Here is a 57,671-nt window from a genome sequence, read left to right as displayed (position 1 = left end):
ACACACAAGAGTAGACCGTGGTTCCTGAGAATTTTCGGCACGAAGATTCCGACGCCGCTCGACGCGGCGCGGTCGGATCTGGTCGTCGTTGCCGAGGGCTTCGACGACGCCGAGGCGAGTTCGACCGCTCTCGAACGTGCCGGCTCCACCGAGCCGGAGTTTCGGGCGGAGTCCGAAGTGGTTCTGCGGCACCATCTCGACCTGCCGGAGGACTCGGTTGCCGATGCCGAGAACATCGTCGCTCAGGACGGATATGTGCGAGGCGCGAGTCGGCCCGAGGACGTGACTCAGGCGGTCGAGAATTCGGTTCGCGTTATCTTCGAGCGTGTCCAAATCCTTGACGCCCTGCATTGCTCCCAGGAGCGATCACGAATGGCCGGTCTGGCGCAGCGACTCGGTGGTTCCGTCGCCGGGTGGGACGCGCTCCAGCCCCCGATTCTTGCGGAGGCGACGCCCAAACGCGGTCGCCGAAAGACCTGAGCGGCCCTATTCGGTTTCCTTGCTACCTCACTGACTAGGCTGCGAGGGTCATCGGCAGCACAAAATGGCAGAACGAAACGACAGCTCGAAACGACAGCTCGAAATCCAGCCCACATGAACGACAAGGGGACCAAGGCACTATGGCCGGCACCGACGCATCCAACGCCGTGAACGTCGATTCGAGTGCAGTGGTGCGGTCGTGGCCGATGATTCTCGGTCTGCTCACGGACGGCAGTGATCTGTCGGAAGCCGACAGTCGGTGGGCGATGGGCGAGATCATGTCGGACAATGCCACTTCCGCTCAGATCGCCGCTTTCGGCGTCGGGCTGAAGATGAAGGGCGAAACCCCCGCGGAGTTGGAAGGGCTCGCCGGCGCGATGCTCGAACACTCCCGGCGCGTGCCGGTCGATTCCGACGTGGTCGACATCGTCGGCACGGGTGGCGACCGCTCCAACACGGTTAACATCTCGACGATGGCCTCGATCGTGGTTGCCGCGTCCGGTGTGCGAGTTGTCAAGCACGGCAACCGCGCTGCTTCGTCCAAGAGCGGTGGCGCAGACGTGCTCGAGGCGCTCGGCGTTCGCATCAACCTCGGCCCGGAGCAGGTTGCGAGGTGCGTCGAAGAGGTCGGCATCGGCTTTTGTTTCGCGCCGGTCTTCCATCCCGCACTGCGCTTTGCGGCGGTGCCTCGCAAGGAAATCGGCATCCCGACGGCATTCAACGTGCTCGGTCCACTGACCAATCCGGCTCGTCCGCGTGCCGGGCTGATCGGGTGCGCATTTCCGAAGCTGATCTCGGTCGTCGCGGGAGTCCTTGCGCAGCGCGGTAATTCGGCGTTGGTGGTGCGTGGAGACGACGGACTCGACGAACTGACCACATCGACGACTTCGACGGTTCACATCGTCGGCGGTGGAAGTGTGCGAACTGTCACGCTGGATCCGCGCGACCTCGGAATCGACCGCGTTCCTCTCGAAGAGTTGCGCGGAGGAGACGCCGAATTCAACGCCACCGTCGCCCGAACGCTGCTTTCCGGACAGAAGGGGCCGGTCCGGGACGCGGTCTCGCTGAACGCGGGAGCGGCCATCGCGGCGTTCAACGGTGTCGGTGACGATCTCGAGGGTGCGATCTCCGCCGGGATGACTGCAGCCGCTGCCGCGATCGACAGCGGCGCCGGCGCTGAACTGCTTCACAAGTGGGCGGCACTCACCGCCGAACTGGCCGACCAAGCCTGATCGACGAGCTACTCGCCCAGCGAGAAACCGGCCTCGACGTCTGCGCTGGAGAATGACTGGAAGGCGATGTGTGTGGCGGTTCGGAGAACGCCGGGCACCTTGTTGATTCCTCCGGTGACCACGTCGGCGATCTGGGCGTGGTCACGTACCTTCACGATGGCGATCAAGTCGACGTCACCTGCGCACGAGTAGACCTCCGTCACTCCGGACAGGTCGGCGACGGCCTGCGCGGTTTCCGGGATCCGAGCGGACTCGGCGTGAATCATGACGATGGCGTTGATCATTTCTCTCCTCGATTTCCCGGTGGGTTGTGATGACCCGGTGGTTTCGATCGAGCTTAGGGGTGCCGCTCCGTCGTTACGTCATCGATGTTCGGATTCGGTACCGGCCCGCGCGAGTCGGCACCAGGCTTCCCACTTGCCGGCGCCGCCCGCAGGTTCGACGTAGCCGGATGTCGCCGACACGATTCGGACACCGTCCGATGCGAGCCACCGTGCGATCAGGCCCAGTTCTTCGGGTGACGCGCCGCGGAACGGTGCGTCGTCCGGTAGGACGGTTTCGGCTGCCGCGGTGATGGCGTCGACGACGGGCATCGGGTGAGTTCCACGTCTGGCGAGCCCGGCGGACGCGAGACGTCCGGAACGGATCACCGACAGCTCCCAGCCGCCGTCCCCGGTGGGACGGGCGAGAATCAGTTGTTCGATCGCCGCGACTGCTGCAAGTCGCTGAGTGCGCCGCACTGCGGTAGAGACTGCGACCGTTCGGTCACGCAGACGAGCAGCATTCTCGAACAACGCGTGTTCGGACAGCTCGTCTATTCGCGCCTGCATTTGTTGGAGGGGAGCGTCGTTGGTTCCCCGGAAGAATCCACGCACAGTCTCAGGGGCGGCCGCGTAGTCCTGCGCAGTGAGTTCCGGTGCCCAGGAGGCGGGACACGCCCCCAGTTCGCGAGCGGGGCAGTCAGGGCCGTGAACGGCGCCGCGCCCGAGACGTTTGGTGCACGTGCGTAGGCGGCTGAACTCTGCGACGGTGTCGGCGACTTCGACTGCGTCGCCGCGAGAGGTGAACGGGCCGATCGAATCGGCCGTAGGCGTGCGAACCACGGACAGTCTGGGAAACGCCTCGTCGGTGAGAGTGATCCACCATCCTCTTTTGGGGAATTTGGAGCGACGGTTGTACGGGGGTGCATGCGCGCTCAGTAGGCGTAGTTCACGCACCCCTGCCTCGAGCGCATGGGCGCACTCGACGTGGTCCACACGGGTGGCGAGCGCGACCATTTCCTTCATCCGGCCGCGGGTCTCCGAACCGGTGAAGTAGTTGCGGACGCGGCGTCGAAGGTCGGTAGCAGTTCCTATATAGAGGGCTTCGTCCGAAGGGCCTCGGAAAAGGTAGACACCCGGGCTTCGCGGCAGGTTTGCGGCGAAGGACCGTTTGGCCCGCTGATGTGAGGAAATGTTGGGCAGGTAGTCGACGAGTTCGCTGTAACTGTGGACGCCTTGGTTCCCGACTCTGTCGATCAACCCGTGTAGGACGTCGACGGTCGCACGCGCGTCGTCGAGCGCGCGGTGCGTCGGTTGGGTGGTCACCTGGAAGAGATGGGCGAGTGCGGAGAGTTTGACCGAAGGCGCCTCGTCGCGGGTGAGCACGCGTCTGGCGAGCTTCACAGTGCACAGCACACGGAACGACGGCCACGGGCGTGCGCTGCGTGACGCCGCTGCTTTGAGGAAGCCGATGTCGAAGGGCGCGTTGTGTGCCACCAGCACCGCACCCTCGGCGAATTCGAGAAAAGCGGGTAGGACACGTTCAATGGGAGGTGCGCCGATCAGCATGGCGGTGGTGATTCCGGTCAGTTCGACGATGTACGGCGGAATCGATCGGCCGGGATCGACGAGTGTTGCCATTTCACCGAGCACTTCGCCACCGCGGATCTTGACGGCGCCGATCTCGGTGATGGAGTCCTGGTCGGCGCTTCCACCTGTGGTCTCGAGGTCGACGACGACAAACGTCGTTTCGCTCAGCGGTGTGTCCAGCTCGTCGAAGCTCAGTTGCCGCCCGACGTCGAACTTCTCCCCGTCGCAGAACGGGGACGGAGACGGAAATTCTCGGGCCGAGGCGGGACTCACACCGCAGACAGTAGAAGGACCCCCCGACACGAATTCGAGAGTGCGTACGCGGAATCCGGCTCACTGCGACTTCCATTGGGAAAGCAACGGATTGACCCCCGACAAAAGTATGAGAGACGAGGATCACACTTGCGGTGGGAACTCGCGAACGCGGTCTCCTACCTACTTACCGGTAGGGCGATTCGTGAGGGTGTTGCTACGGCGATCAGTCGCCGAAACCGCCTGATTGATCGAAACGGGTTCTAGTTTCAAGTAATCGGCGTTGAACTGCATGGAAGATCGGATTGTCGGGTTTGGTGACCCTCGCCAGTGGGTAGCAAGCGCAGGTTTGCGGGCCAGGTGACCCTCGCCGAACAGACCTGTTGTTATCTCTTCGTGACCCGTCCGGCGTATCGCGGGCGCGGCAGCATGATTTCCGGCGAATCGGGCGCGATTGTCACGAAGCGGTCGACATCGTCGCGATCATTTCGTAACCTTCCTGAGACCTAACGAAGTCTTGCCGGACCAAACAGGACCGGCATCGTCAGGAACCGCCTAATCGGGATCTCCGCGAGGAACCCGAACCGGGAACCCAAGTTTCCACTGGGGTGAATCCCGCCTGGGGTGCAGCACGCATGATCGCTGCGGACCACGCGGGTAGGGCTGATCTTCCCAGCCCGAACCCGTCAGCTAACTCGGTCGGCGGATGAATGGAAGAAATGGAGCACCCCTTAAGTGGCGTCACAGAGTTTCAAGCGTTCAGCGCAGTTGGCAGTAGCCGGCGCGCTCGCAGTCGGAGCATTTGCTGCAACCGCTGCACCTGCCTCGGCAGACCCCATCACCATCCCCGGCGTCGGCACCTTCGAGGTTCCGGGCGTTTCTATTCCTCAGCTGCCGGTCATCCCGGGCATCACCGACATCGCACCGGCCGCTCCGGCCGCTCCCATCTCCAGTGTTGGTGAGCAGGCAGTTCGCGCCGCAGAGAGCAAGCTGGGCTCCCCGTACGTGTACGGCGCATCGGGCCCGGACGCATTCGACTGCTCCGGTCTGGTCCAGTGGGCATACAAGCAGGCCGGTCTGAACCTGCCTCGCACGAGCTACGACCAGGCCGCAGCCGGCGTTGCCGTTTCACAGTCCGATCTTCAGGTCGGCGACGTGATCTCCTTCTACGGCGGATCGCACTCGGGCATCTACGCCGGCAACGGCAATGTCATCCACGCGTCGACCGCTGGTCAGCCCGTGAAGCTCGCACCGGTGTCCTCGATGCCGTACGACGGTGCTCGCCGTTACTGATTTCTGAACACGCTCGACGGCTGTCTCCGGTAGACAGTCGGAACGATCCGCCGCTGCAAGGCGGCGGAGCTCGGGGGAGCTCCGGATCTTCGAATGTGGGCCTCGAATCTTTGATTCGAGGCCCACATTTTCGTTTCGCGACAATTCGCCCGGTACTTCACCCCGACACGCCTACCGGCGAGTAGACACAAACGTATGCCGTTCCGTAACCTTATCGAGACATTGCGCGGCCGAGACAGGTACTGTGGATAGTTGACAGCCAGCTAACAGATCGTCGACCGGTCCCGGTCGACGTCGCTTCACCGAGACGGAGAGTTGCATTCCGTGGTTTCATCGAAAAACAACAGTCGAGTACGCGCCGCATTGACAGTGGGAGTGCTGGCGTTCGGACTCGTCGCAGGGCCTTCGATGCAGGCCGGTGCCGACCCCGTCATCACCAACCCCACCGAGGCGCTCGACAAGCTCGGTGAACTCTCCCGGGTATCCGAGCAGACCAACGAAGCGCTGCACAACGCACAGATCGACCTCGACGCGAAGCTGGCGGTCGCGAATGATGCGGACGCGCGTTCGGCAGCCGATCAGGGTCTTCTCGACGCGGCTTCGGCACGTGTCGCCGAGTTCGCTCCGGCGGTAAACCGTATTGCCACAGCGAATTACCAGGGTGCGCGAACCAATCGCCTCTTTGCGTTGATGGTGAGCGACTCGCCGCAGCAGTTGCTCGATCAGATGTCTGCGCTCGACGTGATTTCCAACGACGCGGCGGTACAGGTCTCACAGTTCAACCAAGCCACTGCCGAAGCGCGTGCCGCCTCGGAAGCATCGAAGCGTTCGGCCGAAGAAGCGCGGACCGCCGCCGATCAAGCCCGCGCACTCAGTGACGATTTGCAGCGCAAGCAGAGTGAACTGCAGACGCAGATCGCCGACGTGACCAAAGCTTTCCAGAGCCTCACCGACGACGAGCGTAACCAACTTAGCGGTACGCCATTCCCGCCGGATGTCGATCTCAGCAAAATTCTAGCTAACTTGACGCCTGGTTCGGGTGCTGCTGCTCTGCAGGCAGGCCTCACGCGGATCGGTGACCCGTATGTCTGGGGCGCGACCGGCCCGAACGAGTTCGACTGCTCAGGTCTGGTCGTATGGGCCTACAAGCAAATCGGGAAGACTCTGCCGCGTTCGAGCCAAGCGCAGGCGCAGGGCGGTGTACCGGTGTCGAGGGACCAACTACAGCCCGGTGACGTCGTGACTTTCTACAGCGACAACTCGCATGTCGGCATCTACGCCGGCGACGGAAACATTCTGCATGCGTCGACGTTCGGCGTACCGGTGAAGGTTCAGTCGATGGCAGGCATGGAGTTCTCCACTGCGCGTCGTTACTGACGGCTTGCTGCGCCCGAGCGGCGTGTGGCCAGCCGCCGTGAAGCGTCGAGTCGAGTTCTCCTACACTCGGCACCGTGCCGACTGAACCGATGACGACGCCCGACGTCGGCGCAGATCGACCACGCCGTTGGGAGTATCCAGCCCTCGTGGCGCTCGGCGTTGCCGTGGTGCTCGTTCTAGGGTTGACGATCTTCCTGACGAACAGGTCCGATTCCGACGAAAATGCGGCCAGTGAGCAGGACGCCGAACGCACCGCGCAGGTACAAGCATTTCTCGATGCATGGGCTGCGGCGCAGATGTCCGACGATCCGTCGGGGCTGGCGAAGTTCGTCGACAGTGCTGCGGCACCCGGTGTGCTCGAAGCGGAAGTTCGGCGAGCCACCGCTGCGGGAGCGCTCGATTTCTCCGACTGGGGATACGAGATTCCCAGCGGCGGCCTGACACCGGCGCCGCGAACCGGTGCACCGGACGGAGACGTCGAGGTCTGGAATGCACAGGTTCTGTTGCGCTACGCCCTCGACGGCGTTGACGCATTGCCCACTCGCAAGGCAGTGTCCATGACGCTCGCGAAACGCGGAGATCAGTGGTCGGTTCTTGCGGACGGGTCGATCGTCGGACTGGACGGAGCCCGAACGGCGGGCGAATCCTGGAACGGCCCTTGGGACTTCGGGCCGCTGGCCGTCGCCGAAAATGCCGCGGGCAATGCACTCGTGATCGGTCACCCGGGTCAGCAGGCGTTCGTCGACGCTTTGGCGGCCGATGTGGACTCAGCCATCGAAAACACGACGCAGTTGTGGGGGCCGTGGTGGTCCGAGCGCGCGGTGCTCATGGTGGCGGGGTCCGCGGAGGAGTTCACCGCACTGGTCGGCTCCCATCACGACGGCGCTTCGATTGCCGCAGTGTCGGTCGCGGATGCAACGGCGGACGGGTCTTCCGACGTGAGCGGCCAGCGGGTGGTCTTCTCACCTGCCGCGGCTTCGAGGCTGACCGACATCACCAGGCGAACGGTGTTGCGCCACGAGCTCATGCACATAGCCGCCCGATCGAAAACCCGCGACGGGTCGCCGATGTGGGTGTTGGAAGGGTTCGCCGAATACGCGGGAAACCGTGGATCCTCGCGGGCCTGGGGTGAGATAGCGCCGACTCTGGCAGCAGCGGTCCGCGCCGGCGATACTCCGACCGAGTTTCCGGACGACACACAGTTCGGCGGAGTCCCGGTCGTGAGTTCACTGGCGTACGAATCGGCGTGGTCTATCAACGCGTATATCGCTGATCGATTCGGCGAGGCGAAGCTGACCGACCTCTTTCGCGCCCTCGCCTCCGGAAAGATGACGGCCGAAGACCTCGACTCGCGGATCCGAGCGGTCCTCGGCGTCGGAACCGAGGAACTGCGAGTCGGCTGGGTCGACTGGACCAACAGCCATCTGGGCTGAGCGGTTTGCGGCTGGACGTTCGACTCGGCGAGGTGAGCTTCGCAAGTCTCGAAGCACTGCGTGCCCTTGTCACGACTCGAAGCACAGCGTGCCCTACGGTGGACGGATGCGCCGGACCCTCTTGGTGACCAACGATTTTCCTCCTCGCCCCGGAGGTATCCAGTCTTATCTCCACACGTTTGCCGGGCACCTGCCGGCGGACAAGTTGGTGGTGTACGCACCGCGGTGGCGGGGCGACTCGCACAAGAAGTTCGATGCGGCACAGCCTTTCGAGGTCGTTCGGCACCCGACGACACTGATGCTGCCGTCGCCCTTTGTCGCTCGTCGGGCCGCGAAGCTGGTCAAGAAGCACGACTGTGAGTCGGTGTGGTTCGGTGCGGCAGCGCCCTTGGCGCTGTTGGCGCCGGTTGTTCGACGCGCCGGAGCGAGCCGAGTGATCGCGAGTACTCACGGCCACGAGGTCGGGTGGTCGATGATTCCCGGTGCGCGGCAGTCGTTGCGTGTGATCGGCGATCACACGGATGCGGTGACGTTTGTCAGCAAATACACCCGTGGACGGTTCTCGGCGGCTTTCGGCCCGCAAGCGGCGCTCGAGCACCTTCCGTCCGGAGTGGACACGTCGGTGTTCCACCCGGACTCGGTCGCCCGCGCAGAACTGCGCAAGCGATACGGGCTGGGGGAGCGGCCCACGATCCTGTGCCTGTCGCGGCTCGTGCCACGCAAGGGGCAGGACATGCTCATCAAGGCGCTGCCGACCATTCGCAAGAGCGTCGACGGGGCGGTACTGGTGATAGTCGGCGGTGGACCGTACGAGGACCACCTCCGTCAATTGACACGTAAGACCGGGATGGACGATCACGTCGTCTTCACCGGCACAGTGCCCGCCGCAGAGTTGGCGGCTCACCACACGATTGGCGACGTGTTTGCCATGCCGTGTCGCACGCGAGGCGCGGGATTGGATGTCGAAGGACTGGGAATCGTCTACCTCGAGGCCTCGGCGACCGGCGTTCCGGTCATCGCCGGCCGCAGTGGTGGCGCTCCGGAAACCGTGCAGCAGAACAAGACCGGGCTCGTAGTCGACGGCACCTCTGTTCGGGACGTCGCCGAATCCGTGATCGAGGTGCTGTCCGATCGTGATCGAGCGGCCGCGATGGGAGCAGCCGGCCGGGAGTGGGTTGCCGAAGACTGGAAGTGGGACACGCTCGCTTCGAAGCTGCGTAATCTGCTCGGCTGAGCCACCGGGACTCGAACGCAAACGGCCCGCACCGAATTCGGTGCGGGCCGTTCGTTGCTGCGAGAAGCTGCTTGCCGAAAACCTACTTGGCGTAGATCTTTTCGATGTCGGCGGCAAAGCTCTCGTGCACGACGTTGCGCTTGAGCTTCATCGTGGGCGTGAGTTCGCCTGTGTCCTCGGAGAAGTCGACCGGAAGAATGCGGAACTTCTTGATCGCCTCGGCGTGTGAGACGAGCTTGTTGGCCTCGTCGATGGCGTCCTGGATTTCACCGACCAGCTCGCCGTCCGAAACCAGGTCGGCAGCTGTGGTTCCCGCGGCCTTGTTGTTGCGCTCGTTCCAGGCGGGAAGTGCCTCGGCGTCGATGGTGATGAGAGCGCCGATGAAAGGCTTCTGGTCGCCGACCACGATGGCCTGGCTGATCAGGGGGTGTGCGCGAAGGGAATCTTCGAGCTGAGCGGGGGAGACGTTCTTGCCGCCTGCCGTGACGATGATTTCCTTCTTGCGACCGGTGATCGTGATGTAGCCGTCCTTGTCGACGGTGCCCAGGTCTCCGGTGTGGAACCAGCCGTTCTCGATCGACTCGGCGGTCGCCTTCTCGTTGCGCCAGTAGCCGGTGAAGACCACCGGTCCCGAGAGGAGGATTTCGCCGTCTTCGGCAATGCGAACGGAGTTGCCGGCCAACGGCTTTCCGACAGAGCCGACCTTCTGTGCGCCGATGGTGTTGACGGCGAACGCTGCGGTGGTCTCGGTCAGTCCGTAGCCCTCGTAGATCGTGACGCCGATACCGCGGAAGAAGTGGCCGAGTCGAGCGCCCAGGGGTGCACCACCGGAAATGGCCAGCTGGCACTGTCCACCGAGTGCAGCGCGCAGCTTCGAGTACACGAGCTTGTCGAAGAGTGCGTGCTTGGCCTTGAGAACGATGCCCGCGCCGCCCTTGTCCTGAGCCTCGCTCCACGCGACCGCGGTGTCTGCGGCCGCGTCGAAGATCTTGCCCTTGCCGTCACCGTGCGCCTTGGCGCGTGCGCTGTTGTAGACCTTCTCGAATACGCGCGGCACCGAGAGGATGAAGTCGGGCTTGAACTCGCCGAACGTCGGAACGAGGTTCGGGATGTCGCTCGTGTGTCCAAGCGCTGCACCGGCATCGAACGACGCGATGCTGACTGCGCGAGCGAGAACGTGCGCGAGCGGCAAGAACATCAGGGTGCGAACGCCGGGAGCCTTGAGCAGCGTCCCGAGGTTGGAGTCGAGGATGCCCTTCGACTCCGCAATGAGGTTGGAGTGCGTCAGCTGGCAGCCCTTGGGTCGGCCAGTGGTGCCCGAGGTGTAGATCAGGGTCGCGGGATCGGAGGCCTTCAGTGCAGCGACGCGGGCGTGGACGTCCTCGTCGGAGATGTCGGCGCCCAGTGCGGTCAATTCCTCGACGACACCCTTACCGCCCGCCGCGGCATCGATCTGGTAGACCGTGCGCAGCGCGGGTGCGGCTGCGGCGACGTCCTTCACGGTCGCGGCGTGAGTGTCGTTCTCGACGATGAGGTCGATTGCTTCTGAGTCCTCGAGAATCCAACGAACCTGCTCGGCTGCGGAGGTTTCGTAGATCGGAACCGTCACGCCACCGGCTGCCCAGATGGCGTAGTCGACGAGCGGCCATTCGAAACGCGTCGCCGACATGAGGCCGACGCGGTCGCCCTGCTTGACGCCGATCGCGATGAGGCCCTTGGCGACTGCAGTCACCTGGGCGGCGAAATCGCCTGCAGTGACATCGACCCATGCATTTCCGACTTTGCGCTTGTAGACAACCGCCGCCGGCTTCGTCTTCGCGAAGGCGAAGACCGAGTCGACCGCGGAGGCATCCTCGGGAATGGTGAACGTCTGGGGTGCGCTGAACTCAGGCACGAAATACCTCCGACACTGCGAAATACTGACGAGTAGGGTTTTCGTCTCCTACTGTAGTCGCATGTCCGACGCAGTTGTGGCCAGGCTTACAGTCTGTCCGGTATGTAGTGTTGCGACACCCCTCGACGCTTCGCCGACGCGATATGTGAAGCTACTTCGGTGAGCAGCATTCAGGTCGCAGACCAGACTTTCATCGCCGCCCCGCCCGAGCGGGTCGCCGAACTGTTGTCCTCGCGCGCGCGGTGGCGTCGCTGGTTCAGTGATCTTGCGCTCGAAGTCCGGGAAGATCGCGGTCCCGCAGGATTCCGTTGGGGAGTGTCCGGTCAGCTGGTCGGCACCATGGAGGTGTGGCTCGAACCGGTCATGGACGGGACGATCGTGCACTACTTCCTGCACTGTGAACCGGTCGGCGTATCACCGTCGGATCTGGCGAACCTCGACCTCGCCGGGATGAACCGAAAGCGTCGGGTCGACGGCAAGGTCATGTCCTTCCAGCTCAAGCGCGAACTCGAAGCAGGACGTGCCGCCGGGGTAGCACCGGACTGATAATCGAAGTAGTGCTCGTTGTGCAGGTTCTGGACTTTTGACGAAGGAAGGTAGCGCAGTCGTATGGCCGAGAAGACCAAGGGGTTGATCAGCATCGACGCCCCTGCCGACGCCGTGATGGACGTCATCGCCGATTTCGCGCAGTACCCCGAATGGGTGGCCGCGGCGAAGTCCGTCGAGGTGACGGCGCCGGGGCAGGGCGGCCGCGCGGACCGAGTGCGTTTTGTCCTCGACGCGGGGATGGTGAAGGACACCTACGAACTGCAGTATTCGTGGGCGCCGGACGGTATGGCGGTGAGCTGGGAGCTGATCTCGGGTGAGATCCAGAAGTCCCAATTCGGTTCGTACACACTCGAGCCCGGCCCGAACGGCACCACCTCTGTCACCTACGAGTTGACGGTCGACCTGACGATTCCGATGATCGGTCTCTTCAAGCGCAAGGCCGAGAAGATCATTACCGACACAGCTCTGAAAGAACTGAAGAAGCGAGTCGAGGGCTGAGTGCCGGAGCAACGATCTCGCGTCCAACTGTTCGTCGGTAAAGGCGGAGCAGGCACGACGACGCTTGCCTCGGCGACGGCTGTGTCGGCTGCGTCCGACGGGGCACGAGTGCTTTTGGTGTCGATCGATCAGGCAGGTTCTCTCGCGGATGTCGTGGGCGTGCCGGCGCTGCGAACGACTACACCTCTCGCCGAGCGCCTCGACGTCCGGCAACTCGACACTTCCGAGCTCCTCGAGGAAAAGTTCCGAGGACTGTCGGGATTGATCGATGCTGCAGGAAATTTCGGAGCGGGAGATCACGAACACGGTTCGTCGTTCGAGGGGTTGGAACCGGAAGAGTTGACGGGATCCCTGGGGATCCAAGACATACTCGGACTCTCCGAGATCGTCGATATCTCGAGCAGCGGTGACTACGACCTCGTGATCGTGGACTGTCCGGCCGCAGCCGAAGCACTGCGGATCCTCGGGTCTCCGTCGATGGTGTCGGAGTATCTCGAGCGATTGTGGCCGCGGCACAGGCGGATGGTCGCCGTGACGGGCTCGGACATGCGAGTGTTGCTACTCGTGTCCGTCATCGAACGCGTGCTCGCGTCGGTGGATCGAATCGCCGTTCACCTCTCGGATCGGGAGAACACCAGCGTGCGCGTTGTGACGTCGGCCGATGGCGTGTCGGCCGCGGCGACTCGCCGGACGTTGTCCGGTCTGGCTCTGGCCGGATTGCGAGTCGACGGGATTATGGTCAACAACCTTGTCCCGCAGTTCAACTCGTCGGCCGGGAAGGGTGTCGACGATTCGCCGGCGGCGCAGTGGCTTGCTTCGATCAGGGCGTCACAGGCACTCGTCGTCGACGATTTGCGTGGATCGACTGATGGAATGTCCGTCACAACGGTCGAGCGCGCCTGCGCCGAACCGGTAGGGTTGGCGGCTCTGGGCGAGATCGCGGCCACGTTCGAGGGTGGAACGGACACGGATTCGGACACCGTCGACACAATCGACGCTGTCGACACCGCGGACAACATCGTGGTGTCGTTGGAGTCGGGGGCCGGAGTCGATTCGGTGTACGTGATGCGGATGTACCTTCCGCTCGTGGATCCGTCGTCGTTGTCGTTGGGCCGGGTGGAGGACGATGTGCTGGTGGGAGCAGACGGCGTACGACGCAGAGTTCGTTTGGCGTCGGTGCTGCGTCGTTGTGTCGTGAACGGGGCGGAGTTGGACGGCAGTTACCTGATCATCCGGTTCAGCCCGGATCCCGCGGTGTGGCCAGTATGAGCGAAGAGCACGAGCGCCTCGTCGCGGAATTTCGTGCGCTGGCGGATACCGTTCTGACGCGCCTGGAACCGGTCTTGCAAAAGGCTGCAGCAGCGACGGCCGACGTTGCGGGTGACTCGGCGTCAGCGGACACGCAGCCGGTGTTCACTGGCTGCAGTTGGTGCCCGGTGTGCGCTCTCGCTGCACTGGTTCGCGGTGAGCACCACGAACTACTGGCGTTTCTCGCGGGTCACGCAGCGGCGTTCCTCGCATTGCTTCGCGAGATTCTCGACGAGTTTCTCGGGGGCCCGTCCGGCCCGGATCGCGGACCGGACAGCGGAGCGACGACGCCAGGTGCCGAGCGAACTCGAACGGCGGCATTTGTCCCGATCAACGTGACGGTCAAGGACTGACTTTGTACCCCGGGTAGAGCTAACGGCCCGCGATGAGCACAATCGACACAATGGTCACCGACGCACGAGGCACCGATACAGGGTGCGCACTCCAGCGGGCGCCGCTCGCGCGGGAATTGGCGCGATGAGCGCGCGCCGCTTGAAAGCGGTCTCCGACTCCACCATGGACGACATCTTGACGGTCGGCATCGACGTCGGCGGAACGAGCATCAGGGCCTCCGTCGTGGACGTCGACGGACAAGTGCTCGAGATGATTCAAGCCCCGACCCCGCAGTCCGCACGCGCTCTCGAAGACGGCCTCGATCGCGTCGTACGCGAACTGGTCACCCGGCACGAGGTGTCTGCCGTGGGGTTGGCGGTCGCCGGCTTCATCACCTCCGATCGAAGCTCGGTTCGGTTCGCGCCGCACTTGCCGTGGGTGGACGCGCCGGTGGGCAGTGACTTGAGTAAGCGGCTCGGATTGCCGGTCGTTCTCGAGCACGACGCCAATGCAGCGGCGTTCGCGGAGCACCGATTCGGCGCGGCCGCAGGTGGCCGCAATGTCGTGATGGTGGCAATCGGGACCGGAATCGGCGGTGCGCTGCTGATCAACGGTGAGCTGTACCGGGGGAGTCACGGCGTCGCCCCCGAACTCGGCCACATCCAGGTCGTGCCAGGCGGGCGTCAGTGTGCGTGTGGCAAGCGTGGGTGTTGGGAGCGCTATTGCAGCGGAACGGCGCTCGTGGACACGGCAATCGAACTGCTGGCCGCCGACCCGGCTGCGTCGACGGTTCTGGCGCGCGAAGTAGCGGTGGATCCGGGTTCCCTCACCGGTCGCCGGATCGCCAACGCCGCGCAGGACGGTGACCCACTCGCTCTGGCAACCATTGCCGAGTTCACACGTTGGCTGGCCGTCGGATTGGCGATGGTCGGGGACGTCTACGATCCCGATCTGGTCGTGATCGCAGGCGGCGTCGCGAGTTCTGCCCCACTGTTTCTCGACGACGCCCGTGAGCAGTACGCGACATTGTTGACCGGCGCGAAGCACCGCCCACTGGCACGAATCCGTTCGGCTCAACTCGGCGAAGCTGCGGGCATGGTGGGCGCCGCCGCATTGGCGCGTTCGGTAGTGCCTCAGGATCTCGGTGGGGTCGACGGCGCTGGAACCACGTCTGCCGGACTGTGATCGGGTCGATCCTCCAGGGGCGTGTGTAGCGGGGGTTACCGGTCGGCAGTAAGGTCGTACTCAGCGAAATTCAGCTGTGAATGGGAGGGACGCCGTGTGGTATTGGCTCTTCAAGTATGTGTTGCTGGGGCCGATTCTCTGGCTGCTCGGGCGTCCGACGGTCAAAGGTCACGAGAACATTCCGACTGACGGCGCGGCCATTCTGGCCAGCAATCACCAGGCGGTTCTGGACTCGTTCTACCTTCCGCTTCGCGTCAACCGCCGTATCACCTTCCTTGCCAAGAGCGAGTACTTCACCGGTTCCGGCCTGAAGGGCGCTTTCCAGAAGTGGTTCTTCACCGCGGTCGGACAGGTCCCCATCGACCGAACCGGCGCGGACGCGGCGCAGGATGCGCTCAACGCCGGTCTCAAGGTTCTCGGTTCGGGCAGTCTGCTGGGTATCTACCCCGAAGGAACGCGTTCGCCTGACGGTCGTCTCTACAAGGGCAAGACCGGAATGGCGCGCCTCGCGCTCGAATCGGGCGTCAAGGTGATCCCGGTTGCGATGGTCGGCACCGACAAGATGAATCCGATCGGCTCACGGATGTGGCGCCCAGCCAAGGTCACCGTGATCGTCGGTGAACCCATCGATTTCTCCCGCTTCGAAGGCATGGGCGGAAACCGCTTCGTCGAGCGGGCTGTGACCGACGAAGTGATGTACAAGCTGATGAAACTCTCCGGCCAGGAGTACGTGGACATCTACGCGGCGAGCCTCAAGAACCAGGCGCCCACGAAACCCGAAGCTGCCGTCGATGTTCCGGCGGAAGGCGGCGAGTCGGTTGTTGATCTCGTGGTCTCGGCCGAGTCGAAGGAGCCCGCGAAGACCGACAAGGATTCGCTCCCGGACGCACAGGCCAGCTAGAGATTTCCCACACCTGCCGCACGCGCATTGGCTCCAGAGCCTGCGCGTGCGGCATAGTTTTCGGACGTGCGCTACTTCTACGACTGTGAATTCATCGAAGACGGTCGAACCATCGATCTCGTGTCCATCGGCGTTGTCTGCGAGGACGGCCGAGAGTATTACGCGGTCTCGACGGAGTTCGATCCCGCCCGTGCCGGTAGTTGGGTGCGCAAGAACGTGCTGCCGAAGTTGCCGCAGCCTTCGTCGCCGCTGTGGAAATCACGCGAGAAGATCCGCGACGATCTTCTGAAATTCTTCGTTCCGCGGCCGATGGTCGTTCCGGAGCTCTGGGCGTGGGTAGCCGCATACGACCACGTCGCGCTGTGCCAGTTGTGGGGCGATATGACCGAACTACCGCAGTCGATGCCGCGGTACACCCGCGAACTCCGACAGTTCTGGGAAGACAACGGCAGTCCTGCCCTCCCGTCAGCGCCCGCCGACGCACACGACGCACTTGCCGACGCCAGGCACAACCTCGTGAAGTTCGACGCGATTTCGGCAGCACGTTCACTTCGCTGACTCAGGTTTCGGTGCGCGAGAAGTGTCCCGATTGGGCTGCGATCGAGAGCCTGTGTGACGCGCCGACGGGCGAGCGAATATCCTGTAGAGGTGAACTGGACTGTCGACGTGCCGATCGACCGCTTGCCCGAACTCCCGCCGCTGCCTACCGGACTGCGTAAGCAGCTCGACGAGGCACTCGCGAAGCCCGCTGCTCAGCAGCCCTCGTGGCCCGCTGACCAGGCGGCCGCCATGCGGACTGTGCTCGAGAGCGTGCCTCCCATCACGGTGGCCAGCGAGGTCGAGGCGCTGCAAGAGCGTCTCGCGCAGGTCGCGCGTGGTGAAGCATTCCTGCTCCAGGGCGGTGACTGCGCCGAGACATTTGCGGACAACACCGAGCCGCACATCAAGGGAAACATCCGCACGTTGCTGCAGATGGCCGTCGTGCTCACCTACGGTTCCTCGATGCCTGTCGTCAAGGTTGCTCGCATCGCCGGCCAGTACGCCAAGCCGCGTTCTGCCGACATCGACTCGCTGGGGCTCAAGTCGTACCGCGGCGACATGATCAATTCGCTCGTCGCCGACGAGGCAGTCCGTGCGCACGATCCTTCGCGTCTGGTGCGCGCATACGCCAACGCCAGCGCCGCGATGAACCTGGTTCGCGCGCTCACCGGCGCCGGTATGGCCGATTTGCACAAGGTGCACGACTGGAACCGCGAGTTCGTCGCAGCTTCGCCCGCGGGCGCACGTTACGAGCAACTGGCAGCCGAGATCGACCGCGGCCTGCAGTTCATGAACGCGTGTGGCGTCACCGATCCGAGCCTGCACCAGGCACAGATCTTTGCCAGCCACGAGGCCCTGGTTCTGGACTACGAGCGCGCGATGCTGCGTCTCGACAACGATAGCGACCACCCCAAGCTCTACGACCTGTCGGCCCACTTCCTCTGGATCGGTGACCGCACCCGTCAGCTCGACGGCGCGCACATCGCCTTCGCCGAGTTGGTCTCCAACCCGATCGGCCTCAAGATCGGTCCGAGCACCACGCCGGAAATGGCGGTGGAATATGTCGAGCGTCTCGACCCCACCAACAAGCCGGGTCGACTGACTCTGATCTCGCGCATGGGCAACGGCAAGGTCCGCGACCTGCTGCCGGCGATCATCGAGAAGGTCCAGGCCACCGGCCACCAGGTCATCTGGCAGTGCGATCCGATGCACGGCAACACCCACGAAGCCTCCACCGGGTACAAGACGCGCCACTTCGATCGCATCGTCGACGAGGTTCAGGGCTTCTTCGAGGTCCACAACGGCCTCGGCACGCATCCGGGTGGTATCCACGTCGAGCTGACCGGTGAGAACGTCACCGAGTGCCTCGGCGGCGCGCAGGACATCTCAGATCTCGATCTCGGTGGTCGCTACGAGACGGCGTGCGACCCCCGATTGAACACCCAACAGTCGTTGGAGCTCGCGTTCCTCGTGGCCGAGATGCTGCGAGGCTGAACCCCTGCTTCGCCGAAGCTGATTCGCACTGGCACTGATTTTCAGCAAACGCCCTCACCCGCTCGCGCCGGTGGGGGCGTTCGCTATTTCGTGAATCGTGTGACGAATCGGCGCTGCCAGGGCATTTCGACGGCGCGAGGTGAGTAGCGTGCGCGAACGTACGCGGTGGCGTCCTCACTCGGCACTCCGTCCATAATGGCAAGAGCGGCCAAAGCTGTTCCGGTGCGGCCGAATCCGCCACCGCACGCGATCTCGACTCTTTCGGTTTCCGAACGCACCCAAACTTTGTGCACGGCGCTGCGCAGCGCGTCGGGATCGCTCGGCAACCAGAAATCTCGCCAGCGGACCCACACCGAATCCCACTCGGTGGCGGGAGGTTCTTTACCGGTCAGATAGACACCGAAGGTGGGGAGAGGCCCGGAAGGAAGTGGATTGCGGAGTCCTCGACCCCGAATCGATCTCCCCGACGGCAAGTCGAGTATCCCTATGCTCTCGGGTTCCCACGTGGCCATGAATTCAGACTAGGCCGAAGCGGACTGTCAGGGAATTGCGACGACGCTGATGTCGGTGCCCTTGGCAACGAGGTCGTTCTTGACGCTCTGGCTGATGATGACCGAGCTGTCGTTCTGGGTGAGCTGACGCACGGTGATCTCGAGGCCGAGGCGGCCGAGTTCTTCGCGTGCTGAGGAGACGGAGCGGCCGATCAGCGAGGGAACCTTGACGGAGTCGGAGATGAGGAGAACAACGGAGGTGCCGGCGTTGACGGAGGACCCGACTGCGGGATCTGTGCCGATCACGCTACCGCCCTCGACGGCGTCGTCGAACGTTGTTCTGGTGGTGCTGACGGAGATACCTACCTTGTCGAGGGCAGCGCGCGCAGCGTTCTCGGACATGCCCTTCACATCGGGAATGTCAACGGGAGGTGACCCTTTGGACGTGATGACCTTGACCGAGGAGCCCACGGCAACCTCGGTTCCCGGCGCCGGGTCGAGCGCCGCCACGCCGCCGATCGGGATCTTGGAGCTGAATGTGTCCCCGCCGTCGACCGCGACGAGAGTACGGTCGGCGAGTTGTGCGCCCAGGGCCGAGACGTCGCCGCCGGCCGGAATGGGCGGAACAGTCGGACGCCCGAGCGAAGTCAGCAGCGCGACGGTCGAGCCTTTGGTAACCCTGGAGCCGGAGGCCGGGTCTGTCCCGATCACCGTGTCGATGGGTTGGGCGTCGGAGTACTGACCCTGGACGTCGGGGGAGAGCCCGGCGTCCTGCAGAGCGGTGACCGCAGTGTCCTTGGTCAGCCCGTCGATCGAGGGAACAGCTGTATAGCGGCCCGAGCCCATCCACCATCCGCCGAAGCCCAACGCAAGCGCGAGGACCGCGATGACGAGCAGCCAGATCAGGGTGGCTCGTCGAGACTTGCGTCGTGCTTCGACAAAATGAGCGTGCGGATCGTCAGGTCCCAGTTGGTCGTCGCCGAAATCGGAACCGTCGTCGAAATCCGAGTCGCCGTCGACCGTCGCCGGACGAGCAGTTTGTGCGGTGACCGCGCGAGTGTGCTGAATGCCACCGGGGGGAGGAGAGCCCGTGCCGAGCGCCGTGGTGGCTGCCGCAGCCGGGGCCACGCCGGACGCCAATACCGTCGTGGCACCAGGGTTCGGGCGCGCAGCAGAGTTCGGGTGTACATCCGTCGGGGGCGCAGGCGCCGGTTGTGGCCGAGCCGGGGCAACCTGCGCGCTCTGGTGCTGGGCGCTTCGACGCGGAGCCGGAACGCGGTATGACGGAAGTTCCAGTTGCTCGCTCACACTGCGAAGTGCAGCTGCCATCTCACCAGCGTCGGCGAAACGATGTGCCGGCTCGCGGTGAGTGGCTTCGGCAACCAGGCGATCGAACTGCACCGGTACACCGGGGATGCGTGAACCGGGGCGCGGGACATCGTCGTGGATGCGTTGGTAGGCGATGGAGAGTGACGTATCACCGGTGAACGGTGTTGTACCGGTGAGAAGTTCGAACATCAACACGCCGGTCGAGTAGACGTCGCTTCGAGTGTCGGCAATTCCTGACGTCACCTGTTCCGGCGACAGATAGGCTGCGGTGCCGAGGATCACGCTGTTGGAGGTGGTGGTTGCTGCCGCGGCTGCACGCACCAATCCGAAGTCGGCGATCTTCACTTCGCCGGTGTCCGAGATCAAGATGTTCTCGGGTTTGACGTCACGGTGAACCAGTCCCGCTCGATGCGCCACCGCCAACGCGTCCAGGACAGGTGCCACGACTGCAGCGACGGCGTGAGGCGGCATCGGTCCGCGCTCACGAAGGAGTTCGCGCAAAGTTCCACCGTCGACGAGTTCCATCACGAGGAACACGTGATTGCGATCGCTGCCCTGGTCGTAGACGGCCACAAGGGACGGATGCTTGAGTCTGGCCACGGCCCGGGCCTCGAACTCGAAACGAGTCAGGAACGCCGGATCGCCGGCAAATTGCGGGTCCATCACCTTGATAGCGACAGGTCGATCCAACCGTGTATCGAGGCCTCGATACACGGTCGACATACCGCCGCGCGCGATCGGTGCGTCCACTCGATAGCGGCGCTCGAGCATTTCGCCGATCAACCCTCGACCTCCGTAATGACTATTCCTCCGTGCTTGCGATCTGTGTGGTTGTGCTCTGGGCGGTAGCTGTCAGCATGTAAGTGTGGCCCCCGCCGTACGGGCGCCGATTCGCGGTCACCACGAAATCCCAGTTCACGAAATCCCGGTTCACGAAATCCCGGTTCGCGAAATCTCGGTTACTGATACGCCGCATCCCGTCCATCGTAGCCAGCGATACCGACGCGGAAGTCTCGAGAACGTCACAGAGCGCTGTGACCCAAGCGGAGCGGCGGTTTCGAGCACTGCACCGGGCGGTACACAGCGGGCTCGCCGGACCGGATAAACTTCTCGCGGTGAGCGCGATTCCTTATTGTGATGATGTCCTGGATTCTTCGGTTTCCCTGTTCCAGCTGGTGGATGTGGCGAAGAACGTCGGGTTGCCGGTGAGCAAGGTTCACCAGTTGCTTCGCGATCACAAGATCATCGCAGTCAAGCGGCATGGCGTTCTCGGTGTCCCCGAAGTGTTCTTCGGCGAGGACGGCCAGATCGTCAAGTGGTTGCCCGGTCTGCTGGCGGTGCTGCACGACGGCGGCTACACCGATATCGAAATCCTCCGCTGGTTGTTCCTGGCTGACGATTCCCTGCCGGGGCGCCCGGTGGACGCACTGCATGGTGATCTCGCGCGTGAGGTCATCCGCCGCGCACAGGCCATGGCTTTCTGAGATGCCGGCCTTCTGACAACTCATCTCATGCGGTTTTTCGCCGCGTAGGTTGCCGACCGGACCAGACCCGGCGCAGCGACTCGAAGTCGCGTGCGTCCGGGAACGGACACTCGTCGATGCAGTATCCGGAAGTCGGCGCGCTCGACCTGGTCGAGAATTGCTCCGTACAACACGAAAGCCGTGCGGATCGACGGCTGGACCCGCCGATCGAGCATCGGGATGCCGGATTCGGCGGACCGATACCGCCCCCGCGTCACGGCAATGAAGTGTGCCAGCGCGCGCTTGACCCGAACGTCCACCGTTCCGGTTCTGCGCCCGTGCTGGAGCATCTCGATGTCGACCCCGAATGCGGCGAACTCGCCCGCCGGGAGGTACAGACGTCCCCGGTCGAGGTCTTCACCGACGTCGCGGATGAAGTTGGTCAGCTGAAACGCCTCACCGAGATTCGACGCGGGCACTACAGCTTCCTGCTGCGGAACGCTCACTCCGAGAATCGGGAGCATCTGCAAACCGATGACGACGGCGGAGCCGTACATGTACTCGGCAAGCTCGTCCATCGTGTTGTAGACGGGTCGAAACTTCGCGGTGTCGGGGGCGTCCATCCGCATGGACTCGAAGAAGGCGTCGAAGTATGCACGCGGAATGTCGAACGTCTTCACAGCATCGGCGAAGGCAGGGAGTACGCGTGTCAGGTCGAGGGGAACCGTCGACGGGAAGCCACCTGTCGCAGTGGGGTTGTCGAGTGCGGTGACGGCTGCACGTTCGACGTCGGCGAGCACCGTGCCTCGTTCATGCGGACCCGAGGGTTCGTCCACGACGTCGTCGACGACGCGAGCAAATGCGTAGAGAGCGTGAACTGCGCGGCGTCGAGGCTCGGGCAGCAACCGAGTGGCCAGAAAGTACGTTCGGCCGTGTTCCCTCGTCACGTCCTCGCAGAATTCATAGGACGCAGACAATGCGTTCATGACACGCGGATCACGCAGATTCTGACGTCGAGGGCGCCGAGGCGGCTGACGTCATTTCGATCGGTTTCTCATGTTTGCGTCCACGAAGTCTGAGTGGATCTTCCGTCTGCAAGGACATAGCCGCGATCACGGCAGCGACGATGGCCAGAGCCACATGCGGGAAGGTGTAGAGGCCGATCGATCCGTCGGGCTGGAACACCAGCATCAGCCAGGTGGACAGCCCTGTCAGTACGGCGAGAGTCGTCGGCGACATTGCGAAACCGGCCGCTACTGCCAGCGGCCAGGAGTAGTACCAGGGGAGTGCTGCGGGGGACAGAACGACGATGGCGACCATCACGATCACGATGCCCATGACGGCGTCGCGCTCGGTCTTGCGGTAGCGCCACCACACGACGGCGATGATCGCGATCAACACAACCGCCGAGATGGTCCGGGAGACTTCGAGGATGTCGTTGAAATGGTCACCGGCGAACCAGGAGGTGGCCATGGTTCCGATGTGCGCCACGATCGTGGGCAGCGAGAGCCAGTTGATGATCTTTGCCGAACCCGAGAGTGCGGTCGTCCAGCCGAGGCCGACTCCGGCGATCAGTGAGGTGGATCCGAGTACCGCCACGAATACCGCAAAACCAGCACCGGCCGTTTTGACGAACGATCGGATCGGTGACGCCGGTTCTCGCCCGGCCGCGGCCGCGTCCTCCCGTTCGTGGATCATCCAGATCCAGACGATGAAGGGAAGTGCGACGCCCGCGGTTGCCTTGATCGCGACGGCGAGTGCGATCAGCCCGATTCCGAACAGGTGCTTGCGTTCGAGAGCGAGCGCAATGCCCGCGGCCATGAGGCCGACCATGAGCATCTCGTTGTGAACGCCGCCGATCAGGTGGATCAGGACGAGGGGATTGAGTACTGCGAGCCACAGGGCGATCGAGGTGTTTCCGCCGAGCTTCGTCGCGAGATGGGGAACGGCCCACATCATCAGGGCGAGTCCGGGCAGCATCGTGATCCGCAACAGCATCGTGCCGGCGATGACGTTCTCGCCGGTCAGCCGAACGATGGCGTCGGCAAGGAGAAGGTGAACCGGGCCGTACGGGGTAGTTGTCGTCGTCCACACGTTGGAGACGTTGTCGAGCAGGATTCCCGGATTGACGACGGGGCCGACGGCATACGGGTCGAAGCCGTTGCGTAACAAGGCGCCCTGTGCCAGGTAGGAGTAGGCGTCACGGCTGAACATGGGCACCGCGAACAGCAGCGGAAACGTCCAGACCGGGACGACGTAGCGCAGGCCGCGCAACGAGACGTCACCGCGCAGAGTCGAGCGGCCCAGTCGAACCCAGGCAGCGATCATGCACAGGACACCGATCCAGACGATGGCCGCCGACAGAATCGATCCGTGTCCGAAACGGAGCCAGGACAGATGCATCGACTCGAGCAGCGGATCTTGGCGCCGGACGCTACCGGCACCGAATCCGCCGAACGTGATCATGACTGCGCCGAAGAAACCGAGCAGTGCACTGTGACCTTCGGGAGTCCGAAGGAAATTGGCGACCCTTAGGTGCCACGGTCTTTCAGTGGCTGCGGCAGAGGACGTCATCGGTGCAGGTTCCTCCCCCGAGGAGATCGGTGTCGATCGGCGCATGCAGCGCCCGAGTCGGTGAATCGTGGATGAATGGTCGGTTACGAGGGGCTAGTTTAGTTGCTCGCACGAGTGCCCACCGCGCTGGCTCGCTCGCGTGTACCGGTAATACGTTCGGCGGCGAGCCGGCCGGACAGCAGAACGGTCGGTACTCCCACCCCCGGAACGGTTCCCGATCCGGCGAGAACGACGTTGTCGAAGCCGCGGGCGAGGTTCTTGCGTCGGAACGGCCCCGTCTGGGTGAAGGTGTGTGCCGCCGCGAACGGGCTACCCGCGGCCATGCCCTTCTCGAGCCAGGTCTGCGGGGTGTCGACGTGATCGATATCGAACCCCTCGACCAGTCCCGTATAGCCACGTTCTTGCAGCGTGAGGATGATTTCACGCACGTAGGCCGGGCCGAGAACTGCCCAGTCGAGCGGCGCACTGTCCAGATTCGGGCACGGCGCGAGGACTGACAGCGGTTCACGGATCCGGCCGTCTCGCGAGAAGGCCAGGCTCGGGTCGGTCTGCGCCGGTCGGGTGACGAGCAGTGACGGATCACTCATCAATTGCCCGCGGCCGCGGCGTGCCGTGATCTCGGCGAAGGTGCGCTTCCACGCCTCGCCGAAGTCGATCATGTGGTGTCGCTGCGCGGGCCATCCGTCGGCGACGGCTGAAGAAACAGTGCCGTGAATCACGACCGCGGACGGCGATGTACGCACCGGTCGCGGGCGCAATCGCGTATGCGGGCGCAAGAGGGAGTCCGTGACGGCCATGTCGGGGGTGAGGACTGCGACATCACAGTCGTAGCTCTCACCGTCGCGTGTGTGTACGGCACGCACGCGACGGTCGCTCGCCTCGAGTCGTTCGACCGTGCGGCCGAGATGCAGAATTCCGCCGGCCTCGGTGAAAGCGTCGGCCATCGACTCGGCGATCGTGCGCATCCCGCCCTCGGGAAAGTAGACGCCCAGTGAGGTGTCCATGTGAGCGATCGCCCCGTACACCGCGAGGGCTCGAGACGGAGCAACTCCCGCATACAGCGCTTGGAAAGTGAAGATCCGCCGGAGGCGAGGGTCGCGGATCTTGCGATCCACCTGCCCGCCCAGTTTCCCGAATCCTCCCAGTGCGACTAGTCGGCTCAGATCCTTGACTGCTTCACGCGAATTGACCAGTCCGAGGGGAGAATCGAAGTCGGCGTCCATGAAGCGGTCGAATTCCGCGTCGAAGATGCGGTTCAGCCATCGCCGCAACGCACGGTATCGCTGCGCTTCTTCCGGCCCGCAGACACGGGAGACTTCGGCAGCCATGTCTTCGGGGTCGGCGTGAACATCGAGAGCGGTGCCGTCTGCGAATCGCGCGTGGTACGTCGGATCGAGCTTGTGCACAACGAATTTGGGGTTTGTCGAGTCGGGGTCGGCGCCGACGGCCGCAAGAGCGTCTTCGACGAGTTCGGGCATCGTGAGCACCGTTGCGCCGTTGTCGATGCTGTAGTCACTGCCCTGGTAGACACCGACTCGCCCGCCGACCGAGCCGTTGCTCTCGAGGATCGTGACGTCGCGGCCGGCGCCACGCAGATACAACCCCGCAGACAGTCCGGCAAGTCCCGCGCCGACGATCACGACTCGATCGGTCGGCGAGCTGACGGTTCGAGTGCGGTGCACGTCTGTCACGGTCAGTAGCTTCGCTTCGTGGCCGCGATCGCCATATCGGTCAGGCGAGCCTTGGACTCTGCCGTTGCCGTGCTCGAGTCGAGGGCGTTCGCAGCTGCCTCGACGAGGGTGTCGATCTGCGTTTCGACGTCGGTGACGGCGCCAAGATCGGTGATCACCTGACGCAGAGTGTCGACTTCGTTGACGGTCAACTGGGTGCCGATTCCGTTGCGGAGCAGTTCTGCTGCCGCCGGATCTGCGGCGTCGGCGCGGGCAAGCGCCATCGCGAACAGGACAGTCCGCTTGCCGGCGATGAGATCGTCGCCCGACGGTTTGCCCGTGACGGACGGATCTCCGAAGACACCGAGCAGGTCGTCGCGAAGTTGGAAGGCAATCCCGATGTCGGTGCCGAACGTCCGGTAGGCATCGATCAACTCGGCGTCTGCACCGAACAGTGCGGCGCCGAGGTGCAGCGGGCGTTCGATCGTGTACGCGGCGGTTTTGTAACGGTTGACCCGCATGGCTGCCTCGACGGTCTCGTCTCCGCGGGCTTCGTTGCTGATGTCGAGGAATTGGCCACCGAGCACCTCGGTGCGCATTGCCGACCAGACCGGGCTCACTCGTGCGGCCGCGTCGGGGCTGATCCCGGATTCTCGGATCATGTCGTCAGCCCAGGCCAAGGCCAGGTCGCCGAGAAGAATGGCGACGGCCTCGCCGAAGTGCGCGGAGTCGCCGCTCCACTCCTCGCCTCGGTGCTGGTCCTCGAATTCGACGTGAACGGTCGGGAAGCCGCGCCTGGTCGTTGATGCGTCGATGATGTCGTCGTGGACGAGCGCGCAGGCCTGCACCAGTTCGAGGGCCGCGCATGCACGAATCACCGCCTCCGCGTCGCTCCCGTTCGGGTCGCCTCCGGCGCCGAGCCATCCCGTCCAGGCGAACGAGGGCCGGACGCGCTTTCCTCCGCGCAGGACGAAGGCTTCGAGGGTGCTGACGGCTTTCTCGTATCCACCGCCGATGTTCGAGACGAGTTCGCGGCGTGAATCGAAGAAGTCGCGGAGCGCTCCTTCGAACATGCCTGGCAGTTCGAGTGAGGTCGGATGCGGTGCGGTGTTGGTCGAACTCTGTCCAACGCGCGCGGTTCCTGCGGACAGGGTGGCCTCCAAGATCGGTATGTTCTCGCGCCGGAGGGTTACACGGAAGCGAGCTTGGGGCCCAGCTTAGTGGGGGTTGGAATCAACGGGGGTTCGGGCCGTGAACTGCGTGATCCTGACATTCGGGATACGCAGTCCTGGGCGATGAGCTTGTTTGCAGCTGGAAAACATATGCTTGACCGGTGACATTCGATCCAGTCAGGGGCCGCTCCAGCGAGGGGTGGGCCACCCGAACGCCGTCGATCGTCGATCGGATCGCTTCCTCGACAGGTAGCCGTATTCCGTTCTCGGTCGAGTTTTCGCCGCCGCGCGACGCTGACGCCGAAGCGCGCCTGTGGCGTGCGGTGCGTACCTTCGAGCGGCTCGGACCGGCGTTCGTCTCGATGACTTACGGCGCAGGTGGCTCGACGCGCGATCGTACGGTGCGCGTCACCGGCGAATTGGCCGAGGAGACGACCCTGCTGCCGGTTGCTCACCTGACTGCTGTTTCGCACAGCACCGAAGAACTTCGCGCCATGGTCGGTGCCTACGCCGACCGTGGCATCAGCAACATCCTCGTGTTGCGCGGCGATCCGCCCGGCGATCCGCTCGGCGAGTGGAAGAAGCATCCCGAAGGCGTCGAGTACGCCGAGGAACTCGTGCGGATGGTCCGTGACCTGGGCGACTTCCACGTCGGTGTCGCGTCGTTCCCCGAGGGGCACTACCGCGCTCCGGACTTGGCGTACGACACGAAGTACCTGGTGTCGAAGTTGCGTGCCGGCGCCGAGTACTCGATCACGCAGATGTTTTTCGACGTGGAGGACTACCTGCGTCTCCGTGACCGGGTGAGTGCATACGACGCAGAACAGGGCGCCAAGCCGATCATCCCGGAGATCATGCCGGTGACGTCGCTGCGCTCGGTGCGGCGCATGCTCGAGCTCTCGGGCTCCTCATTGCCCCCTGCTCTCGAACGCCGATTCGACGCCGCGGCCGGAAGCGGTCCGGAAGAGAACCGTGCAGCGGTCCGCGAACTCGGCATCGATCTGGCCACCGAGATGGGAGAGCGGTTGATCGCCGAAGGCGCTCCGTGCCTGCACTTCATCACGTTGAACTTCGCGCGCGCCACCAGTGAGGTCCTCGAGCGACTCGGTCTCACCCCCGACACCTCTGTCGGGACAGCACAAGCCGTCTGATCCCGGTTGCCCCGCTCGACACCAATCGAGGGGGCAACCGCCAGGCGCTACTTCGTGGTGTTTTTCGGATTCCTGTTGTCAGCTTGCTTGCTGACAGGTGATCTCGTGACAGGCGTCTTCATGGCCGGTGCTTTCGCGGCGGGCGCGCGCTTGATCGGTGCTCGATTGCGCGCCATCCAGGCCATTGCACCGACGATAATCGCGACACCGAGCGCCAGTCCGGCCATGATTCCTGCCCACCCGGCGAAGCTTCGGGTGCTGGGGTCCGCGTAGTTGACCTCGGCGCGCATTGTCGACACCTCGCCGGCGGGCAAAGTCCACGACACCCGGGAATCGCCGTCTCGTGTTCCGTTGGTCGTGCCGACCCGTGCCGGGAAGGCGATGCTGACCTGGACGTCGGCGCCCTGAGTTGGAACCGTCTTCAGGTCTGCCTTGCCGTCGAGCGTGACGGTGTCCCCGGATCGCTTGAGGGTGATCTGGAACGACCCGGATCCCTCGGCATACATCGAGCCCAGTTGGGCGACGTCACCGAAGGACAAGTCGCTGAAGAACGCCTGGCTGCCGACGTATCCGTCCTTCTTGTATTCCTGAACCCGTATCTTGTCCTCCAGCGAGGAAGGCGGGGTCAGCTGCGGACCCTTGTCCGCCTCGTTCGCCGGAATAGCGGCAGCTACCACCTGTCCGGTCACACGATCGTTCGCGGACACTCCCATCGACACCTGCACGCGGATGCACCCGGCAAGCAAGGGAACAAGCATGAGGGCGAGCGCGGCAACCGTCAGGAAACGTTTCCGACTGGTCGGCTTGGCGGCGGGATCGGTGGACTGTTGCACAGTGGTCATCGTGCCAGCCGTGGCGTAGCCAGTCATCGAGGCGGGGGCGTGTCGGCGGGTGAAGTTCGGCGGGTGACCTTCACGACCTGCTCGAACGACGCAGCCACTGACTCGCTTTACCCCGGCGGCTGTCGGACAGTGCGATTCGAGCGGCACTGCGACCACTGGCTCCGGACACACCACCACCGGGATGCGTCGAGGCTCCGGTCAGATACAACCCGTCTGCTCCCGGAACGCGATGGCCGGACAGTTCGGGAAGCGGTCGCCACAACATCATCTGATCGAGTGACATCTCGACGTGCATGACATTTCCGCCGATCATCCCCAATTCCGACTCGATGTCGCGGGGAGTCTGAATGAAGCGGTCGAGGACGGAATCGGCGAATCCGGGTGCAAAAGCCTCCATCTCGCCGACGATCCGGTCGGCCTCGGCCTCGGCGACCGACGCCCAATCGCGATGTCCGCTGAGACGATACGGCTGCCACTGCGACCACAGTGTCACCTGATGCCGCCCGGCCGGGGCGATCGTGGGATCGATTCCGCTGAAACTCATTCCGAGAACCGCAGGGCGAGGAGGCAGTTCCCCTGCCAGTGCTGCGCCGTGTGCAGTGCGCAAGTGGGCGCGATCGGAAACGAGTAATTGCAATCCCGAGGTACTTTCCCGTGTCGTGGCGTCGCCGCGGTAGGAAGGGAGCGCAGATGTCGCCAGTCGCAATACAGCGCCGATGCCGGGGCCGACCCTGATCTTCCGCCTCCAGTGATCGAGCGTGGTTCGGTCGAAGCCTCCGTTGCCCAGGAGATCGAGTGTCGTGAGGATGTGGCAACCCGCGATTACCTTGCGAGCGTGAACTTCTCGACCGCTCTCGGTTGTGACGGTCCAGTGATTCGAGTTCCGGCGGATCGACGTCACGCCGTCACCGAGCGCGACGGTGGCGCCGTCGACAGCCATCCGGGAGGCCAACGCAGCACTCAGTGCGCCGCTCCCTCCGACTGCTCGCCCGGGCGGCAGGACGTGCATGAGGGCCGCGAAGCCGACCATCGGAGCGGTTCCCGGTTCCGACATCGGAGGCCCGGACTGGGCGCCGAACCACGCCAACGCTGCCTTGAGCGCCTCACTGTCGAAATACTCGTCCAGTAGTGCGTCGCCAGGCGCGAGGAACTGCCGCGACAGTTCGCTGTTGCCGCGCGCTGTGGCCAGTCCTCCGAACGCACCGATCAGGTTCGATCCGGTGGGCGGTGTGGAAAATGCCCTCATCACGTGTCGGCTGCGCTCCGACCACACCGCGACGAACCGCCGGTACGCGTCGGCGTCCTTTGTCCCGCAAGCTCGTTCGATGGACCGGCAGGTTGCATCGAGGTCGCGATGAAACACGATGCCCGGCCCGTCGGTGCCAGGGGCGGGCGGAGCGAACGCCCACGGGTCACAGTCGATGTAGCGAAGGCCGTGCGCGCCGAGTCCGAGTTCCTCGATGATGCCGCTGTGTCGGATCATGAGGTGCGCAGACGACCCCCGGTCCACCTTGTATCCGGGAAATCGCTCGACGGTCGAGACGGCACCGCCGAGAACCGTGTCCTTCTCGAGAACCTCGACCGACCAACCATCACGTGCGAGATACGCGGCCGAAACGAGCGCGTTGTGTCCGGAACCGACGACGACGGCGTCGAGAAATGCGCTCACAGCGGCAGTCCACGGCCGAGGACTGCGAACGGTCGGTTGTCGCCGGCAAAACGAAATCTGCGGAGTACGTCGCGAAATCCGAGACGGCGGTACAGCCGCCAGGCTCGGTTGTCCTCGTCGAACACCTCAGGTGTCGACAACAGAACGCTGCGTTCGGTTCGATCGAGGAGGAGGTGGCGCAAGAGCGATTCGCCCAATCGGTGACCTTGACCGTTCGGATGCACGTGGAGTTCGGTGAGTTCGAAGTAGTCGCTCAGAATCGCGTCGATCTCGCTCTGAGGGCGACCCGAGCGCCGAAGCCCGTGCAGTACCTGTTGATGCCACCACTGGTCCGGGCTCCCGCGATACCCGTAAGCGATCCCCACCAGCGGCAGATTTTCGTGTGACGGTTGCTGGGGAACCGCCAATGCGCCGACGGCTTTCCAGCCAGGCCGGTTCGCGTGCTCCTGCCACATCGGTGCGCGATGGAACTCGGTTCCTCGCGGATAGTCCATCGCAGTGACGTACACGGCCAGTGCCTCGTGGAGTCGACTCGCGAATTCTTCACGATCGAGGTCGACCGTATGTGGTGTCCAGGCGATCTGCGGGTCGACCGGTCTCACCTCTTCTCTTGACGGCGTGTCGGTGGGTGCAGTTATATTGAATAGGTCGAACAGATGTTCGATGTGGGTGATCCGGAGATGCCCGAAGGGAAGCGGGCATCTCCGGCCCACCTGGCCTTGGATCCTTACGGTGCAGGAGGTGCCCCGATGTCCGAGCATGTAAAGCCTGATCGTGTGAAGTGCCAACGAACTCTTCCGGCCGAGTTGTCGAGCCCGTCGGATGCCGCAATCTCGCGATTGCCGATATCGGCGAGACGGTCCTTCGGTGCGACGGACGCCAGCCACCGCACTGCGCAAGTGGGAAAGTCCGGTGTGGCGTGGGGGCTCCTCAGGAAGGCGGATGCGCTTCTCGAGGAAGCGATTGGGGCGGGCGATCCTGCCGACCGGTTCCGGTGTGCCTATCTGGCAGCACTACGTGGTGCCGGGGCAGTGTTGGCCGCAGCTCCTGCCGGTGCCGGATCGAAGCGCAAGCGAAGTGGAAACGCGTGGGTTCTGATGGACGCCGCAGCGCCCGCGTTCGGAGCGTGGTCGAAGTTCTTCGCGGGGTGGTCCGCTGCGCGTGCGGCCGTGGAAACCGGTGTGTCGATCGTGATCACGGACTCCGATTCCGATGCATTCTTCGCCGAGGTCGGTCGTTTTCTCACGGCGGTCGAAGATTTCATCGGTCAGGACGCGTCCGAGCATTTGCGAGCGTCGTGAACAAATGGTCCGTGTTGGCAGTTGTTTCCGGGGAATTTCCTGGTCCGCACAGGCAAATGGAGCCGAATCGGGGCCCTTCGGCACGAATACGTACGCTTGTGGCGGAACTCGTACCCGGAGTTGGTGGTCCGAGACCTAAACTGCTCGTATTATGAAAACAGGTAATCGTCCAACTTGATTACCCGCCGCCCCACACCGTGGGGTGGTTGCCAAACTTCCAGTGCCGGGGGAGGTACCGTGCCACTCTCCGAGCACGAGCAGCGCATGCTCGATCAGATCGAGAGCGCTCTCTATGCCGAAGACCCCAAGTTCGCCTCCAATGTGAGGGGCGGCCGTATGCGGGCGCCGTCGAGTAGACGGCGGTTCCAAGCAGCGGCTCTATTCGTGCTGGGTCTGGTCCTGCTGATCGCGGGGGTTGCCCTCCCGCTCAAGCCGGGCGGTTTTCCGATCATCAGCCTGTTCGGTTTCTTGTTCATGTTCGGCGCAGGGGTCTTGTTCCTCTGGGGTGGTGGACGCAAGTCCGCAGCAGCAGCCGAACCCGCTTCCGAAGGTGGCAATCATCCCTCCGGTCCGCCGGGTAGGGGTAGTGCCGGTGGATCCGGGCGGGGACGCGGCCGCAAGTCCGGCGGCGGATTCTCGTCGCGGATGGAAGATCGATTCAAACGCAGGTTCGAGCAGGACTAGCTCTCCCGCCCTTCTTCGGGCGTACTTCGAGAGTGGTGCAGTTCGGACATGACGCCCTCTGTAGGGCACGGACGACCACACGTCGTTGGTGTGGGTGTTGTACATGTGTGCCGGCAATCCATCGAAGTGAATCAGTGACGCGCGAGCGAATCACTCGCCACCCACGGTCGCCCCTAGGCAAGCCCGCGGGCTTCCTCCACTTCGCTCCACTCGCCCCTCCACTTTCCTCCACCCTGGTCGAACTGCAACGCACGACCAGACCTCGTCCCGCTCACGTCTATTCGAAAACCGCGCTTGTACTGCGATTTTGCTTGGGGGAGCGACAAATCGTGGCGTGAAGGGTCGATATGACGGCGGTGTGGGCCGGGACACGGTTGCAAATTTCCCCCACGTATCCCCACCTGCGCTGACCTGCTATTTGTCAGCAAATGATGCTGAATAGGGACCATGTGCTCCTTGTTTGTGGGGGAAAGTGGGGTACTGTGGGTTCGGGCGGAGAGCTGAAGCACGATCCGCTCGATAGGGAGGGTTTCAGCGCAAGCTCGCAGGAGGTGTCGAGTGTTCCTCGGTACCTTCACGCCGAAGCTCGACGACAAAGGTCGGCTCACGTTGCCGGCAAAGTTCCGAGACGAACTGGCAGGAGGATTGATGATCACCAAGAGTCAAGATCACAGCCTCGCCATCTACCCCCGGGACGAGTTCGTCAAGCTTGCTCGAAAGGCAGCGGCAGCTCCACGCAATGATCCGGCAGCTCGGGCGTATGTACGTGCCCTGGCCGCCGGTACAGATGAACAGCACGCCGATGCCCAGGGGCGAATCACCCTCTCGGCTGATCATCGGCGTTACGCAAACCTGTCCAAGGAATGCGTAGTGACCGGCTCCGTCGATTACCTCGAGATCTGGGATCTAGCAGCCTGGGAGAGGTATCTCGGAGACAACGAAGAGGACTATTCGCAGGCAACAGGCGAATCTCTCAGCGAGATCGTCTAGGCGAAGAGCCCCCGGCGAATGCCGCGAGGCCTCTGCCCGGAAAGACCCTGACGCACTTCCCCAGCGCCAGGTTCTCCTTCGGGCAGGGACCTCGAAGCATTCGCCTTCTCGAACAGTCATCGCCTTCTCGGAAAGTCAGCACCTTTTCGAAAAGTCATCGGAAATCATGAAAGTAGGAGCCGGAGCAATCATGGTGGATCACGAGGTGAACGAACCCTCGGATGCCGATGGCTTCGCGCACGTCCCCGTACTTCTGCATCGTGCCGACGATCTTCTCGGCCCTGCCATCACCGCCGTCGGTGACGGTGGCGAAGGCGCATACATGATCGATGCGACGTTGGGGCTCGGAGGCCACTCCGAATTCTTCCTCGGCAAGTACCCGGGCCTTCACCTCATCGGTCTCGATCGCGACACCAACGCACTCCGCATCGCTTCCGAGCGTCTGGCGCCATTCGCGGACCGAACCACGTTCGTGCACACCACGTATGACGGGATCGAAGACGCGCTCGAACAGGCAGGTCTGCCGTCGACGGAGTCGGTTCACGCGATCCTCTTCGATCTGGGTGTGTCGTCGATGCAGTTGGACGAAGCCGACCGAGGTTTTGCGTACTCGATCGACGCCCCTCTCGACATGCGGATGGATCAGACGGTCGGGCTGACCGCGGCAGAGGTCCTGAACACCTACAGTCACGGCGACCTTGCTCGCATTCTGAGCACGTACGGCGAAGAGCGGTTCGCCGGAAAGATTGCGTCCGAGATCCTTCGGCAGCGTGAGCGTGAACCATTCACCACCAGTGCAGCTCTGGTCGAGTTGCTGTACCGAACAATCCCGGCGGCCACGCGGCGTACGGGTGGACACCCGGCCAAGCGCACCTTCCAAGCGCTGCGGATCGAAGTCAATGCCGAGTTGGATTCGCTTCGCGCGGCCGTTCCTGCCGGGCTCGATGCACTGGCAGTCGGTGGGCGAGTGGTGTTCATGTCCTACCAGTCGCTTGAGGATCGAGTTGTGAAGGCGGAGTTGGTTCCCCGCTCGAAGTCCTCCAGTCCCGAAGGTCTACCGGTCGAGTTGCCGGGTATGGGGCCGGAGTTCCGCATTCTCACCCGTGGCGCAGAACGTGCGTCTGAGCAGGAAATCGAAGAGAACCCACGATCAGCTCCGGTGCGTTTGCGTGCCGCAGAACGCATTTCCAGGAGGCGGGCATGAGTCGTCAGGGCAAATCCGGTGCAGCGCAACGCGCATACGACAAGCGCACCGCACGGGCGGCAGGCCGGACCGGAACTGCCGCTGCTGCCGGCCCGTCGATCTCTCCTCGGGCGATGCTCAAGGGGCGGGTACCGTTCGTGGCCTCCGTTATCGGACTTCTGTCCATCGGTCTCGCGGTGACTCTGCTGCTGACCACTCGCGCTGCCGAGGATTCGTACCAACTCAGTGATGCACGTGCATACAACCAGTCTTTGGTCGAGCAGAAAGCAGCGCTCGAACGTGACTTCCAGTCGCGTAACTCGGCTCCGGAGTTGGCAAATCAGGCAAGCGCTCTCGGCATGGTCCCCGCCAAGGACCCTGCACGTCTGGTAGTTCATCCGGATGGTTCGGTCGAGGTCGTCGGAACGCCGACTCCCGCGACTGCCGGCGCGATGCCGCCGCTCGATGCGCCCACATCGGTGCCCGCACCGACCGCGACACCGCCGCGCACCACAACGCCGGTTGTTCCTGGAGCCACGCCGAGCGTTCCGAATAACACGCGAAACCTCGCGCAGAGTGAACAATTGGTTCCTGTGATCCCCACGACGACAGCACCCGCCACCACGACGGCGGTGCCTGCTCCGCCTGAGGAACGTCGGTGAGTCAGAACTCCCGTAACAACCCCGGTCGGCGTCCGCGCCGCTCGGCCACTGCCTCATTTCCGTTTCGTCAGCGAGTCGGTCGTATCACCATGTGTGGTGCGCTCGCCGTTGCGGCATTGCAGCTCTTGTGGATTCAGGGAATCGATGCGCCGAGCCTGGCTGCGGAATCTGCGAATCAACGAACCACGACGCAGGTCGATCCGGCCGTACGCGGCTCGATAACCGATCGCAACGGAAACCCCCTCGCGTTCACCATGGAAGCCAAGGCGCTGACTTTCCAGCCGGTGCGAGTACGCAAGGAACTCGAGGAAGCGCGCGCGAAGAGCATCGAGCAGGGCGCCGAGGGTGACAAGCAGGCGCCGGAAGTCAGCGATCGCCTCGCCGAGATCGCCGCCGGAATCCACGCCAAGCTCGGCGATACCGTTCCGGAAAAAGATCTGCTTCAGAAGATGAACAGCAACGAGACTTTCACGTACCTCGCTCGCAGCGTGGATCCGGCGGTTGCTGCCGAGATCTCGGACAAGTTCCGGGAGGTCGGCCTCGAGCGACAGGACATCCGCGAGTACCCCGGTGGCTCTCTGGCGGCGAATCTCGTCGGCGCGACCGGCTGGGACGGGCACGGTTTGCTCGGCCTCGAAGATTCGATGGACTCCACGCTCGCCGGAACCGATGGATCCGAAACATACGACCGCGGTTCCGACGGCGCTGTGATCCCTGGTAGCTGGCGTGACAAGCAACCGGCCGTCAACGGTTCGGGTGTCGAGCTGACCATCGATTCGGACCTCCAGTTCTACGTTCAGCAGCAGGTCCAGATCGCCAAGGACAAGTCGGGCGCCAAGAACGCTTCGGTTGTGGTCATGGACTCCAAGACGGGACAGGTGTTGGCCATGTCCAACGACAGCACCTTCAACCCCGCGATCGGCATCGACAAGAACGCGCCGACAGCCGAAATGGGCAATCCGTCGGTCAGCACGCCGTTCGAGCCCGGATCGGTGAACAAGATCGTCACCGCAGCAGCGGCCATCGAGGACGGTAAGACAACTCCGGACGAAGTTCTGCAAGTCCCGGGCAGCATCACGATGTCCGGTGCCACAGTCAAGGATGCGTGGGATCACGGTGTGGCCCCGTATACCTCTACCGGTGTGTTCGGAAAGTCCTCGAACGTCGGCACCTTGATGCTCGCTCAGCGAGTGGGCGAGGATCGCTACGCAGACATGCTGAACAGGTTCGGCCTCGGACAACGCACAGACGTCGGACTTCCCGGCGAGAGCGCCGGCAGCGTCCCGAGTCGCGATCAGTGGTCCGGCGGAACCTTCGCGAACTTGCCGATCGGGCAGGGTCTTTCGATGACAACCTTGCAGATGACCGGGATGTACCAGGCCATTGCCAACGACGGTGTGCGAATTCCTCCGCGAATCGTGAAGTCGACTGTCGATTCTTCCGGCACTCGGACCGAGACGCCGCAGCCCGAGGGTGTCGAGGTGGTCAGCGCCCAGACAGCGTCGACGGTTCGGGACATGTTCCGATCGGTCACTCAGGAAGACACCGGCAACCAACGAGGAACCGGTGTTGCCGCGGGCGTCGAGGGATACCAGGTCAGCGGAAAGACCGGCACCGCGCAGCAAGTGGATCCCGCGTGCAAGTGCTACTCCAACTCCAACTACTGGATCACCTTCGCGGGGATCGCGCCCGCGGACAACCCCCGATTCGTGATCGGAATCATGCTCGACGCACCGGTTCGCGGTGTGGACGGCGGCGGCGGTCAATCGGCAGCACCGTTGTTCCACAACATCGCGTCGTGGATGCTGCAGCGTGACAGCGTTCCGATGTCGCCGGACCCCGGTCGCAAGTTGGTGTTGCAGGCGGACTGATTGCGGTGTGTCGGTTTCGACAGGGTCTTCGGGTGAATCCCGGACACGGTAATCTCAAACGTCGCAGTAACCTCATTCATCGCAGTACGCCGAACTTTGCTTGCGCTGCGACCGCCACAGAACAACGACCGCGATAGAACAACGACAATTGCCAGGAGTCGAGTGACAGTGCCGAATCGTTTGCAATCGTCGAACTCGGACGGCGCTCCCGGGACGCGTCCGACACAACCGGTTGCTACCGCGATCACGGCGCTCTCCGAATTGTCCGGAGCTCGCCTCGAATGGGTCGGGCAACCGGGATCACAGTCGTCGGAGGTCGTCGTCAAGGGCGTCGACCTGCGTGCGCAGGGAATCGTGGCCGATGACCTCTTCGCCGCTCTGCCCGGTGCCAGGACGCACGGCGCTCAGTTCGCCGTCGACGCTCTGGGGCGCGGTGCGACCGCGATCTTGACCGACGAGGCCGGTCTCGAATTGATCGAGGCCGCCGGCAAGGCGCCCGACCGGTCCGTCCCGGTTCTCGTTCATCCGAACCCGCGGGATGTGCTCGGTGAGATCTCAGCGGAGATCTACGGCCGGCCATCGGAGAAGATGCAGGTCGTCGGCATTACCGGCACATCCGGCAAGACGACGACGTCGTACTTGCTCGAAGCGGCGATTGCCGGAGCCGGCCGCAAGCCCGGTCTGGTTGGCACCATCGAGACTCGGATCGACGGCCGCCGAGTACCCAGCGCTCTGACCACGCCGGAAGCTCCGCAACTCCATGCTCTTTTCGCCGTGATGGCAGAGCAGGGGATCGATACCGTTGTCATGGAGGTGTCCAGTCACGCGCTGGCTCTCGGACGCGTCGACGGCATCCGCTTCGACATCGGCGCGTTCACCAATCTTTCGCAGGACCACCTGGATTTCCATCGGGACTTCGAGGAGTACTTCCAGGCCAAGGCTCGACTGTTCGATCCCGAGTCGACGGTGCGAGCCGAGCATGCCGTCGTCTGCGTCGACGACGTATGGGGTCGACGGATGGCTGAGTTGGCCGCGACCGACGAGAGCGATGCGGTGACCACGGTCTCGACCTCGACGGCCGAGGCCGAGTGGAAGGTCGGCGCCGTCCAGGTTGCCGAGGACGGCTCGCAGACCTTCGAGTTGGTCGGACCGGACGGACAATCGTGGCCCGTCTCGCTTCGCCTCCCCGGTCGATACAACGTGGCCAACGCAGCCTTGGCACTGACTGTCAGCTTCGCGGCCGGACTCGATCCGGACGCTGCTGTTCGAGCACTCGGAACGGTGGATGTCCCCGGACGGGTCCAGCGGATCGACCGTGGGCAGAGCTTCCTGGCAGTCGTCGACTACGCCCACAAACCGGCAGCGCTCGAAGCCGTGATCGCCACCCTGCGCAATCAGGTTCCCGGCCGAGTGGCTGTGGTCGTCGGTGCGGGCGGTGACCGCGACGCCGGCAAACGCACCCTCATGGGCGAAGCTGGTGCGAGGGGCGCAGACCTGCTGATCGTCACCGACGACAACCCGCGCACCGAGGATCCCGCGAAAATTCGCGCTTCGGTTATGCAAGGCGCCATCGACGTTCCCGAATCCGAACGCGGCGAGATTCGCGAAGTGGGGGACCGGGCGCTCGCGATCGAGCAAGCAGTCCGGTGGGCGCAGCCAGGCGACGTAGTACTGGTGGCAGGCAAAGGCCACGAAGTGGGTCAAGAAATCGACGGGGTCAAACACCCATTCGACGACCGCGAGGTGTTGGGCGAAATGATCGGCCGATTCGCGATCAACACAGCACATGGAGGCAAGCAATGATCCCGATGACGCTCTCTCGGATCGCCGAGATCGTCGGAGGAACCCTGCATGACGTCGACGATCCGTCGACTCAGGTGACAGGAACCGTCGAATTCGATTCGCGCAAGGCTGGTCCAGGTGGACTGTTTCTCGCACTCCCCGGCGCACGCGTCGACGGTCACGACCATGCGGAAGCGGCGGCGGCCGCCGGTGCGGTGGCGGTGCTAGCAGCGCGGCCGGTCGGGGTTCCGGCGATAGTTGTCCCGTCGGTACCGAACGACGGTCCGAGCGCTGTGATGTTGCTCGAACATGACACAGACGGATCCGGGGCTGCCGTCTTGCATGCCCTCGGCCTCCTGGCCAGGGCCGTGGTCGACGAACTGGCAGCAGAGGGGTCGGCTTCGGGGGGCGGGCTGACGCTGGTCGGTGTCACTGGTTCGGCAGGCAAGACCTCGACCAAGGACCTGATTGCGGCGCTGCTTCGCGAACGCGGTGAGGTGGTCGCCCCACCAGGCTCGTTCAACAACGAACTGGGTTTGCCGTGGACTGTGCTCCGCGCCGACGAGAAGACCCGCTTCCTGGTCCTCGAGATGTCGGCCCGCGGGGTCGGTCACGTCGGCGAACTGACCAAGATCGCGCCGCCGAAGATCGGCGTCGTTCTCAATGTCGGCACCGCCCATCTCGGTGAATTCGGTTCGCGTGAAGCGATCGCGGTCGCCAAAGGTGAACTGGTGGAAGCACTCCCGTCGGCAGCCGACGGTGGAGTTGCGGTCCTCAACGCCGACGACCGCATGGTCGCCGCAATGGCGAGTCGAACCAAGGCCCGGATCGTATTCGTCGGTCAGTCGGAAGACTGCGACGTTCGGGCTACCGACGTGGTTGTCGACGACCAGGCCCGGGCTTCCTTCACGCTGAACTGTTCACAGGGTTCTGCGCGTATTCGCCTGGCCGTTCACGGCGAACATCACGTGAGCAACGCTCTTGCCGCTGCGGCCGTCGCACTCGAGAACGGCCTCGCGGTTGCAGACATCGCTCGTGTCCTCGAGGGCACGAAGGCAGCGTCAGCGAGGCGGATGGAAGTCACCGAGCGCGCCGACGGCGTCACCGTCGTCAACGACAGTTACAACGCAAATCCCGATTCCATGCGCGCTGCGCTCAAAGCGTTGGTGTCCATGGCGCGATCGGATCGGCACTTCGGTCGCCGTAGCTGGGCTGTGCTCGGTGAGATGGGTGAACTCGGGCCGGAATCGGTCGTCGAGCATGACGCGATCGGTCGCCTGGCCGTCAGACTCGATGTCAGCAAGTTGATCGTCGTCGGAACGGGCCGCACCTCGCGTGCGATGCATCAAGGTGCGGTGATGGAGGGGTCGTGGGGCGACGAGTCCGTCGTCGTGCCAGACGCAGCTGCGGCAATCGCCATTCTCGAAGCGGAACTTGAACCGGGCGATCTCGTCCTGGTGAAGGCGTCCAAGTCGGTTGAACTGTGGACGGTCGCCGAAGCGATTCTGGCCGCAACGCCCAGCGACAACACCGGTGACGCGAACACCGATGGCGAGAACGGCGGGGATTCGCAGTGATCCAGATTCTTCTCGCCGCAGGCATCGCGCTGGCGGTCTCCATCATGCTCACGCCGATCCTGATCAAGGCGTTCTCGAAACAAGGTTTCGGGCAGGAGATCCGAACCGAAGGTCCAGCCAGTCACCAGGCCAAGCGCGGCACTCCCACGATGGGCGGCGTCGCGATCCTGACCGGAATCTGGGCAGGCTATCTCGGCTCACACCTCATCGGTCTCGGCATGGACAACGCGGAGGGACCGTCGGCGTCCGGCCTACTCGTTCTCGGTCTGACCACCGCGCTCGGTGGAGTCGGTTTCCTCGACGACTTCATCAAGATCCGCAAGCAGCGCAATCTGGGACTGAACAAGACAGCGAAGCTGGTCGGCCAGTTCGTCGCTGCCATTGCCTTCGGAATCTTGGCCCTTCAGTTCCGCGGTGACGACGGGCTGACTCCGGGCAGTGTTCATCTGTCGTACGTCCGCGACATCGCCACCGTCTCACTCGGTTCCGTGGTCTTCATCGCCTTCTGCTACCTGCTGGTCAGCGCCTGGTCCAATGCCGTCAACCTGACCGACGGCCTCGACGGATTGGCCGCCGGAGCGATGAGTTTCGTTCTCGGCGCCTACGTCATCATCACGTTCTGGCAGTTCCGCTACTCGTGCGAGACGAATCCCGGTAAGGGTTGCTACGACGTCCGAGACCCGCTCGATCTCGCGGTGCTCTGCGCGGCAGGCGCCGGCGCGTGCATCGGTTTCCTCTGGTGGAATGCCGCACCCGCCAAGATCTTCATGGGCGACACCGGTTCTCTTGCCCTCGGCGGCATGCTCGCCGGATTGTCGATCACCACAAGCACGGAACTGTTGATGGTGGTCATCGGTGCACTGTTCGTCGCGGAGGCCGCGTCGGTGGTGATCCAGGTAGCGGTGTTCCGGTCCAGCCGACGGCGGGTCTTCCGAATGGCGCCGTTCCATCACCACTTCGAACTCGCCGGGTGGGCTGAAACCACGGTCATCATCAGATTCTGGTTGCTGGCGGCTATTGCGTCGGCTATCGGATTGGCACTCTTCTACAGCGAATACCTCGCAGCGCTCGGAGGCTGAAAACCATGACCAGCTCAGCGGATTCCGAGAACGACCTGTCCTGGCTCCGCGGTACGCGAGTGCTGGTCGCCGGTGGGCGGGTGTCCGGTCAAGCGACCATCGAACCTCTCGTCGCGCTCGGCGCTGTCGTGACGGTCGCCGATTCGACCCTCGACTTCGCGCAGCGCTGCGCCGAACTCGGCGCGGACATGGTGACCACCACCTCGATCGAGGATGCCCCGGATTCGATCACCGAGTACGGCCTCGTCATCACCAGTCCGGGCTTTCGGCCCGATGCACCGATCCTTGCAGCGGCCGCCGGTCACGGGATTCCCATCTGGGGAGACGTCGAGTTCTCGTGGCGCGTCGACCACAGCGGGCACTTCGGCGGACCCCGTAAATGGCTCGTCGTGACGGGGACGAACGGAAAGACCACGACGACGTCGATGCTGGCGTCGATTCTCGACGCCGCCGGTGTTGTCGGCCGAGCCTGCGGGAACATCGGGCTTCCGATACTCGACGCACTCGCCGAGACGTCGCCGCGCGTGGAGTACCTCGCTGTCGAACTGTCGTCTTTCCAATTGCACTGGGCGCCTTCGGTGCGTCCGGATGCCGGCGTGGTCCTCAATGTCGCCGAGGATCACCTCGACTGGCACGGCGGAATGAGCGCGTACGCCGAGGCCAAGTCGCGGGCGCTGAGTGGAAAGGTCGCGGTGGTCGGCCTCGATGACGCAATCGCTTCCGAACTGGGAACTCGCGCAACTGCAGACATTGTCACCGGGTTCAGATTGGGTGAACCGGGCGAAGGAGAACTGGGTGTCGAAGCGGGACACCTCGTGGACAACGCTTTCGGCGATCACGTCCGCTTGGCCGAAGCAGCTTCCATAGATCCGGCCGGCCCGGCAGGCGTCATGGACGCGCTGGCCGCTGCCGCTTTGGCGCGGGCACTCGGATTCGAGGCCGACGTCGTCGAACGCGGTCTGGCCGCACACAAGGTCGGCCCACACCGAGGGGCCCTGGTCGGTCGTGTCGGGTCCGTTGTGTACATCGACGATTCCAAGGCCACCAATCCGCACGCAGCCAGGCCGTCGATACTCGCGCACGACCGCGTCGTCTGGGTTGCAGGCGGTCTGCTCAAGGGCGCAAGCGTCGAGCAGTTGGTGAGCGAAGTGGGGCCGAGACTGTCCGGCGCCGTTCTTCTCGGCCGTGACGCCGGTGTGATCGAGGACGCGCTGGCGCGACACGCGCCCGATGTTCCCGTGGTGCACGTGCTGTCGGGGGACGATGAAGTGGTGAGCGAAAACAGCAGCAACTCGACTCTCACCATCCGGCTGCCGTCGGGTGCCGACGCGGATGCCGTCATGGCCGCAGTGGTCGTCGAAGCTGCCGAGTTGGCGTCCCCCGGTGATGCAGTTGTACTTGCCCCGGCCGCCGCGTCCTTGGACATGTTCGCCAGCTACGGACATCGTGGTGACAGTTTCGCCGCCGCCGTAGCCGCATTACCCGATCCGTTCACGGATTCGCCTGGCCAAGCCGGGAACTTGCGATGACCAAGGGTCCCAAGACCCGAATCGGTGCCTGGTTGGCGCGGCCGTTGGCGTCGTTCCACCTGGTGGTGACGATTGCCACGATGTTGACTGTCTTGGGGCTCGTGATGGTTCTGTCTGCGTCGAGCGTCGAGCAGTACGTGTCCGGTGGCTCGGCATATTCGTTGTTCACCCAGCAGTTGATCTTCGCGATTCTCGGGGCGGTGCTCTTCTACGTCGCGCTGCGGATCCCGGCGAGAGTGCTCCGGCAGTATTCGTTTCCGCTGTTCGTCGTCGTGCTGATCATGCTGGTACTCGTTCTGATTCCGGGAATCGGCACCGAAGCGCAGGGTGCGCGTCGCTGGTTCAACGTCGGTGGATTCTCGGTGCAACCATCGGAAATCATGAAGGTCGCCTTGGCGATCTGGGGCGCGCATCTGTTGGCCTCGAGGCGTCCGGACGACCGATCCGTGAAGTCGATCCTGATTCCGCTCGTGCCCGCTGCGATGCTGGTCTTCGCCTTGGTCGTCGCGCAGCCGAACCTCAGTACGACCATCGCACTGGGAATCATCGTCGGGGCCCTGCTGTGGTTCGGCGGGCTTCCACTGAAACTCTTCGGCTCGATAGCGCTGACAGGCGTTGTCGGCGCCGCTGTCCTGGCCATGACGGCCGGGTATCGATCCGACCGAGTCCAGGCCTTCTTCAATAAGAGCGATGACCTGCAGGGCAACAACTATCAGGCCAAGCAGGCCTTGTATTCGCTCGCAGACGGCGGCTTTTTCGGTCGCGGACTCGGGCAGAGCGTCGCCAAATGGAACTACCTACCCAACGCGCACAACGACTTCATCTTCGCGATCATCGGTGAAGAGCTGGGATTTGTCGGCTGCGCAGTGGTGATCGGTTTGTTCGCTGTATTCGTGTACACGGGATTGCGGATCGCAGCCCGCAGCATCGATCCGTTCTGGCGGCTCCTGTCGGCCACCGCAACTACCTGGATCGTCGGCCAGGCGATGATCAACATCGGTTACGTCATCGGACTGCTGCCGGTGACCGGACTCCAGTTGCCCTTGGTCTCCGCCGGTGGTTCGTCCTTGGCGATCACGCTGTTCATGTTCGGCGTCATCGCCAATGCAGCGCGCCACGAGCCAGAAGCAGTTGCCGCTCTGAACTCCGGTCAGGACGGCAAGATCTCGAAGTTGCTCAGACTGCCCAAGCCGGTGCTGTACCACCCGCCGTCAGGGGGCCGGCCGATCCGTCGACCGAAGCCCGCACGACAGATCGAACCGGCACGCGGACGCGACGGCCGGCGCGCGATCGAGACGGGCGATCGACGCAAGCGGGCAGATCAAGGCGCTCGCCCTTCCTCGGATTCCAACCGAGGTGCGGCCGCTGGGTCACGGAAGCGCACCGCGGGAGGGCAGAATGGTCAGCGTCGGCAGGCGCCGACACGTAGGGCACAAGATCCACGAGAAGTTCGAGAGCGAGGAATTCGTAGGTGAGCGGCAACAAATCGGCTCTGTCGGTAGTGGTGGCAGGGGGAGGCACGGCTGGTCACATCGAACCCGCACTTGCGGTCGCGGACGCGGTCAAGGCCGCTCAGCCCGACACCAGGATCACCGCACTCGGGACAGCACGTGGTCTCGAAACCACGTTGGTGCCTGCCCGCGGGTACACACTCGAGCTCATTCCGCCGGTTCCGCTTCCACGTAAGCCCACGATGGATCTCGTCAAACTGCCGACACGCATCCTCGCCTCGGTGCGCAAGACCCGTGAGGTACTCGATTCCGTCGACGCCGACGTGATCGTCGGTTTCGGTGGTTACGTCGCGCTTCCGGCGTATCTTGCCGCACGTGGTGGTGTTCTTCGGCGCCGACGCAAGATTCCGATCGTCATCCACGAGGCGAACGCCAGTGCCGGCATCGCGAACAAGATCGGTGCTCGCCTGGCGACGCGGGTGCTTGCCGCTGTTCCGGGTTCCGGAGTGAAGAACCGCGGCGATCAGGACGCCGAGATCGTCGGCATCCCGGTTCGCGCGTCGATCGCCAATTTCGATCGAGCGGGACTCCGCTCGCAAGCTCGCGAGTACTTCGGACTGCCTCAGGACGGTCCCGTTCTGCTCGTCTTCGGCGGATCGCAAGGCGCGAAGTCTCTCAACGACGCGGTGTCCGGAGCAGCGGAAGAACTGGCGAAGGCCGGGATCTCGGTCCTTCACGCACACGGACCCAAGAACTCCCTCGAGGTCACGCAGTACTCGGAGACGGCACCGTATGTGGCTGTTCCTTATCTTTCGCGGATGGATCTCGCGTATGCCGCAGCCGACGCGACGATCTGTCGTTCGGGCGCGATGACGGTCGCCGAGGTCTCGGCGGTCGGACTACCGGCCGTCTACGTTCCGCTGCCGCACGGCAACGGTGAACAGGAACTCAACGCGAAACCCGTTGTCGCAGCGGGCGGCGCGATCATCGTCTCCGACAACGAGCTCACGCCGACGTTCGTCGCCGGCACCGTCGTCCCGATGCTGAGCGACAGCGCGCGTCTCGACAAGATGAGCAGTGGCGCTGCCAATGTCGGGCACCGCACGGCGGCAACAGAGATCGCACGGATCGTGCTCGACATCGCGGCAAAGGAAAACGCCGTCCAGGAAAACGCAAGGGGAAACCGATGACCGCGCTGCCCGCCCACCTCGAGCGAGTACACATGGTCGGAATCGGCGGTGCCGGTATGTCCGGCATCGCTCGAATTCTGCTTTCCCGCGGGGGCCTTGTCTCGGGTTCGGACGCCAAGGAGAGCCGAGGAGTCCTGGCGCTTCGTGCACGCGGGGCACAGGTCCGGATCGGCCACGACGCCGATGCTCTCGACCTGCTGCCAGGTGGACCGACCGTCGTCGTCACGACGCACGCAGCTATCCCGAAGGACAACCCGGAACTCGTCGAGGCCGCTCGCCGCGGAATCCCGGTGATTCTTCGGCCGGCTGTCCTTGCATCACTCATGCAGGGCAATCGCACGTTCTTGGTTTCGGGAACACACGGCAAGACGTCGACGACGTCGATGCTCGTGGTCGCCCTGCAGCACTGCGGTTTCGACCCCTCGTTTGCCGTTGGCGGCGAACTCAACGAGGCGGGCACGAATGCCCATCACGGCAGCGGTGACGTCTTTGTCGCCGAGGCCGACGAGAGCGACGGGTCGCTGCTTCAGTACGACCCCAACGTGATCGTCGTGACGAACATCGAGGCCGATCACCTCGACTACTTCGGCAGCGTCGAAGCGTATGTGAAGGTGTTCGACGATTTTGTCGACAAGCTACGTCCGGGTGGACTTCTGATTGCTTGCCTCGACGATCCAGGATCTGCGGATCTCGCGAAGCGAATCGTGGCCTCGGGTCGTTCGGACATCCGTGTGCTCGGTTACGGATCAGCGGATTCGCAGGAAGTAGAAGCGGGCACTGCCTTCGAACCTGTCGACGGCGTCGAGGTCGGAGTCCGACTACTGGGCTTCCATGCACACGACGTCGGGGGAGTCCTGCAGTTCCAACTGGCCGGCGAGAACGCCGCGCGAACCGTGCGGATGGCAGTGCCGGGTCGGCACATGGCGCTCAACGCACTTGCCGCCCTGCTGGCCGCCCGTGATGCGGGCGCCGAGACCGAGGAGATCGTCGAGGGGCTCGCCGGATTCGGTGGCGTCCACCGCCGCTTCCAGTTCACCGGCCGCGAGCGTGGTGTCCGGGTGTTCGACGACTACGCCCACCATCCGACCGAAGTTCGCGCGGTTCTCGGCGCGGCCGCGGATCTGGTTCGACCGGAAGATGATTCGTCGTCGACCAATTCGGCAGCCGGACGTGTGATCGTGGTCTTCCAACCTCACCTCTATTCGCGCACAGCGGCATTTGCCGTGGAGTTCGCGCAGGCACTGGACTTGGCCGACGAGGTAGTGGTTCTCGATGTCTACGGTGCTCGCGAAGAGCCGATGCCGGGAGTCAGCGGTGCGCTTGTCGCTCAATCGGTCGCCAAACCTGTTCACTATCAACCCGATCTGTCGCAGGCACCGAAGCAGGTGGCGGCGTTGGCTCACCCCGGCGACATCGTCATCACGATGGGCGCCGGTGACGTGACCATGCTCGGCAAACAGATCCTCGATGCTTTGCGTTCGGCGCCGCATCCCGCGCCGCGATGACACCCGACGCACGAAGTCGTCGCGGGCGTCGAGATCCTCAGGCCAGGCGAGCCACCAGTACGCGTCGGCGCAGTACTCGCACCGAATCGCGATACTCGACGCGGTCGACGGAGCCAGCTCCCGAACCCACGCCGACTCGTAAGTGGTTCAAGCGACCGCTGATCGTGGCACCGCTGGCAATCGTGCTGGTGGTGGGAATTGCGCTGACGGCCTGGTTGTCTCCGGTGCTCTCGGTCCGGGGCACCGAAGTTCTCGGTGCGACGACGGTCAGTGAGGAACAGATCCTTTCGCTCCTGGCAGTACCGACCGGTCAGCCGTTGATGCGGGTCGACACCGGCGCCGCCGCCGCACGTGTAGCGACGATTCCGAAGGTGGCCTCCGCCCGAGTGCAGCGGATGTATCCGTCGACCATTCGCGTCACCGTGACCGAACGGGTACCGGTTGTCTTCGTCGACTCACCCGAGGGTGCACACCTGCTGGACGAGAAGGGTGTCGACTTCGAGATGGGCGTCCCGCCGCCGGGGGTTCCGCGTCTGGTGACACCGACGGCTGGATGGAACGACGAGCCGACGCTTGCCGCGATCGAGGTGTTGTCGGTGCTGCCGCCGGATCTGCGATTTCAGGTGGGAGAGGTTGCCGCTCGGTCGATTTCGAGTGTCACGCTGACTCTGCTCGACGGTCGCGTCGTAAACTGGGGCGGTGTCGAGCACTCGGATCGTAAGGCTGCCGTGACGCTTCCTCTGTTGACTCAACCGGGGCAGACGTACGACGTGTCCAGTCCTGATCTTCCGACGGTCCGATAGCGCACGGTGCACCCGTGCGCCGGTGCGTGGCAAATACTTCGGTGTGTCTCGGCGCGCCTAATGGCGGAACGCGACGACGGTGCATAGCGTTTCGTTTCAGATCGAATACTTGACATAACTCTAACCCTGTGGTTGAGGTTTAGAGTTTATCTCGAACACCAGCAGTAACAAATACACCAGCAGTAACAAATACAGCAGCAGTAAAAAGACAGCAGCACTGACAAGCAGCGTGAAACACGACACGGAAGGCGAGAGCCGATGACGCCCCCGCACAACTACCTCGCCGTAATCAAGGTCGTCGGCATCGGCGGCGGCGGCGTGAACGCAGTCAACCGCATGATCGAACAGGGACTCAAGGGAGTCGAGTTCATCGCGGTCAACACGGACGCGCAAGCCCTTCTGATGAGTGACGCCGACGTCAAGCTCGACGTCGGTCGTGAATTGACCCGTGGCCTCGGCGCCGGTGCTGACCCTGAAGTGGGTCGCAAGGCAGCCGAAGATCACAAGGACGAGATCGAAGAGGTCATCAAGGGCGCCGACATGGTGTTCGTGACCGCAGGCGAGGGTGGTGGCACCGGAACCGGTGGTGCCCCTGTCGTGGCAAGCATCGCCCGGAAGCTGGGCGCACTCACCGTCGGCGTCGTGACTCGGCCGTTCTCCTTCGAGGGCAAGCGTCGTGGGGGACAGGCGGATACCGGAATCCAGGCGCTCCGCGAGTCCTGCGACACGCTGATCGTCATTCCCAACGATCGCCTGCTCCAGTTGGGTGACGCGGCCGTCAGCCTCATGGACGCCTTCCGCAGCGCCGACGAGGTTCTCCTCAACGGTGTCCAGGGCATCACCGACCTCATCACCACCCCGGGTCTGATCAACGTCGACTTCGCGGACGTCAAGGGTGTCATGTCCGGTGCAGGCAGTGCGTTGATGGGCATCGGATCCTCACGTGGTGAGGGACGCGCGATCAAGGCGGCGGAATCTGCGATCAATTCGCCTCTCCTCGAAGCATCGATGGAAGGCGCCCGCGGCGTGCTCCTGTCGATCGCCGGCGGTAGCGATCTGGGTCTGTTCGAGATCAACGAGGCGGCTTCGCTGGTGCAGGAAGCCGCGCACATCGACGCCAACATCATCTTCGGAACGGTCATCGACGATTCACTCGGTGACGAGGTTCGTGTGACGGTCATCGCTGCGGGATTCGACGGAGGAGCTCCGGCTCGTCGTCCCGTGGAGTCGACCGCACAGGGACGTGGAGCTATCGGCGCCGGGCGCGCGGGTGAGGTCGGCCGGTCACCGGTGGCCGCCGAACCTGCTGGCGAGCAGCCGATTTCCGCAGCGCGCGAGACGACGGGTTCGGGTAGCTTGCCTCCGATCGGTGGCCCACGGCATGCGCCGGTCCAGGAAGACGAGGGCGACGACGACGTCGATGTGCCGGTCTTCATGCGTCGCTGACGCAGGGCTACAAACAGTTTCGAGAACAGGGTGCCCGGAATTTCTGGGTACCCTGTTCTTGACTGGATGTCCGGTCACGTCTGAGCCGGACGACAACTTTCGACGTTTGTGAGCACACTTATCTTGAGTACCGAGAAGTCGACCACCCGCACCCGCGTTCGCCGCGTCGTGACCAGCCGAGCCGGTGGTGTTTCCGCGTCGCCGTACGAGTCGTTCAATCTCGGCGATCACGTCGGAGACGCTCCGGCAGCCGTCGAGGCGAATCGCCGTCGTCTGGCACGCGAAATAGGCGTCAAGCCTGACCATCTCGTGTGGATGGAACAGATCCACTCGCGCAACGTCACTGTCGTGACGGAACCGACCGACGAAGTGATTCCCGTGACGGACGCTCTGGTCACCACCGTTCCCGGCCTGGCGCTCGCCACCCTCAGCGCAGACTGTGTTCCCGTTCTGCTCTCCGACGAGGAGGCCGGTGTGATCGCGGCAGTTCATGCCGGACGGATCGGTGCCCGCATCGGTATCGTCCCGCGTGTCCTCGCGGAGATGGTGCGACAGGGCGCGGACGTCTCACGTATCGGTGCCTTCCTCGGCCCGGCAGCGAGCGGACGCCAGTACGAGGTTCCCGCCGCGATGCGTGCGGACGTGGAAAAGCACTTGCCGGGCAGCGCAACTCGCACCGAGAAGGGCACGCCGGGACTCGATCTGCGTGCGGGACTGCGTAAGCAGTTGCTCGCCGCGGGTGTGTCCGGTGTTGCTGAGGACCCGCGGTGCACGATCGAGGATCGCGCGTTGTTCAGTCATCGCCGAGAATCTCTGACCGGGCGTCAAGCTGCAGTGATCTGGATGGAAGCGCCCGCAGCGCAGGAAACCGTCTAGGCAGAAATGCGCCCGACGGATATGCGGCTGACAGAAATATCGACGGCACTCGACTCGGTGCGTGCGCGGCTGGCGGCCGCCTGCCTTGCCGCCGGTCGTGAAGTTTCCGACGTAGCACTGCTGCCAGTTACCAAATTCTTTCCGGCGTCCGACGCCCGAATCCTGTACGAACTGGGTTGCCGTGAATTCGGTGAGTCTCGTGAGCAGGAAGCAGTGGAGAAGGTCGCGGACTTCGACGGCGCTGCACAGAGCGGCGCGATCGACGATCCGGTTCGTTGGCACATGATCGGGCAGTTGCAGCGCAACAAAGCGCGTTCGGTAGCGAAGTGGGCCTACGCAATTCACTCGGTGGACAGTGCACGACTGGCCGATGCACTCGATCGGGCGGCGCTCGGAGCTTTGTCCGACGGGGAGCGTAAAGCGCCGCTGCGGGTGCTCATCCAGGTAAGTCTCGACGGAGACCCTGCGCGTGGCGGAGTTCCCACGGGAGAGCTAACTCCTCTCGCCGAGCGGATCGAATCAGCCGAAGGTCTCGAATTTGCGGGACTGATGGCCGTCCCGCCACTTGGATCAGATCCGGACGAGCAGTTCGAAATCCTCCGCAGGGCACATCTTTTGATTCTCGAATCGCATCCTCGGGCAACCGAACTCTCGGCTGGCATGACCGGTGATCTGGAGGCCGCAGTGCGCCACGGATCAACGTGCGTGCGTGTCGGAACCGCACTGCTCGGCTCACGACCAGTAATCTCGAGGTGATCGCTCAGGTGATCGCCCAACCCGTCCACACCGCTGCGACCGGTCGCAGTCGGATTGATTCCGCCGCGCCAAGGAAGGTCGATCAATGAGCAACCTGCATAAGTTCAAGGCTTACTTCGGCATGGTTCCCCTCGATGACTACGAGGACGAATACGTGGAGGAGCCCGATCAGGCTCGCCGCGCACCCCGTCGTAGTCACGACGGCTATGCCGAGCGCGACGACCGCGAGTTCGTCGAACCTGCCTTCTCGAAGGCGAGCTACGCGCCCAGTCGTCGTGACGAAGAGGACGCGGAGTTCGATCGCTACGATTCCCGGCCCCGCGTCGACACCGTTCCCAGCCGCAGTAGCCGCCCGGCGATGGCGCCGCGTCCGACAAGCCGTGGAAACCTCGCGGTCGACGCCCGTGCAGAGCGTCCCGAAGCGCGACGTGCGCCTGTTGTCGATGACGGCGGCCCGCTCGCCAAGATCACGACACTGCGTCCGCAGAGCTACGCAGAGGCCCGCACCATCGGTGAGCGGTTCCGCGACGGCACTCCCGTCATCATGGATCTGGTCGACATGAGCAACGCCGACGCGAAGCGTCTGGTCGATTTCGCGGCCGGCCTGGCGTTCGCATTGCGTGGTTCTTTCGACAAGGTAGCCACCAAAGTGTTTCTTCTCTCACCGGCTGACATCGACGTTTCCGCCGAGGAACGCCGTCGTATCGCGGAGACGGGTTTCTACAGCCAGAAATGATGGTCTCGACCGCAGTCCGGCCCCTGAGCAGGGGTGACGTGAGCACATTCGAACGGCGGCCCGTCTCGGTGGACGCCGCATTCGGACCCATCGCCGGCCGTTACAAGACGGACTCGATGCGGGCCGGTTCCGGAATTGCTGCGGTGTGTCTGTTTTGGACACACCGCAGAAGTCAGGCAGAGTGAGGGTGTGGACGCGCTTCTCTCTGTGATCTATCTGGTGCTGGTTGTCTTCTGGCTGTTGCTGATCGGCAGAGTGATCGTCGAGTTCGTTCGTTCGTTTGCCAGAGATTGGCGACCGACCGGATTGGTCGCAGTCATTCTCGAAACCATTTTTACGATCACCGATCCTCCGGTGAAACTGCTCCGCAGGTTGATCCCCCCGATCAACCTCGGTGGAGTTCGCTTGGATCTATCCATCATGGTCTTGCTTTTCATCGTCATCATCCTGATGTCGGTTGTTCGCTGAGCGCAGTCCGAGTGAGTGGTATGCCAGAATGGAAGCCATAACTCATCCGGTGGTTCGCCACTACGTAGACTGTGTTGCAACTGAATGCTTGCTAGACCGCCAAATGACGCGTGAAGGGATCCTTCCATGCCGCAACTGACTCCAGCTGACGTGCACAACGTTGCGTTCAGCAAGCCGCCTATCGGCAAGCGTGGCTACAACGAGGACGAGGTCGACGCATTCCTCGACCTCGTCGAGCAGGCGCTGTCGCAGCTCATCGAAGAGAATGCGGACCTGCGCCAGCGCGTAGGTGAGCTGGATCAGGAGCTCGCGGCTGCCAAGAAGTCGCCGGCACCTGCTCAGCAGGCAGCACCCGTCGCAGCGCAGCCCAAGCCGGAGCCCGCTCGGGTTGTCGAACCGCCCAAGCCTGCACCCGTTGCAGCTCCGGTTCCCGCCGCCGCTGCCGTTGCAGCGCCGCAGAGTGGCGACACCCACATGCAGGCCGCGAAGGTCCTCGGACTGGCTCAGGAGATGGCGGATCGCCTCACCAACGATGCCAAGACCGAATCCGAGCAGCTGCTCGGCAGTGCTCGCACCAACTCCGAGCAGCTCATGAGCGAGGCTCGCAGCAAGGCCGACGGCATGATCGCGGATGCGCGCAACAAGTCGGAGGCAATGCTGACCGACGCTCAGACTCGCTCCGAGACCCAGCTTCGCCAGGCTCAGGAGAAGGCAGACGCTCTCAAGGCAGACGCCGAGAAGAAGCACACCGAAATCATGGCGACCATCAACCAGCAGCGTTCGGTCCTCGAGGGCCGTATCGAGCAGCTCAAGACGTTCGAACGTGAGTACCGGGTGCGCCTGAAGTCCTACCTGGAATCGCAGCTCGAAGAGCTCGAACAGCGTGGCTCGGCCGTTCCGGTCGACGGTGGACAGGATTCCTACAGCCCGTCCTTCGCCAAGGGAAACAGCTGACCGAGAGCGCCTCGTCGGCTCAGCTATCGGACCGGACAAAGGTTGATACGTGCTGGTCGTGACGTTGGTTCTCGCGGGAGTTGGCTTCGCTCTCCTGATCGTTGCCCTGACCACAGGGTCGCTGATCTGGGCGTGGGCATGTATCGCGATTTGTGTAGCAGGTGCCGTCCTCCTGCTGGTCAGTGCGCTGACCAGCAGGAAGGCGGTTCCTTCGTTGGATGACCCGATGTCGGGCAGCGGCGTGTCGTCGCCTTACGGTCGAGTCGAGAGTTCCTCGGATTCCTCGACCGATGATGCAGCTACTGCCAACGACGACAATCAGGGAAACCACGGCGGGTCGCCGGGTGCCCCCGACAAGACCTAGGGCGAGTTCCGACAAGGTCCAGGACGAGTATTAGACTGTCCAACACGAATACCAGGCTGTGATCCGGCAATCACCGGGGAGCTTTCGGAAGAACGGTTGTCGACGCTTTCGTACGTGTCGAGGACCCAGTAGAACCGAACGGGTGAGCCCGTCACAGCTCGATCGAGTGGCAGCTCGAGATCCGGTGTGAAAGCACGGATCTGCGGGGTGCAAACGGGGTGGTACCGCGGTGTCGGCGCACAAGCGTCACGTCGTCCCCGTGCCGAGTCCGACTGGCACGAGGAGATCGCCATGGCGAGTAACGGGTATCCCAAAGTCGACTACGGTGTCCCCGCCGACACCGGAGTCAAGTTCCCCGAACTGGAACAGAAAGTCCTGAAACAGTGGGACGACGACGACACCTTCCGTGCGTCGGTTTCCAATCGGGACGGTAACGAAGAGTTCGTTTTCTACGACGGACCGCCATTCGCAAACGGTTTGCCGCACTACGGCCACTTGCTGACGGGGTACGTCAAGGACCTGGTGCCGCGCTTCCAGACAATGCGTGGACGCAAGGTCGAACGACGCTTCGGCTGGGATTGCCACGGCCTTCCGGCAGAGCTCGAAGCGGAGAAGCAGCTCGGCATCAAGGACAAGGCCGAGATCGAAGTCATGGGTCTGGCCAAGTTCAACGAGTACTGCAAGGCCTCGGTGCTCAAGTACACCGACGAGTGGCGTGACTACGTCACCCGCCAGGCGCGCTGGGTCGATTTCGACAACGACTACAAGACCCTGGACGTCGACTTCATGGAGTCCGTCATGTGGGCCTTCAAGGAGCTGCACGACAAGGGCCTGATCTATCAGGGCTTCCGTGTGCTGCCCTACAGCTGGTACGAGCAGACTCCACTGTCCAATCAGGAGACTCGCCTCGACGATGCGTACAAGATGCGTCAGGATCCTGCAGTCACGGTCGACATGCCGCTGGTCGCTCCGGGTTCACCCCTCGACGGCGCAAACGCGATCATCTGGACCACGACTCCGTGGACACTGCCGTCCAACTTGGCCACTGCGGTTCATCCCGAGGTCGACTACGTCCAGGTGCTCGGCGAGGACGGAAAGCGGTACGTGCTCGCAGAAGCACGGGTAGCTCATTACGCACGTGAGCTGGGGGAGGACCCCGAGGTCGTTTCCCGTCACAAGGGCGCCGAGCTGGTCGGACTGTCGTACACTCCGCCGTTCGACTTCTTCCTCGGACATCCGAATGCGCACGTCGTGCTCTCGGCGGACTACGTGACAACCGACTCCGGAACCGGAATCGTCCACCTCGCACCGGCTTTCGGTGAAGAGGATATGGACGTGGCCACGGCCAACGGTATCGAGGTCGTACAGCCGCTCGATCCGGGTGGAAAGTTCACCTCGATGGTTCCGCCGTACGAGGGTCTGATGGTGTTCGACGCCAACCCTGTCATCATCAAGGACCTCAAGGCTGCCGGAAAGCTGCTGCGGCACGAGACGATCGAGCACTCGTACCCACACAGTTGGCGCAGTGGGCAGCCGCTGATCTACATGGCGGTTCCCTCGTGGTTCGTCGCGGTCACCAAGTTCCGAGATCGCATGGTCGAGCTGAACAAGGACATCACGTGGGTGCCCGAGCACATCCGTGACGGTCAGTTCGGCAAGTGGCTCGAAGGTGCACGAGACTGGAACATCAGCCGAAACCGTTACTGGGGCAGCCCGATCCCGGTGTGGGTGTCGGACGATCCGCAGTACCCGCGTACGGACGTGTACGGATCGCTCGATCAGTTGGAGGCAGACTTCGGCGTGCGGCCGACCGATCTGCATCGCCCGATGATCGACGACCTGGTCCGCCCGAACCCCGACGACCCGACCGGGAAGTCGATGATGCGCCGCGTTCCCGAGGTGCTCGACTGCTGGTTCGAATCCGGTTCGATGCCGTACGCGCAGGTGCACTACCCATTCGAGAACCGTGAATGGTTCGAGGGCCATTTCCCGGGCGATTTCATCGTCGAGTACAACGGGCAGACTCGCGGCTGGTTCTACACGCTGCACGTGCTGGCAACCGCACTCTTCGATCGTCCGGCGTTCAAAACCGTTGCTGCGCACGGCATCGTGCTCGGTGACGACGGACTGAAGATGAGCAAGTCCAAGGGCAACTACCCGGACGTGAAGGAGGTGTTCAACCGCGACGGCAGCGATGCCATGCGCTGGTTCCTGATGTCTTCGCCGATCTTGCGCGGCGGAAACCTCATCGTGACCGAGCAGGGCATCCGCGAAGGCGTACGTCAGGCGTTGCTCCCGCTGTGGAACGCCTGGAGCTTCCTGCAGTTGTACGCGCCGGAATCCGGTGTGTGGCGTACCGATTCGGAGAACATCCTCGATCAGTACATCCTGGCCAAGCTCGCTACCACCCGCGACGTGATCACCGAGGCCCTCGAGGTCAACGACATCGCCGGCGCGTGCGACGAGCTTCGGTTGTTCTGTGATGCGCTCACCAACTGGTATGTGCGACGGTCTCGTTCGCGGTTCTGGGACGAGGATCGCGACGCGATCGACACCCTGCACACAGTGCTCGAGGTCGTGACGCGTCTCGCTGCGCCGCTGTTGCCGCTGGTGTCCGAGGTGATCTGGCGCGGGTTGACCGGGGAGCGCTCGGTTCACCTGGCTGATTGGCCGGAGGCGTCGGAGCTCCCCGCGAACCCCGAGCTGGTAGCGGCGATGGACGACGTCCGGACCGTGTGCTCCACGGTGCTGAGCCTGCGCAAGGCGCAGAATCTGCGAGTTCGTCTTCCGCTGCCCGAGGTCACGGTTGCGGCGCCGGATGCCGAGCGTCTGCGTCCGTTCCTCGGACTGATTGCCGACGAGGTCAACGTCAAGAAGGTCGATCTGACCGATGACGTCGACGTGCACGGGCGCTTCGAGATCGCGGTCAACGCGCGTGCTGCAGGACCGCGTCTGGGCAAGTCCGTTCAGACTGTCATCAAGGCGGTCAAGGCGGGCGACTGGACCGAGAACGCGGACGGCGTCGTAGTTGCGGCGGGCATCGAACTGCTGCCCGAGGAGTACACGCAGAAACTGGTTGCAGCCGAGCCTGATTCGACGGCGGCATTGCCAGACGGTGCGGGACTCGTCGTACTCGATTCCGTCGTGACGGAGGAACTCGAAGCCGAGGGCTGGGCGAAGGACCGTATCCGTCAGTTGCAGGATGCGCGTCGTGCCGCCGGTTTGGACGTCTCGGACCGGATCAACGTCGTACTCGAGGTTCCGCAGGACTGCAAGGAGTGGGCGGAGCGTCATCGCGAATTGATCGCCGGTGAGGTTCTGGCCACCTCGTTCTCGGTGGGTGAAGCGGGAGACGACGCCGTCGATCTCGGTGACGGTATCCGCGCCGCGATCACGAAGGTTTAATACCGCCGTAACTACTCCGGCTCCCCGATGAATGTCTGTATGTCGGGGTGCCGGAGTAGTTTGCTCTCATGAGTACGAGCAAGGAAACCGTGGCGCGCATTCTCGAGCAGTTGGAACCGCTCGACGTGCGGGCAAGGGCGATGTTCGGCGAGTACGGATTGTATTGCGACGAGAAGGTCGTGGGCTTGATCTGCGGAGACGTTCTGTTCGTCAAACCCACCGAGGTCAGTGCGGAGTTCGGATCAGAGGCGGATCTGGCGCCGCCGTACCCGGGAGCGAAGGATTACTACCGGGTGACGGAGGACCGGTTGCAGGACCTCGATCACCTGCACGCCTTCATTCAACGGACTGCCGACGTACTACCCCTGCCGAAGAAGAAGTCGCCCAAGAAGAAGGCGCGGACGTAAATTCTGCACCTACTTTTGAGAGAACCGTAACGCCCGATGAATCAAGGTGATCCCACACGAAGTCGCAGGTGGGTGCTGCATCTCGACATGGATGCGTTTTTCGCTTCCGCCGAGCAGTTGACTCGTCCCACGCTGCGAGGTCGGCCGGTGCTGGTCGGCGGCTTGGGCGGGCGCGGAGTGGTGGCCGGGGCAAGTTACGAAGCGAGAGTTTTCGGTGCGCGTTCGGCGATGCCGATGCACCAAGCACGCCGGATGGTCGGTGGCGGAGCGGTGGTATTGCCACCGCGGATGTCGTTGTATTCGGTTCTGAGTAAACGCACCTTCGACGCGTTGCGCCTTCGTATGCCGATCCTCGAGCAATTGTCGGTGGACGAGGCCTTCGGCGAACCAGTGGAATTGGCCGGAGTCGGCGCCGACGAGGTCCGCGCGTTTTGCGAG

53 protein-coding genes and 1 riboswitch (2 of these 54 running past the window's edge) are annotated in these 57,671 nt (G+C 63.6%); of the genes, 41 read left to right on the top strand and 12 right to left on the bottom strand.

All coding sequences use genetic code 11. The features are described from left to right. A protein-coding gene (locus tag QM596_RS20140) for a hypothetical protein (protein WP_037120408.1) crosses the window boundary here: on the top strand, positions 1–480 show its 3' portion. Its footprint begins 9 nt before the window's first position; the window shows 480 of its 489 coding nt (coding positions 10–489); its start codon lies off the left edge, out of view; its stop codon occupies positions 478–480. 140 nt (positions 481–620) lie between these two features. Continuing rightward, on the top strand, positions 621–1,712 hold the full coding sequence (trpD, locus tag QM596_RS20135; RefSeq protein WP_283309766.1) for an anthranilate phosphoribosyltransferase: 1,092 nt from the start codon (positions 621–623) through the stop codon (positions 1,710–1,712). An 8-nt stretch (positions 1,713–1,720) separates the two neighbouring features. On the opposite strand, the gene QM596_RS20130 is transcribed toward trpD, so the two are convergent. Continuing rightward, a complete protein-coding gene (locus QM596_RS20130) occupies positions 1,721–1,996 on the bottom strand; it encodes an Lrp/AsnC family transcriptional regulator (RefSeq protein WP_003941677.1) in 276 nt (91 codons plus the stop codon). 78 nt (positions 1,997–2,074) lie between these two features. After that, a complete protein-coding gene (locus QM596_RS20125; RefSeq protein ID WP_020908098.1) occupies positions 2,075–3,835 on the bottom strand; it encodes a DEDD exonuclease domain-containing protein in 1,761 nt (586 codons plus the stop codon). A gap of 521 nt (positions 3,836–4,356) precedes the next feature. Beyond that, positions 4,357–4,535: riboswitch (cyclic di-AMP (ydaO/yuaA leader) on the top strand. A gap of 14 nt (positions 4,536–4,549) precedes the next feature. Between QM596_RS20125 and QM596_RS20120 the strand changes: the two genes are divergently transcribed. The 4 genes from QM596_RS20120 to QM596_RS20105 all read left to right on the top strand — a co-directional run bounded on the left by QM596_RS20120 (position 4,550) and on the right by QM596_RS20105 (position 9,151). Then, entirely contained in the window at positions 4,550–5,107 is a 558-nt protein-coding gene (locus tag QM596_RS20120) for a C40 family peptidase (RefSeq protein ID WP_019748904.1), read from the top strand. A 324-nt stretch (positions 5,108–5,431) separates the two neighbouring features. Continuing rightward, positions 5,432–6,484, top strand: coding sequence for a C40 family peptidase (locus tag QM596_RS20115; RefSeq protein ID WP_020969878.1), 1,053 nt, complete (start codon positions 5,432–5,434; stop codon positions 6,482–6,484). 74 nt (positions 6,485–6,558) lie between these two features. After that, on the top strand, positions 6,559–7,917 hold the full coding sequence (locus QM596_RS20110) for a hypothetical protein (RefSeq protein WP_283309764.1): 1,359 nt from the start codon (positions 6,559–6,561) through the stop codon (positions 7,915–7,917). Positions 7,918–8,023: 106 nt separating this feature from the next. Then, positions 8,024–9,151, top strand: a complete 1,128-nt coding sequence (locus QM596_RS20105) for a glycosyltransferase family 4 protein (protein WP_283309763.1) — start codon at positions 8,024–8,026, stop codon at positions 9,149–9,151. Between the two features lie 82 nt (positions 9,152–9,233). Here QM596_RS20105 and QM596_RS20100 read toward each other — a convergent pair whose 3' ends face one another. Next, positions 9,234–11,045 (bottom strand): AMP-dependent synthetase/ligase, encoded by a 1,812-nt coding sequence (locus QM596_RS20100; RefSeq protein WP_283309762.1) that lies wholly within the window; start codon positions 11,043–11,045, stop codon positions 9,234–9,236. 159 nt (positions 11,046–11,204) lie between these two features. Here QM596_RS20100 and QM596_RS20095 point away from each other — a divergent pair, with 159 nt between their 5' ends. The 8 genes from QM596_RS20095 (at position 11,205) to QM596_RS20060 (ending at position 17,853) form a co-directional block, all read left to right on the top strand. After that, positions 11,205–11,591 carry an SRPBCC family protein gene (locus QM596_RS20095; protein WP_070796866.1) on the top strand — a complete coding sequence of 129 codons (387 nt, stop codon included), beginning with the start codon at positions 11,205–11,207 and terminating at the stop codon, positions 11,589–11,591. 63 nt (positions 11,592–11,654) lie between these two features. Next, the gene (locus tag QM596_RS20090; RefSeq protein ID WP_019748898.1) at positions 11,655–12,092 is read left to right on the top strand and encodes an SRPBCC family protein; all 438 of its coding nucleotides are present in this window, start codon (positions 11,655–11,657) and stop codon (positions 12,090–12,092) included. After that, complete coding sequence (locus QM596_RS20085; protein WP_283309760.1) at positions 12,093–13,361, top strand: ArsA family ATPase; 1,269 nt, start codon at positions 12,093–12,095, stop codon at positions 13,359–13,361. Then, positions 13,358–13,753 (top strand): hypothetical protein, encoded by a 396-nt coding sequence (locus QM596_RS20080; RefSeq protein WP_019748896.1) that lies wholly within the window; start codon positions 13,358–13,360, stop codon positions 13,751–13,753. Before QM596_RS20085 ends, QM596_RS20080 begins: the two co-directional genes overlap by 4 nt. Positions 13,754–13,877: 124 nt before the next feature. Beyond that, positions 13,878–14,918, top strand: a complete 1,041-nt coding sequence (locus QM596_RS20075; RefSeq protein WP_020969875.1) for an ROK family protein — start codon at positions 13,878–13,880, stop codon at positions 14,916–14,918. 94 nt (positions 14,919–15,012) lie between these two features. Next, entirely contained in the window at positions 15,013–15,819 is an 807-nt protein-coding gene (locus QM596_RS20070) for a lysophospholipid acyltransferase family protein (RefSeq protein WP_031331889.1), read from the top strand. Between the two features lie 66 nt (positions 15,820–15,885). Next, positions 15,886–16,377, top strand: a complete 492-nt coding sequence (locus tag QM596_RS20065) for a polyadenylate-specific 3'-exoribonuclease AS (RefSeq protein ID WP_003941683.1) — start codon at positions 15,886–15,888, stop codon at positions 16,375–16,377. Positions 16,378–16,467: 90 nt separating this feature from the next. Next, positions 16,468–17,853, top strand: coding sequence for a class II 3-deoxy-7-phosphoheptulonate synthase (locus QM596_RS20060; protein ID WP_283309757.1), 1,386 nt, complete (start codon positions 16,468–16,470; stop codon positions 17,851–17,853). A gap of 83 nt (positions 17,854–17,936) precedes the next feature. Here QM596_RS20060 and QM596_RS20055 read toward each other — a convergent pair whose 3' ends face one another. Continuing rightward, positions 17,937–18,365: a protein-tyrosine phosphatase family protein gene (locus tag QM596_RS20055; RefSeq protein WP_283309756.1), complete on the bottom strand. Its 429-nt coding sequence runs from the start codon at positions 18,363–18,365 to the stop codon at positions 17,937–17,939. Positions 18,366–18,392: 27 nt separating this feature from the next. After that, the gene (pknB, locus tag QM596_RS20050; RefSeq protein ID WP_153210982.1) at positions 18,393–20,456 is read right to left on the bottom strand and encodes a Stk1 family PASTA domain-containing Ser/Thr kinase; all 2,064 of its coding nucleotides are present in this window, start codon (positions 20,454–20,456) and stop codon (positions 18,393–18,395) included. Positions 20,457–20,788: 332 nt separating this feature from the next. Between pknB and QM596_RS20045 the strand changes: the two genes are divergently transcribed. After that, positions 20,789–21,157 carry an Rv2175c family DNA-binding protein gene (locus QM596_RS20045; protein WP_020969869.1) on the top strand — a complete coding sequence of 123 codons (369 nt, stop codon included), beginning with the start codon at positions 20,789–20,791 and terminating at the stop codon, positions 21,155–21,157. A gap of 20 nt (positions 21,158–21,177) precedes the next feature. Here QM596_RS20045 and QM596_RS20040 read toward each other — a convergent pair whose 3' ends face one another. The 4 genes from QM596_RS20040 to QM596_RS20025 all read right to left on the bottom strand — a co-directional run bounded on the left by QM596_RS20040 (position 21,178) and on the right by QM596_RS20025 (position 26,543). Further along, a complete protein-coding gene (locus QM596_RS20040) occupies positions 21,178–22,122 on the bottom strand; it encodes a phytoene/squalene synthase family protein (RefSeq protein WP_020969868.1) in 945 nt (314 codons plus the stop codon). A gap of 10 nt (positions 22,123–22,132) precedes the next feature. Beyond that, positions 22,133–23,710: an alpha-(1->6)-mannopyranosyltransferase A gene (locus tag QM596_RS20035; RefSeq protein WP_283309755.1), complete on the bottom strand. Its 1,578-nt coding sequence runs from the start codon at positions 23,708–23,710 to the stop codon at positions 22,133–22,135. A 98-nt stretch (positions 23,711–23,808) separates the two neighbouring features. Next, positions 23,809–25,401, bottom strand: coding sequence for a phytoene desaturase family protein (gene crtI, locus QM596_RS20030; RefSeq protein WP_097387276.1), 1,593 nt, complete (start codon positions 25,399–25,401; stop codon positions 23,809–23,811). Between the two features lie 2 nt (positions 25,402–25,403). Beyond that, positions 25,404–26,543: a polyprenyl synthetase family protein gene (locus QM596_RS20025; RefSeq protein WP_283309753.1), complete on the bottom strand. Its 1,140-nt coding sequence runs from the start codon at positions 26,541–26,543 to the stop codon at positions 25,404–25,406. Between the two features lie 170 nt (positions 26,544–26,713). On the opposite strand from QM596_RS20025, the gene QM596_RS20020 reads away from it, so the two are divergent. Then, positions 26,714–27,703, top strand: coding sequence for a methylenetetrahydrofolate reductase (locus QM596_RS20020; protein WP_020908084.1), 990 nt, complete (start codon positions 26,714–26,716; stop codon positions 27,701–27,703). A gap of 47 nt (positions 27,704–27,750) precedes the next feature. Here QM596_RS20020 and QM596_RS20015 read toward each other — a convergent pair whose 3' ends face one another. From QM596_RS20015 to QM596_RS20005, 3 genes are all read right to left on the bottom strand, one after another. Next, positions 27,751–28,545: an LppM family (lipo)protein gene (locus QM596_RS20015; RefSeq protein ID WP_283309751.1), complete on the bottom strand. Its 795-nt coding sequence runs from the start codon at positions 28,543–28,545 to the stop codon at positions 27,751–27,753. Between the two features lie 70 nt (positions 28,546–28,615). Beyond that, positions 28,616–30,214, bottom strand: coding sequence for a phytoene desaturase family protein (locus tag QM596_RS20010; RefSeq protein ID WP_092763431.1), 1,599 nt, complete (start codon positions 30,212–30,214; stop codon positions 28,616–28,618). Next, the gene (locus QM596_RS20005; RefSeq protein ID WP_020908081.1) at positions 30,211–30,816 is read right to left on the bottom strand and encodes a GNAT family N-acetyltransferase; all 606 of its coding nucleotides are present in this window, start codon (positions 30,814–30,816) and stop codon (positions 30,211–30,213) included. The genes QM596_RS20010 and QM596_RS20005 overlap by 4 nt, the downstream gene beginning before the upstream one ends. A 147-nt stretch (positions 30,817–30,963) precedes the next feature. Here QM596_RS20005 and QM596_RS20000 point away from each other — a divergent pair, with 147 nt between their 5' ends. The 25 genes from QM596_RS20000 to QM596_RS19880 all read left to right on the top strand — a co-directional run. After that, a complete protein-coding gene (locus tag QM596_RS20000) occupies positions 30,964–31,515 on the top strand; it encodes an SAV_6107 family HEPN domain-containing protein (protein ID WP_020908080.1) in 552 nt (183 codons plus the stop codon). A 237-nt stretch (positions 31,516–31,752) separates the two neighbouring features. After that, the gene (locus tag QM596_RS19995; protein WP_019748880.1) at positions 31,753–32,199 is read left to right on the top strand and encodes an SCO2097 family morphological protein; all 447 of its coding nucleotides are present in this window, start codon (positions 31,753–31,755) and stop codon (positions 32,197–32,199) included. A 558-nt stretch (positions 32,200–32,757) separates the two neighbouring features. Further along, entirely contained in the window at positions 32,758–33,189 is a 432-nt protein-coding gene (gene mraZ / locus QM596_RS19990) for a division/cell wall cluster transcriptional repressor MraZ (RefSeq protein ID WP_003941779.1), read from the top strand. 190 nt (positions 33,190–33,379) lie between these two features. Beyond that, positions 33,380–34,393 carry a 16S rRNA (cytosine(1402)-N(4))-methyltransferase RsmH gene (rsmH, locus tag QM596_RS19985; protein WP_097388180.1) on the top strand — a complete coding sequence of 338 codons (1,014 nt, stop codon included), beginning with the start codon at positions 33,380–33,382 and terminating at the stop codon, positions 34,391–34,393. Continuing rightward, the gene (gene ftsL, locus QM596_RS19980; protein WP_019748878.1) at positions 34,390–35,034 is read left to right on the top strand and encodes a cell division protein FtsL; all 645 of its coding nucleotides are present in this window, start codon (positions 34,390–34,392) and stop codon (positions 35,032–35,034) included. Before rsmH ends, ftsL begins: the two co-directional genes overlap by 4 nt. Beyond that, complete coding sequence (locus QM596_RS19975; protein ID WP_020908076.1) at positions 35,031–36,905, top strand: peptidoglycan D,D-transpeptidase FtsI family protein; 1,875 nt, start codon at positions 35,031–35,033, stop codon at positions 36,903–36,905. The genes ftsL and QM596_RS19975 overlap by 4 nt, the downstream gene beginning before the upstream one ends. A 168-nt stretch (positions 36,906–37,073) precedes the next feature. Further along, a complete protein-coding gene (locus tag QM596_RS19970) occupies positions 37,074–38,708 on the top strand; it encodes a UDP-N-acetylmuramoyl-L-alanyl-D-glutamate--2,6-diaminopimelate ligase (RefSeq protein ID WP_021344563.1) in 1,635 nt (544 codons plus the stop codon). Next, positions 38,705–40,264, top strand: coding sequence for a UDP-N-acetylmuramoyl-tripeptide--D-alanyl-D-alanine ligase (locus QM596_RS19965; protein WP_283309750.1), 1,560 nt, complete (start codon positions 38,705–38,707; stop codon positions 40,262–40,264). Before QM596_RS19970 ends, QM596_RS19965 begins: the two co-directional genes overlap by 4 nt. Next, positions 40,261–41,343 carry a phospho-N-acetylmuramoyl-pentapeptide-transferase gene (gene mraY / locus QM596_RS19960; protein WP_003941699.1) on the top strand — a complete coding sequence of 361 codons (1,083 nt, stop codon included), beginning with the start codon at positions 40,261–40,263 and terminating at the stop codon, positions 41,341–41,343. The genes QM596_RS19965 and mraY overlap by 4 nt, the downstream gene beginning before the upstream one ends. 5 nt (positions 41,344–41,348) lie before the next feature. After that, entirely contained in the window at positions 41,349–42,872 is a 1,524-nt protein-coding gene (gene murD / locus QM596_RS19955) for a UDP-N-acetylmuramoyl-L-alanine--D-glutamate ligase (RefSeq protein WP_279217978.1), read from the top strand. Beyond that, entirely contained in the window at positions 42,869–44,347 is a 1,479-nt protein-coding gene (ftsW, locus tag QM596_RS19950; protein WP_020908072.1) for a putative lipid II flippase FtsW, read from the top strand. The genes murD and ftsW overlap by 4 nt, the downstream gene beginning before the upstream one ends. Then, the gene (murG, locus tag QM596_RS19945) at positions 44,344–45,513 is read left to right on the top strand and encodes an undecaprenyldiphospho-muramoylpentapeptide beta-N-acetylglucosaminyltransferase (protein WP_019748872.1); all 1,170 of its coding nucleotides are present in this window, start codon (positions 44,344–44,346) and stop codon (positions 45,511–45,513) included. Before ftsW ends, murG begins: the two co-directional genes overlap by 4 nt. Further along, positions 45,510–47,018 carry a UDP-N-acetylmuramate--L-alanine ligase gene (gene murC / locus QM596_RS19940; RefSeq protein ID WP_283309748.1) on the top strand — a complete coding sequence of 503 codons (1,509 nt, stop codon included), beginning with the start codon at positions 45,510–45,512 and terminating at the stop codon, positions 47,016–47,018. The genes murG and murC overlap by 4 nt, the downstream gene beginning before the upstream one ends. Beyond that, on the top strand, positions 47,015–47,821 hold the full coding sequence (locus QM596_RS19935; protein WP_349307326.1) for a cell division protein FtsQ/DivIB: 807 nt from the start codon (positions 47,015–47,017) through the stop codon (positions 47,819–47,821). Before murC ends, QM596_RS19935 begins: the two co-directional genes overlap by 4 nt. Positions 47,822–48,079: 258 nt before the next feature. Next, positions 48,080–49,267 carry a cell division protein FtsZ gene (ftsZ, locus tag QM596_RS19930; RefSeq protein WP_003941788.1) on the top strand — a complete coding sequence of 396 codons (1,188 nt, stop codon included), beginning with the start codon at positions 48,080–48,082 and terminating at the stop codon, positions 49,265–49,267. 108 nt (positions 49,268–49,375) lie between these two features. Next, positions 49,376–50,143 (top strand): peptidoglycan editing factor PgeF, encoded by a 768-nt coding sequence (gene pgeF, locus QM596_RS19925; protein WP_283309747.1) that lies wholly within the window; start codon positions 49,376–49,378, stop codon positions 50,141–50,143. 6 nt (positions 50,144–50,149) lie between these two features. After that, a complete protein-coding gene (locus tag QM596_RS19920) occupies positions 50,150–50,899 on the top strand; it encodes a YggS family pyridoxal phosphate-dependent enzyme (protein WP_153210986.1) in 750 nt (249 codons plus the stop codon). Between the two features lie 85 nt (positions 50,900–50,984). Then, positions 50,985–51,635 (top strand): cell division protein SepF, encoded by a 651-nt coding sequence (locus tag QM596_RS19915; RefSeq protein WP_172932072.1) that lies wholly within the window; start codon positions 50,985–50,987, stop codon positions 51,633–51,635. 38 nt (positions 51,636–51,673) lie between these two features. After that, positions 51,674–51,820, top strand: coding sequence for a hypothetical protein (locus tag QM596_RS19910; RefSeq protein ID WP_283309745.1), 147 nt, complete (start codon positions 51,674–51,676; stop codon positions 51,818–51,820). A gap of 4 nt (positions 51,821–51,824) precedes the next feature. Continuing rightward, a complete protein-coding gene (locus QM596_RS19905) occupies positions 51,825–52,103 on the top strand; it encodes a YggT family protein (protein WP_003941780.1) in 279 nt (92 codons plus the stop codon). A gap of 126 nt (positions 52,104–52,229) precedes the next feature. Beyond that, a complete protein-coding gene (gene wag31 / locus QM596_RS19900; protein ID WP_003941722.1) occupies positions 52,230–53,057 on the top strand; it encodes a DivIVA-like cell division protein Wag31 in 828 nt (275 codons plus the stop codon). Between the two features lie 49 nt (positions 53,058–53,106). Continuing rightward, entirely contained in the window at positions 53,107–53,421 is a 315-nt protein-coding gene (locus QM596_RS19895) for a hypothetical protein (RefSeq protein ID WP_021334087.1), read from the top strand. A 291-nt stretch (positions 53,422–53,712) separates the two neighbouring features. Continuing rightward, positions 53,713–56,826, top strand: coding sequence for an isoleucine--tRNA ligase (gene ileS, locus QM596_RS19890; protein ID WP_020908068.1), 3,114 nt, complete (start codon positions 53,713–53,715; stop codon positions 56,824–56,826). A 68-nt stretch (positions 56,827–56,894) separates the two neighbouring features. Next, positions 56,895–57,233, top strand: coding sequence for a TfoX/Sxy family protein (locus QM596_RS19885; protein ID WP_019748864.1), 339 nt, complete (start codon positions 56,895–56,897; stop codon positions 57,231–57,233). A gap of 36 nt (positions 57,234–57,269) precedes the next feature. Then, a protein-coding gene (locus tag QM596_RS19880) for a DNA polymerase IV (RefSeq protein ID WP_019748863.1) crosses the window boundary here: on the top strand, positions 57,270–57,671 show its start. It continues 963 nt past the right edge of the window; 402 of the gene's 1,365 nt are visible here — the first part of the coding sequence; its start codon is at positions 57,270–57,272; its stop codon lies off the right edge, out of view.

The sequence above is a fragment of the Rhodococcus sp. IEGM 1406 genome (genome assembly GCF_030056745.1).
Lineage (GTDB): Bacteria > Actinomycetota > Actinomycetes > Mycobacteriales > Mycobacteriaceae > Rhodococcus_F > Rhodococcus_F erythropolis.
The sequence above is the reverse complement of the archived record's forward strand: the minus strand, read 5'-3'. Positions and strand labels throughout refer to the sequence as shown.

What these genes read in the sequence shown, in the direction of transcription:
- trpD (WP_283309766.1), top strand. Translation starts at nt 621, where the DNA reads ATGGCCGGCACCGACGCATCCAACGCCGTGAACGTCGATTCGAGTGCA.
- QM596_RS20130 (WP_003941677.1), bottom strand. Translation starts at nt 1,996, where the DNA reads ATGATCAACGCCATCGTCATGATTCACGCCGAGTCCGCTCGGATCCCG.
- QM596_RS20105 (WP_283309763.1), top strand. Translation starts at nt 8,024, where the DNA reads ATGCGCCGGACCCTCTTGGTGACCAACGATTTTCCTCCTCGCCCCGGA.
- QM596_RS20090 (WP_019748898.1), top strand. Translation starts at nt 11,655, where the DNA reads ATGGCCGAGAAGACCAAGGGGTTGATCAGCATCGACGCCCCTGCCGAC.
- QM596_RS20080 (WP_019748896.1), top strand. Translation starts at nt 13,358, where the DNA reads ATGAGCGAAGAGCACGAGCGCCTCGTCGCGGAATTTCGTGCGCTGGCG.
- QM596_RS20075 (WP_020969875.1), top strand. Translation starts at nt 13,878, where the DNA reads ATGAGCGCGCGCCGCTTGAAAGCGGTCTCCGACTCCACCATGGACGAC.
- QM596_RS20055 (WP_283309756.1), bottom strand. Translation starts at nt 18,365, where the DNA reads ATGGCCACGTGGGAACCCGAGAGCATAGGGATACTCGACTTGCCGTCG.
- QM596_RS20040 (WP_020969868.1), bottom strand. Translation starts at nt 22,122, where the DNA reads ATGAACGCATTGTCTGCGTCCTATGAATTCTGCGAGGACGTGACGAGG.
- QM596_RS20035 (WP_283309755.1), bottom strand. Translation starts at nt 23,710, where the DNA reads ATGACGTCCTCTGCCGCAGCCACTGAAAGACCGTGGCACCTAAGGGTC.
- QM596_RS20015 (WP_283309751.1), bottom strand. Translation starts at nt 28,545, where the DNA reads ATGACCACTGTGCAACAGTCCACCGATCCCGCCGCCAAGCCGACCAGT.
- QM596_RS20000 (WP_020908080.1), top strand. Translation starts at nt 30,964, where the DNA reads ATGTCCGAGCATGTAAAGCCTGATCGTGTGAAGTGCCAACGAACTCTT.
- rsmH (WP_097388180.1), top strand. Translation starts at nt 33,380, where the DNA reads ATGGTGGATCACGAGGTGAACGAACCCTCGGATGCCGATGGCTTCGCG.
- ftsL (WP_019748878.1), top strand. Translation starts at nt 34,390, where the DNA reads ATGAGTCGTCAGGGCAAATCCGGTGCAGCGCAACGCGCATACGACAAG.
- QM596_RS19965 (WP_283309750.1), top strand. Translation starts at nt 38,705, where the DNA reads ATGATCCCGATGACGCTCTCTCGGATCGCCGAGATCGTCGGAGGAACC.
- murD (WP_279217978.1), top strand. Translation starts at nt 41,349, where the DNA reads ATGACCAGCTCAGCGGATTCCGAGAACGACCTGTCCTGGCTCCGCGGT.
- ftsW (WP_020908072.1), top strand. Translation starts at nt 42,869, where the DNA reads ATGACCAAGGGTCCCAAGACCCGAATCGGTGCCTGGTTGGCGCGGCCG.
- murC (WP_283309748.1), top strand. Translation starts at nt 45,510, where the DNA reads ATGACCGCGCTGCCCGCCCACCTCGAGCGAGTACACATGGTCGGAATC.
- QM596_RS19935 (WP_349307326.1), top strand. Translation starts at nt 47,015, where the DNA reads ATGACACCCGACGCACGAAGTCGTCGCGGGCGTCGAGATCCTCAGGCC.
- ftsZ (WP_003941788.1), top strand. Translation starts at nt 48,080, where the DNA reads ATGACGCCCCCGCACAACTACCTCGCCGTAATCAAGGTCGTCGGCATC.
- QM596_RS19920 (WP_153210986.1), top strand. Translation starts at nt 50,150, where the DNA reads ATGCGCCCGACGGATATGCGGCTGACAGAAATATCGACGGCACTCGAC.
- QM596_RS19915 (WP_172932072.1), top strand. Translation starts at nt 50,985, where the DNA reads ATGAGCAACCTGCATAAGTTCAAGGCTTACTTCGGCATGGTTCCCCTC.
- wag31 (WP_003941722.1), top strand. Translation starts at nt 52,230, where the DNA reads ATGCCGCAACTGACTCCAGCTGACGTGCACAACGTTGCGTTCAGCAAG.
- ileS (WP_020908068.1), top strand. Translation starts at nt 53,713, where the DNA reads ATGGCGAGTAACGGGTATCCCAAAGTCGACTACGGTGTCCCCGCCGAC.
- QM596_RS19885 (WP_019748864.1), top strand. Translation starts at nt 56,895, where the DNA reads ATGAGTACGAGCAAGGAAACCGTGGCGCGCATTCTCGAGCAGTTGGAA.